This is a genomic window from Roseateles sp. (assembly GCF_039595595.1).
Lineage (GTDB): Bacteria > Pseudomonadota > Gammaproteobacteria > Burkholderiales > Burkholderiaceae_C > Roseateles.
This window is the reverse complement of record NZ_JBCNLG010000025.1, coordinates 1-57,271: the sequence shown is the minus strand read 5'-3', so window position 1 is coordinate 57,271 and position 57,271 is coordinate 1. Positions and strand designations below refer to the sequence as shown.

At 68.9% G+C, this 57,271-nt stretch carries 46 protein-coding genes (1 of these 46 cut by a window edge); 29 read left to right on the top strand and 17 right to left on the bottom strand.

Going from position 1 to position 57,271, the window contains the following annotated elements:
• Positions 1-899, bottom strand: the 5' end (the start) of a protein-coding gene (locus ABDW61_RS21865) for a hypothetical protein (RefSeq protein WP_343641737.1). The gene continues 1,585 nt to the left of window position 1, outside the view; 899 of the gene's 2,484 nt are visible here — the first part of the coding sequence; its start codon is at positions 897-899; the stop codon falls past the left edge of the window.
• Between the two features lie 205 nt (positions 900-1,104).
• Between ABDW61_RS21865 and ABDW61_RS21860 the strand changes: the two genes are divergently transcribed.
• A complete protein-coding gene (locus ABDW61_RS21860; protein WP_343641735.1) occupies positions 1,105-3,537 on the top strand; it encodes a membrane-bound PQQ-dependent dehydrogenase, glucose/quinate/shikimate family in 2,433 nt (810 codons plus the stop codon).
• Here the strand turns inward: ABDW61_RS21860 and ABDW61_RS21855 are convergent.
• Positions 3,516-4,130 (bottom strand): hypothetical protein, encoded by a 615-nt coding sequence (locus ABDW61_RS21855; RefSeq protein WP_343641734.1) that lies wholly within the window; start codon positions 4,128-4,130, stop codon positions 3,516-3,518. The genes ABDW61_RS21860 and ABDW61_RS21855 overlap by 22 nt on opposite strands.
• A gap of 531 nt (positions 4,131-4,661) precedes the next feature.
• Positions 4,662-6,863 carry a prolyl oligopeptidase family serine peptidase gene (locus tag ABDW61_RS21850; protein ID WP_343641733.1) on the bottom strand — a complete coding sequence of 734 codons (2,202 nt, stop codon included), beginning with the start codon at positions 6,861-6,863 and terminating at the stop codon, positions 4,662-4,664.
• 282 nt (positions 6,864-7,145) lie between these two features.
• Here ABDW61_RS21850 and ABDW61_RS21845 point away from each other — a divergent pair, with 282 nt between their 5' ends.
• Positions 7,146-7,493: a hypothetical protein gene (locus ABDW61_RS21845; protein WP_343641731.1), complete on the top strand. Its 348-nt coding sequence runs from the start codon at positions 7,146-7,148 to the stop codon at positions 7,491-7,493.
• Entirely contained in the window at positions 7,490-7,792 is a 303-nt protein-coding gene (locus tag ABDW61_RS21840) for a type II toxin-antitoxin system RelE/ParE family toxin (RefSeq protein ID WP_343641729.1), read from the top strand. Before ABDW61_RS21845 ends, ABDW61_RS21840 begins: the two co-directional genes overlap by 4 nt.
• Here the strand turns inward: ABDW61_RS21840 and ABDW61_RS21835 are convergent.
• Genes ABDW61_RS21835 through ABDW61_RS21810 form a run of 6 tightly spaced genes read right to left on the bottom strand, consistent with a single transcriptional unit; the run spans position 7,786 to position 15,369 of the window.
• A complete protein-coding gene (locus ABDW61_RS21835) occupies positions 7,786-10,110 on the bottom strand; it encodes a TonB-dependent receptor (protein ID WP_343641728.1) in 2,325 nt (774 codons plus the stop codon). The genes ABDW61_RS21840 and ABDW61_RS21835 overlap by 7 nt on opposite strands.
• Before the next feature lie 52 nt (positions 10,111-10,162).
• Positions 10,163-10,561 (bottom strand): DUF2946 family protein, encoded by a 399-nt coding sequence (locus ABDW61_RS21830; protein ID WP_343641727.1) that lies wholly within the window; start codon positions 10,559-10,561, stop codon positions 10,163-10,165.
• Between the two features lie 42 nt (positions 10,562-10,603).
• A complete protein-coding gene (locus ABDW61_RS21825; RefSeq protein WP_343641725.1) occupies positions 10,604-11,884 on the bottom strand; it encodes a M20/M25/M40 family metallo-hydrolase in 1,281 nt (426 codons plus the stop codon).
• 18 nt (positions 11,885-11,902) lie between these two features.
• Complete coding sequence (gene uraD, locus ABDW61_RS21820; RefSeq protein ID WP_343641723.1) at positions 11,903-13,687, bottom strand: 2-oxo-4-hydroxy-4-carboxy-5-ureidoimidazoline decarboxylase; 1,785 nt, start codon at positions 13,685-13,687, stop codon at positions 11,903-11,905.
• A 17-nt stretch (positions 13,688-13,704) separates the two neighbouring features.
• Positions 13,705-14,661: an allantoinase PuuE gene (gene puuE / locus ABDW61_RS21815; RefSeq protein ID WP_343641722.1), complete on the bottom strand. Its 957-nt coding sequence runs from the start codon at positions 14,659-14,661 to the stop codon at positions 13,705-13,707.
• A gap of 24 nt (positions 14,662-14,685) precedes the next feature.
• A complete protein-coding gene (locus tag ABDW61_RS21810) occupies positions 14,686-15,369 on the bottom strand; it encodes a GntR family transcriptional regulator (protein WP_343641720.1) in 684 nt (227 codons plus the stop codon).
• A gap of 64 nt (positions 15,370-15,433) precedes the next feature.
• Here ABDW61_RS21810 and uraH point away from each other — a divergent pair, with 64 nt between their 5' ends.
• From uraH to ABDW61_RS21795, 3 genes are all read left to right on the top strand, one after another.
• Positions 15,434-15,787: a hydroxyisourate hydrolase gene (gene uraH, locus ABDW61_RS21805; RefSeq protein ID WP_343641718.1), complete on the top strand. Its 354-nt coding sequence runs from the start codon at positions 15,434-15,436 to the stop codon at positions 15,785-15,787.
• A gap of 10 nt (positions 15,788-15,797) precedes the next feature.
• A complete protein-coding gene (gene xdhC, locus ABDW61_RS21800) occupies positions 15,798-16,616 on the top strand; it encodes a xanthine dehydrogenase accessory protein XdhC (RefSeq protein WP_343641717.1) in 819 nt (272 codons plus the stop codon).
• A 291-nt stretch (positions 16,617-16,907) separates the two neighbouring features.
• Entirely contained in the window at positions 16,908-18,119 is a 1,212-nt protein-coding gene (locus ABDW61_RS21795; protein WP_343641716.1) for a urate hydroxylase PuuD, read from the top strand.
• Between the two features lie 21 nt (positions 18,120-18,140).
• Here the strand turns inward: ABDW61_RS21795 and ABDW61_RS21790 are convergent, their stop codons facing one another.
• Entirely contained in the window at positions 18,141-18,731 is a 591-nt protein-coding gene (locus ABDW61_RS21790) for a DUF2939 domain-containing protein (protein WP_343641715.1), read from the bottom strand.
• A gap of 851 nt (positions 18,732-19,582) precedes the next feature.
• On the opposite strand from ABDW61_RS21790, the gene ABDW61_RS21785 reads away from it, so the two are divergent.
• Positions 19,583-21,232, top strand: coding sequence for a hypothetical protein (locus ABDW61_RS21785; RefSeq protein WP_343641714.1), 1,650 nt, complete (start codon positions 19,583-19,585; stop codon positions 21,230-21,232).
• On the opposite strand, the gene ABDW61_RS21780 is transcribed toward ABDW61_RS21785, so the two are convergent.
• On the bottom strand, positions 21,217-21,483 hold the full coding sequence (locus tag ABDW61_RS21780; RefSeq protein WP_343641713.1) for a hypothetical protein: 267 nt from the start codon (positions 21,481-21,483) through the stop codon (positions 21,217-21,219). The genes ABDW61_RS21785 and ABDW61_RS21780 overlap by 16 nt on opposite strands.
• 33 nt (positions 21,484-21,516) lie before the next feature.
• On the opposite strand from ABDW61_RS21780, the gene ABDW61_RS21775 reads away from it, so the two are divergent.
• Positions 21,517-22,530, top strand: coding sequence for a sugar kinase (locus ABDW61_RS21775; RefSeq protein WP_343641712.1), 1,014 nt, complete (start codon positions 21,517-21,519; stop codon positions 22,528-22,530).
• A gap of 11 nt (positions 22,531-22,541) precedes the next feature.
• Here ABDW61_RS21775 and ABDW61_RS21770 read toward each other — a convergent pair whose 3' ends face one another.
• From ABDW61_RS21770 to ABDW61_RS21760, 3 genes are all read right to left on the bottom strand, one after another.
• Entirely contained in the window at positions 22,542-23,306 is a 765-nt protein-coding gene (locus ABDW61_RS21770; protein ID WP_343641710.1) for a rhamnogalacturonan acetylesterase, read from the bottom strand.
• A gap of 131 nt (positions 23,307-23,437) precedes the next feature.
• Positions 23,438-26,395, bottom strand: coding sequence for a TonB-dependent receptor (locus tag ABDW61_RS21765; protein ID WP_343641708.1), 2,958 nt, complete (start codon positions 26,393-26,395; stop codon positions 23,438-23,440).
• A gap of 309 nt (positions 26,396-26,704) precedes the next feature.
• Positions 26,705-27,040: a cupin domain-containing protein gene (locus ABDW61_RS21760; RefSeq protein ID WP_343641707.1), complete on the bottom strand. Its 336-nt coding sequence runs from the start codon at positions 27,038-27,040 to the stop codon at positions 26,705-26,707.
• Positions 27,041-27,240: 200 nt separating this feature from the next.
• Here ABDW61_RS21760 and kduI point away from each other — a divergent pair, with 200 nt between their 5' ends.
• The 19 genes from kduI (at position 27,241) to ABDW61_RS21665 (ending at position 47,627) form a co-directional block, all read left to right on the top strand.
• Positions 27,241-28,077 (top strand): 5-dehydro-4-deoxy-D-glucuronate isomerase, encoded by an 837-nt coding sequence (kduI, locus tag ABDW61_RS21755; protein ID WP_343641706.1) that lies wholly within the window; start codon positions 27,241-27,243, stop codon positions 28,075-28,077.
• A gap of 9 nt (positions 28,078-28,086) precedes the next feature.
• Positions 28,087-28,848 carry a 2-dehydro-3-deoxy-D-gluconate 5-dehydrogenase KduD gene (gene kduD / locus ABDW61_RS21750; RefSeq protein ID WP_343641704.1) on the top strand — a complete coding sequence of 254 codons (762 nt, stop codon included), beginning with the start codon at positions 28,087-28,089 and terminating at the stop codon, positions 28,846-28,848.
• Positions 28,849-28,893: 45 nt separating this feature from the next.
• Entirely contained in the window at positions 28,894-29,781 is an 888-nt protein-coding gene (locus tag ABDW61_RS21745; RefSeq protein WP_343641702.1) for a sugar ABC transporter permease, read from the top strand.
• Complete coding sequence (locus ABDW61_RS21740; RefSeq protein WP_343641701.1) at positions 29,778-30,731, top strand: carbohydrate ABC transporter permease; 954 nt, start codon at positions 29,778-29,780, stop codon at positions 30,729-30,731. The genes ABDW61_RS21745 and ABDW61_RS21740 overlap by 4 nt, the downstream gene beginning before the upstream one ends.
• Before the next feature lie 3 nt (positions 30,732-30,734).
• On the top strand, positions 30,735-31,898 hold the full coding sequence (gene ugpC / locus ABDW61_RS21735) for a sn-glycerol-3-phosphate ABC transporter ATP-binding protein UgpC (RefSeq protein ID WP_343641700.1): 1,164 nt from the start codon (positions 30,735-30,737) through the stop codon (positions 31,896-31,898).
• Positions 31,895-33,238, top strand: coding sequence for an ABC transporter substrate-binding protein (locus ABDW61_RS21730; protein ID WP_343641699.1), 1,344 nt, complete (start codon positions 31,895-31,897; stop codon positions 33,236-33,238). The genes ugpC and ABDW61_RS21730 overlap by 4 nt, the downstream gene beginning before the upstream one ends.
• Positions 33,239-33,255: 17 nt before the next feature.
• Positions 33,256-34,407 (top strand): oligogalacturonate lyase family protein, encoded by a 1,152-nt coding sequence (locus tag ABDW61_RS21725; protein WP_343641697.1) that lies wholly within the window; start codon positions 33,256-33,258, stop codon positions 34,405-34,407.
• Positions 34,407-36,779, top strand: a complete 2,373-nt coding sequence (locus ABDW61_RS21720) for a pectinesterase family protein (RefSeq protein WP_343641695.1) — start codon at positions 34,407-34,409, stop codon at positions 36,777-36,779. The genes ABDW61_RS21725 and ABDW61_RS21720 overlap by 1 nt, the downstream gene beginning before the upstream one ends.
• Before the next feature lie 29 nt (positions 36,780-36,808).
• Positions 36,809-37,615, top strand: a complete 807-nt coding sequence (gene kdgR / locus ABDW61_RS21715; protein WP_343641693.1) for a DNA-binding transcriptional regulator KdgR — start codon at positions 36,809-36,811, stop codon at positions 37,613-37,615.
• 161 nt (positions 37,616-37,776) lie between these two features.
• Positions 37,777-38,523 carry a FadR/GntR family transcriptional regulator gene (locus ABDW61_RS21710; protein WP_343641692.1) on the top strand — a complete coding sequence of 249 codons (747 nt, stop codon included), beginning with the start codon at positions 37,777-37,779 and terminating at the stop codon, positions 38,521-38,523.
• A 159-nt stretch (positions 38,524-38,682) separates the two neighbouring features.
• The gene (locus tag ABDW61_RS21705) at positions 38,683-39,678 is read left to right on the top strand and encodes a tripartite tricarboxylate transporter substrate binding protein (RefSeq protein ID WP_343641691.1); all 996 of its coding nucleotides are present in this window, start codon (positions 38,683-38,685) and stop codon (positions 39,676-39,678) included.
• Between the two features lie 71 nt (positions 39,679-39,749).
• Complete coding sequence (locus ABDW61_RS21700; RefSeq protein WP_343641745.1) at positions 39,750-41,036, top strand: enolase C-terminal domain-like protein; 1,287 nt, start codon at positions 39,750-39,752, stop codon at positions 41,034-41,036.
• Between the two features lie 49 nt (positions 41,037-41,085).
• Positions 41,086-42,108, top strand: a complete 1,023-nt coding sequence (locus ABDW61_RS21695) for a tripartite tricarboxylate transporter substrate binding protein (protein WP_343641689.1) — start codon at positions 41,086-41,088, stop codon at positions 42,106-42,108.
• A gap of 25 nt (positions 42,109-42,133) precedes the next feature.
• Complete coding sequence (gene garL, locus ABDW61_RS21690) at positions 42,134-42,943, top strand: 2-dehydro-3-deoxyglucarate aldolase (protein WP_343641688.1); 810 nt, start codon at positions 42,134-42,136, stop codon at positions 42,941-42,943.
• Positions 42,944-42,960: 17 nt separating this feature from the next.
• Positions 42,961-43,863: a 2-hydroxy-3-oxopropionate reductase gene (gene glxR, locus ABDW61_RS21685; RefSeq protein WP_343641686.1), complete on the top strand. Its 903-nt coding sequence runs from the start codon at positions 42,961-42,963 to the stop codon at positions 43,861-43,863.
• Positions 43,864-43,889: 26 nt separating this feature from the next.
• Complete coding sequence (locus ABDW61_RS21680; protein ID WP_343641684.1) at positions 43,890-45,224, top strand: glycerate kinase; 1,335 nt, start codon at positions 43,890-43,892, stop codon at positions 45,222-45,224.
• Between the two features lie 168 nt (positions 45,225-45,392).
• Entirely contained in the window at positions 45,393-46,124 is a 732-nt protein-coding gene (locus tag ABDW61_RS21675; RefSeq protein ID WP_343641682.1) for a Crp/Fnr family transcriptional regulator, read from the top strand.
• A gap of 47 nt (positions 46,125-46,171) precedes the next feature.
• Entirely contained in the window at positions 46,172-47,035 is an 864-nt protein-coding gene (locus ABDW61_RS21670) for an HDOD domain-containing protein (protein WP_343641680.1), read from the top strand.
• A 145-nt stretch (positions 47,036-47,180) separates the two neighbouring features.
• Positions 47,181-47,627 carry a response regulator gene (locus tag ABDW61_RS21665; protein ID WP_343641679.1) on the top strand — a complete coding sequence of 149 codons (447 nt, stop codon included), beginning with the start codon at positions 47,181-47,183 and terminating at the stop codon, positions 47,625-47,627.
• Here ABDW61_RS21665 and ABDW61_RS21660 read toward each other — a convergent pair.
• Complete coding sequence (locus ABDW61_RS21660; RefSeq protein ID WP_343641678.1) at positions 47,617-50,976, bottom strand: S41 family peptidase; 3,360 nt, start codon at positions 50,974-50,976, stop codon at positions 47,617-47,619. The two genes, ABDW61_RS21665 and ABDW61_RS21660, sit on opposite strands and share 11 nt — an antisense overlap.
• Before the next feature lie 432 nt (positions 50,977-51,408).
• Here ABDW61_RS21660 and ABDW61_RS21655 point away from each other — a divergent pair, with 432 nt between their 5' ends.
• Positions 51,409-53,466 (top strand): peptidase inhibitor family I36 protein, encoded by a 2,058-nt coding sequence (locus tag ABDW61_RS21655; RefSeq protein ID WP_343641677.1) that lies wholly within the window; start codon positions 51,409-51,411, stop codon positions 53,464-53,466.
• A gap of 415 nt (positions 53,467-53,881) precedes the next feature.
• The gene (locus ABDW61_RS21650; protein ID WP_343641675.1) at positions 53,882-55,660 is read left to right on the top strand and encodes a hypothetical protein; all 1,779 of its coding nucleotides are present in this window, start codon (positions 53,882-53,884) and stop codon (positions 55,658-55,660) included.
• Between the two features lie 112 nt (positions 55,661-55,772).
• On the opposite strand, the gene ABDW61_RS21645 is transcribed toward ABDW61_RS21650, so the two are convergent.
• Positions 55,773-56,309, bottom strand: coding sequence for a hypothetical protein (locus tag ABDW61_RS21645; protein ID WP_343641673.1), 537 nt, complete (start codon positions 56,307-56,309; stop codon positions 55,773-55,775).
• A 36-nt stretch (positions 56,310-56,345) separates the two neighbouring features.
• The gene (locus tag ABDW61_RS21640; RefSeq protein ID WP_343641671.1) at positions 56,346-57,146 is read right to left on the bottom strand and encodes a hypothetical protein; all 801 of its coding nucleotides are present in this window, start codon (positions 57,144-57,146) and stop codon (positions 56,346-56,348) included.
• Positions 57,147-57,271: the final 125 nt, after the last annotated feature.

Sequence of the window (57,271 nt, the reverse complement as noted above, 5' to 3'; positions counted from 1 at the left end):
CCCGCGCCCTGCTGGAAATCGGGCGGCATGCCGCAGAGCTCTTCCGCGAGCATCGCCTTGGCGTCGTCCAGGCATTGCCCGGCCAGCCAGTCGGCGATCGCCATGCTGTCGATGCGCCGCGGCAGCGCGGCGGCGCAGCGGTCCACAACGTCGCGATAGAGGCGGATGTCGAGCGAGTAGTGATCATCGACGGCGTCCGCAACGAGCAGCGTCGGCAGTCTCAAGACCTTGGCGAAGGGCAGCCAGACGTGCGGCGTGGTGACGTCCTGATCCTTGAGGCGGGGCTCCTCCCGCAGCAGTTCTTGAATGTGCGCGGCGCTGAGCTTGACGAACGCCACACCAGCCTCGCCTCGCAAGCCGCCGAGATGGGCGCCGAGCTCGAGCGCCGCCTTGCGGAGTTCGGCCCGCTGGCGCTGGAGGCAGTAGCTCAGATCGGTGATGCCGCCGACGATCTGGCGCCGGGCCGCCATCGGAATGCGCTCGTCGCGGACGTGCTGGGCAAGCGCTTCCAGCGCGCCCTTGAAGTCCTGGCGCAGGCAATCGGCGACTGAGATCGTCTTCTTCGAGAGTGGTGCGGCCTCGAGCGTCAGGTGCGCCAGTTCGGCGGCGGCGTCGGCCAGTCCTTGCTCCTGGCAGAACCGGAGGAGTTGTTGATGGGCGGCCTGCCATTCCCCTTTGGCGACCGAGGCGTCCTTGCTGTCCAGAAAGCGCCGATTGGCGGCGTGGTTCGCCAGCGGATCGAACTGGCTGGGCGGCGCGTAGGTCCGGCGTGGCGGTTCATGGCCAGGCGAGTCCTCGGGACGGTGCGCGGGTTGCGCGGCCGCGTTCATCGCCTGATGCATGGCGTCGAGAAACGCGGGTTCGAAACCCCGGAGGGTCGATGCGGATGGGTAGGTCATCGGCACTGGGTCGCGGCGGGCCGCCGGGGGTTCCCGATGCACGCCGATCACCTGCCGGAGTCCAGCACCGGTCCAGTGCCCAAAACTGAGGCAATCCAGCGCCGCCTCTCTCGGATCAACGACTTGCGCGCGCCGCCCTCAGCTTTCCCCACGACTTGTCCACAGGCGGCGTGGGCAACCGGCATGTCGATTGCCGTGCCGGCGCATGTCGACCCTCCTCGCGCCTTCTCCCGCCCCAGTCCCGTGGCTGGCCCGCATTCTCGGCACGGTGCTGCTCATCCTGGGCTTCGTGATGCTGGCCGCCGGCGGCTGGCTGGCGTCGCTCGGCGGCAGTTGGTATTACGCGCTGTCGGGCCTGGCCTGGGTGCTCATCGGGGCGCTGATGTGGGGACGGCTGCGCGGGGCCGTGCTCGGCTACGCGCTGTACTTCCTCGTGACGCTGGCCTGGAGCCTGTGGGAGGCGGGGCTGGACTGGTGGCCGCTCGGCGCCCGCCTGGGCGTGCCCTTCGTGATCGGCGCGGTGCTGCTGGCGCTGGTGCCGACGATGCGCCGCCACCTGCCGCTCGACGATCCCCGGCGCGTGGCCTGGCGCAGTCCGCCGGCGCTCACGCTGACGGCGGCGCTGGCGGCCTTCGTCGTCGCGGCGGCCCTGTCCTGGACCCACGACCTGCATGCCGTGCGGGGCACCATGCCGGCCAGCAGTGCGGCCCGGCCGCCGGGCCCGGCCGCCTCGGGAACGGCCGCGATTCCGGACGGCGAATGGCACGCCTATGGCCGCACCGGCTTCGGCCAGCGCTGGTCGCCGCTGGCGCAGATCACGCCGGCCAATGTCGGCGGGCTGAAGCTGGCCTGGGAGTTCCACACCGGCGACCTGCGCGGCCGGCCCGGCGATCCGAAGGAGACGACCTTCGAAGTCACGCCGCTGAAGGTCGGTGAGCGCCTGTTCCTGTGCACGCCCCACCAGACCGTGCTGGCGCTGGACGCCACCACGGGCCGCGAGCTGTGGCGCTTCGATCCGCAAGTGCGCGGCGAGCTCGCGCTACAGCATCTGACCTGCCGCGGCCTGTCGTATCAGCCGCCCCCGCAGCCGATGGCGCCGGCCGGCGCGCAGCCGCCGCCCTGCGCGGCCAAGCTCTTCATGCCCACGGCCGACGCGCGGCTGATCGCGCTGGATCCGGTTTCCGGCAAGACCTGTCCCTCGTTCGGCGAGCAGGGCGCCGTGAACCTGTGGGCCGGCATGCCGAACGCCAAGCCGGGGGCCTATTACTCGACCTCGCCGGTGGTCGTGACGCGGCGGCTGGTGATCGTCGGCGGGACGGTGCTCGACAACGCGTCCACGAAGGAGCAGTCGGGCGTGATCCGCGCCTATGACGTCGAGACCGGCGCGCTGGTCTGGAACTGGGACTCCGCGAACCCGGACGCCACCGCGCCCCTCGCCGCCGGGCAGACCTACACGGCCAACTCGCCCAACAGCTGGTCCGTGGCCAGCGTCGACGAGGACCTCGGCCTGGTCTATCTCCCCATGGGCAACCAGCCGCCGGATCAATGGGGCGGCAAGCGCTCGGCCAACGTCGAGAAGCATTCGTCCTCGGTGGTGGCGCTGGATCTGGCGACGGGACGCGCGCGCTGGGTGTTCCAGACGGTGCATCACGACCTGTGGGACTACGACGTGCCGGCGCAGCCGGTGCTGGTCGACCTGACCGTGCGCGGGCAGCGCGTGCCGGCGCTGGTGCAGGCGACCAAGCAGGGCGAGCTCTTCGTGCTGGACCGGCGCGACGGCAAGCCGGTGTTCCCGGTGATCGAAGCGCCGGCGCCGCAGGGCGCGGCGGCGGGCGATTTCACCGCGCCGACGCAGCCGGTGTCGGCGATCTCCTTCAACCCGCCGGTGCTGCGCGAGCGCGACATGTGGGGCGTGACGATGTTCGACCAGCTCTGGTGCCGCATCGCCTTCCACCGCCTGCGCTATGAAGGTCGCTTCACGCCGCCGTCGGAGCAGGGCTCGCTGATCAATCCGGGTAACTTCGGCGTCTTCAACTGGGGCAGCATCGCGGTCGATCCGGTGCGCGGCATTGCGTTCACGACGCCGGCGGTGCTGGCCTTCACCTCGCAGCTGGTGCGGCGGCATGACGACAAGTCGCTGCTGGTGCAGGACGAGGGCCCGCCCAGCGGCTCGCTGCCGGCGCTCAACGAAAACTTCGGCGCCCCCTTCGCGGCCAAGATGAAGCCCTTCACCTCGCCGCTGGGCATTCCGTGCCAGACGCCGCCGTGGGGTACGGTGGCGGGCGTTGACCTGAACGAGGGCCGCGTGGTCTGGCGCCATCGCAACGGGACGGTGCGCGACCTGTCGCCGCTGCCACTGCCCTTGCCGCTGGGCGTGCCCAGCCTGGGCGGACCGCTGATGACGGCGGGGGGCGTGGCCTTCCTGTCGGGCAGCATGGACAACTATGTCCGCGCCTACGACGTCAACGATGGGCGCCAGCTCTGGGAGGGGCGGTTGCCCGCGGGCGGACAGGCCACGCCGATGAGCTACCTGGGCGCGGACGGCCGGCAGTATGTGCTGGTCGTCGCGGGCGGGCACGGGTCGACGGGCACCAAGCCCGGCGACAGCGTGCGCGCCTATGCCTTGGAGAAGCGCTGAGCCCCGGCCGATCCGTTGACGATCTCCCGGCGCCGATCCGCACTGCGGAGAAGGACCTGCGGGTCACAGGAGCGGGCCTGGAACAGACTCCACGCGCGTTCCGCCTCCTCGCCTTGCAATTCGTCCAGGGTCGCTCCTCCGGCCCGGGTCGGAGCCTCTGAGGCCCAGTCCAGCGTGGGCAGGCGCTGCAGCAGGTTCTCGAGCGTCTTGGTGTCAGGGCGGCTTGCGTCGAGCCCGCGTGACGCCATGACCGAGAGGATCGACGGCAGGTTCCGGTCCGCGATCTTCTGGAGTTCCCGATCGCCTCCCATGGCCCACAGGCAGAGGAAGGACGTCTTTTCGCGGCCCGCGTTCGTCGCGGCCGCGAACGCTTTGAGCAGGATCTCGAAATGCGTATCGGCGTCGATCTCGCCGCACCAGCCGCCGCGCAGGGCGATCTGTTCGAGGAGCCGCTCCGTCGTTGCGTCGTCCCCGTCCGTTGCCGCGGCGAAGAGTTGGTCGCGCAGGCGACGAGGCGGTTCATGTTCGACGTCGCCGTCATCGTTCAGGACGACATAACCAGTGGTGAGTGTGGGAGAGGAAGAACGCGGCATGTGGATGTCCGGGAAAGACCGAGAGGGGGTCAGTCATCGGCACCTGGAAATTGTTCGCGCGTGACAACGCAGGGCACCGCGCGCACCGGGACGAAAAAAAGCCCAGCCCCTCGTGGAAGGGCCGGGCTGGGCAAGAGCGCTGAGACGCCGCCTGGACGGCCGGACTGCGGGGCGTGGCGCTGCGGCGTGGCGAAAGTGGAGCGCGAGCGCGCCGGCCATCAGGCGACCCGTGGCGGGACGCGGCCTGGGCGCGTGGATCGGGCGGGACCTCAGCCGCCGCTCGGCGGCTGCGCCGGGGCTGGCTTTCGCAAGCAGGGACGCGGGAGCGTGGGCTGCGTGAAGGCGGGCGTGCGGCGTGTCGTCATGCTTCGCATCATCGCCAATGCGCGGCGCGGCGAGACGACGAGAACACGGCCCAAATCCGGCCAAACAACTGGCCGGATTTCACGGCCATTTCCTCGTGCCGGGCACGGGGTGCGCCGTGACGGCCGATCTGGACGTGGCCGCCGCCGCGCGCGGGCGGCGGTTCGCTTACTTCACGTCCATGCCGAACGTGTTGGCGATGAAGGCCAGGATGTCCGCGCGCTCCTCGATGATCTTGGAGGTCGGCTTGCCGGCGCCATGGCCGGCCTGCGTCTCGATGCGGATCAGCTTGGGCGCCGGACCGGTGTCGGCGGCCTGCAGCGTCGCGGTGTACTTGAAGCTGTGGGCCGGGACGACGCGGTCGTCATGGTCGCCGGTGGTGACCAGGATCGCCGGGTAGCGCACGCCGCTCTTGATCGTGTGCAGCGGCGAGTAGGCCAGCAGCGCCTTGAATTCCTCGGGGTTCTCGGACACGCCGTAGTCCGAGGTCCACGCCCAGCCGATGGTGAACTTGTGGAAGCGCAGCATGTCCATCACGCCCACCTGCGGCACCGCGGCGCCGAACAGGTCCGGACGCTGGTTGGTCACCGCGCCGACCAGCAGGCCGCCGTTGGAGCCGCCATTGATGGCGAGCCTGGCCGGCTGGGTGTACTTGTTGGCCACCAGCCATTCGCCGGCGGCGATGAAGTCGTCGAACACGTTCTGCTTGCGCAGCTTGGTGCCGGCGTCATGCCATGAGGCGCCGTACTCGCCGCCGCCGCGCAGCACGGCCAGCACGTAGACGCCGCCCATCTTCATCCAGGTCGCGGCGGTGACGCCGTAGCCTGGCGTCATCGGCACGTTGAAGCCGCCGTAGCCATAGAGCAGCGTCGGGTTGCTGCCGTCGAGCTTCAGTCCCTTGCGGTGGGCGATGAAGATCGGCAGTTTGGTGCCGTCCTTGCTGGTGACGAAGACGCGCTTGCTCTCGTACTGGTCGGCGTCGAAGGCGGTCTGCGCGCGCTTGAACAGGTCGGTGCGGCCGGTCTTGGCGTCCAGGCGCCAGATCTCGCCCGGCGTGGTCAGGCTGGTGTAGCTGAAGAAGGTCTCCGGATCCTTCCACTTGCCGCCGAAGCCGGCCGCGGTGCCGATGCCGGGCAGCTTGACGTCGCGCACATGCTTGCCGCTGGGCGCATGGATGCGCACCAGCGTGGAGGCGTCCTGCAGATAGCTCAGGATCAGCTCGCCGCCGACGCCGCTCGCGGCGGTCAGCGCGTCCTGCGTCTCGGGCACGAGCGTGGTCCAGGTCTTGGGATCCCGGGCCTGCCAGTCCTTGTCCAGGTCGATCGCGATCAGGCGGCCGCGGGGCGCGTCCTTGTCGGTCTTGACGATCAGGCGCTGGCCGTCGAGCACGACGGGGCTGTACTCGGCGTCGAAGCTCAGCGTCAGCGGGATGGGCTTGGCGCCGGCGTAGCCGCCGTGGCCGTCCAGCGGCAGCAGCATCAGGCCGTTCTTGCTGCCCGAGCCCTTCCACACGTGGATCAGGCCCAGGCGCCCGTCATCGGTGACCTCGACGTTGAAGCCCCATTCCTTCTCGGCCGGGTTCTCGGCGACGAGCGCGTCGGCCGATTGCGGCGTGCCCAGGCGGTGGTAGTAGACCTTCTGGAAGTAGTTGGCGCCGGTGAGGGCCTGGCCTTCCTTCGGCGCGTCGTAGCGCGAGTAGAAGAAGCCCTTGCCGTCGGGCGTCCAGGACGCGCCGGAGAACTTCACCCATTCGATGGTGTCGGGCAGGTCCTTGCCGGCCTCCAGGTCGCGGACCTTCCAGGTCTGCCAGTCGGAGCCGGCGCCGGCGGTGCCGTAGGCCATCAGGCGGCCGTCGCGCGACACGGCGCCGCCGGTCAGGGCGACGGTGCCGTCCTTGGACAGCGTGTTGGGGTCGAGCGCGACCTGCGGCGTGTCCTTCAGGCTGCGCGCGGTGTAGAGCACCGCCTGCTGCTGCAGGCCGTCGTTGCGGGTCCAGAAGTAGCGGCCGCCTTCCTTGTAGGGGACGCCGTACTTCTCGAAGTTGTAGAGCTCGGTGTAGAGCTTGCGCGTGGGCAGGCGCTGCGGCATCGCGCCGAGGAACTTGTCGGTGACCGCGTTCTGGGCCTGGACCCAGGCCTTGGTCTCGGCGGAGTTGTCGTCCTCGAGCCAGCGGTAGGGATCGGCGACGCGGGTGCCGTGGTAGTCGTCGGTCTGGTCGACCTTGCGGGTGGCGGGATAGCTCAAGGACTGCGCGGCGGAGGCCGGGGCGGCGGGCGCGCTCGGGGCGGTTTGAGCGGTCTGAGCGGTCGCGGCCGCGGCGGCGCCCAGTCCGACCACCAGCGCGGCGGTCAGCGAAAGTCGGGAATGCATGCGGTGTGCTCCTGGGAGTCTGGAAACCGCCTCGCGGCTCGTGGCCGCCGGGCGGTGGCGGACGATTGTGCCCGCCAGGGGCGGGGGGTGCCTTTGGTCAGTCAGGGGAAGTACCGAGGCGCCGAACGCGGGAGGCCCGTGGCGATGAGGACTGGCTCAAACTGATCGACTTTTCCGAAGCGCTGACTCGTCCAAGTCGTTGGGGGCGGTTGGCTGACATGGGACCGCCGCCAGCGCGCTCAGACTGCTCTTCTCCTCCTCGTTGGAAAGTGCAGGTGCAGAATGAACGCCCTCCTGGATCCGATCCATTTCAGTCCCACGATGCCCGAGCCCGAGACCACCTTGACCATCCGCATCAATGCGGAGCTGAAGCGCAAGCTCGAAGCAGGGGCTGTGAAATCGAACCTCACGCTGGACGAGCACGTGTCCTGGTTGATTGAGGAGGCCGTCTTCGTCAACAGCCCCGAGTTCTTTGACCCGGACAACCGGGAGGCCCACGAATACCGGCTCGTGCAGGAAGCACGCCGGTCCAGCGCGCTCGGACACGATCTGCCTCTCGAGCAGGTCGAACGGGAGATCGAGGAGCAATTCGGAGCGGAGGGCTCATCTGACCTTCCGGACGAAACTTGAGTGCCGCGATCACGCACGCGGCTCACCGGGATCTCGTCGAGATCCTCAGCCGCATCGCGCGCGACAACCCTTCCGCCGCCAGGAAGATGGCAAAGGAGTTCTTTCGCAAGTTCAGGCTGCTCGCCTTTCAGCCTGGCATCGGCACGCGCACGCGCTTCAACGACACGCGGGTCTTGGCGATCAGGCGCAATTACCGTGTGCTCTACCAGTCGCCGCCGCCCCGCTTGATCATTCAACGCGTGATCCATGCAGCGCGGCACTGGCCCGATGCCGAGCTGCCAGATGGATTGGCTCAGTAATCCCACCTCGCTTCCACCTGGAACGTCCTTGCCGGATACGGATGGAAGTTCCAGTAGCGGTAGTTGTTGAGGTTGTCGATGCCGGCGGCCAGCGTCCACTGGCGGTCGATCTTCCACTGCGCTCGCGCGTCGACGGTGAAGTACTTGCTCGCGGCCATGTAGGCGAAGCCGTTCACGTCGCTGTTGTCCAGCGTGCTGAACTGCTTGCCGCTGTAGCGCGCGCCCAGGCTCAGGCTCAGATCGTCCCGCGCCTGCCATTGCGCCAGCAGCGTCGCCCGCCAGCGCGGCACCCGCGGCTGCCACTTGCCGATCGTGTCGCCGGGCACCGTCGCGTAGCCGCCGTTGGCCAGGATGATCGAGTCGGCGAAGGTCAGGCTGCCTGTCAGCATGACGCGCCTGGGCAGCGTCGCCGTGCCGCTGAACTCCACCCCGCGCGTGCGCACGTGATCGATGTTCTGCACCGTGCTCGTGGAGGTGCTCACGCCCGGATTGATCTGCGAATAGAGCGCATCCCGGCTGTCCTCGTGAAACAGCGTGATCCGCAGGTTGTCGCGCCCCTGACCCGTCCATTCGGCGCTGAGCTCGCTGGTCCAGCTGCGTTCGGGCTTCAGCAGCGGATTGCTGTTGATGAAGTTGCCGGCCGGGTCGAAGCCGCCCTGGAACAACTCGCTCACCGTCGGGAAGCGCACCGCGCGTCCGGTGCTGGCCTTCAGCACCCAGCGCTCGGAGAGGCCGTAGGAGAGGGCCGCCTTGGGCGACCAGGCGGTGCGCGCGCGGTCCTCGTGCCGATGCGGCGCGGTGTCCGCGGCGGCCTGCGTGAGGCCGTCGAAGGCCTGCCAGCGCTCACCGCGCAGACCCAGCACCGCGGTCCAGTCCGGCGCGAAGGTCCACGCATCCTGCGCGAAGAGGGCGCGCACGCGCGTGTCGCCCTCGAAGCGCGAGCTCTGCGCGCCCGCGGCTCCCCAGCGCCAGTCGCTCAGCCCGGACACCCGCGTGCGCAGCTGGTAGCGCTCCTGCGAGAGGCCGGCATCGATCGCGTGATCGCTGCCCGCGGGCGTCCAGGTCAGTTTGGCGGACAGCGTGTTCCACCCCGTGCCGGCCTGGTCGGTGAGGCGGCCACCGTCGCTGGCCTTCTGCGTCGGCGCATACGCGCGCGAGCGATCGGCGAGGTAGTCGTAGACGCTGCCCGACAGCTCCCACCCGAGCCCCTCACTGACGCGCCGCTTCAGCGATAACGCGTGCATGCGGTGCTCGAGTTCGTCGCGCGTCTGCGGGAAGTCGCTTGCGCCGAGCGTGTAGGCCCTGCCGTCGATGCTGACCGGCTGCGTCAGGCCGCCACCGCGGCGATGGTCGACCGGCTCACCGCCAGCATCGGTCAGGAAGCTCTGCGAGCGGCCCTCCGAGCGGTTGCTCCACAGCCCGAAAACGTAGAGCGCCCGCAGGCCCGGCGACAGCTCGTAAGCCAGCTTCAGCTTCGCCTGGTCCTGGACCGTGCCGTACTGGGTGCCGCTGCCCAGCAGCAGCCATGGCTGGTTGACGCGGTTCAGGCCTGGCACCGCGCCCGTCACCGCAACGGCGGCCGGATCGGCGGCCACGCTGCTCACGGTCCGTGTCGCGAAGGTCTGCGGCTGGCCCTCGCTGTCGGTGCGGCCCGCGTGGATCCACCACGAGAGCGCGCCCTCGGCGCTGCCGATCGAGGCGCTGGCCTGCTTCGCGTCATAGCTCCGGCGGGCGCCGTACAGATCGTTGGGCTGATGGCTGTAGCCCAGGCGCGCATGCGCCTCGAAGCGCGCCGGCATGCGGGTCTGGTAGTCGACCACCGCACCCACCGCGTTGCCCGGATACGCCGCCGAGAACGGCCCGTACATCACGTCGACGCGGGTGATCTCCTCGGGCGACACCAGTCCCCAGCGCGGCGCGAAGGTGGCGCCGTTGCCGAGCAGGTTGGACAGCAGGATGCCGTCCGCATAGACCAGCGAACGCGCGCTGTTGCCGGTGCCCGAGGCGCGCGTGGACAGCACCGCGTGGTTGTAGTCGCCGATGTAGCGCTTGCGCACCAGCAGGCTGGGCAGGTACTTGAGGGCGTCCTCGGCGTCGGTGGCGTTGATGTCGCGGGCGATGTCCTCGCCGCTGACGCCCTCGATCGTGGTGGGAATGCGGCTGGGGAGCGAGGTCGGCGCCGCGCCGTCGACGCGGACGATGCCCAGGGTCTGGACACGGAGGCTGGCGTCATCCGCCGCGCACACGGCGGCGGAGGCGGTCGCCAGCATCGTCAGCGCGCCGGCCTGCAGGCGGCGCGCACGGGAAATGCTGTGCATGAAGGGAAACTCCAACGGATGAAGGGGCGCCGGCATGACCGGCGCGTCGGCTTCAGACCGTCGAAGGCGGCGCCCGCGCGGGCGCGCTGCGCCAGGCGTGGGCGGTGACCGGCGCGCTGAGGAAGCGCTCCGGCAGACCGTGGCGCAGCTCGGCGCGCAGCGGCAGCATCACCGGGACGGGCGGCAGCGGCAGCGCGTCCTGGTGCAGGTGACAGAACGCGCAATGCTGGAACAGCGCGTGGTCCTGGTCGTTCACGCCGCTGCCGGCGAGCCCGTCGCGCAGTTCGGCCGCGCGTGGTCCCACGACGCTGGCGCGGCAGATCTGCGTCCACGGCGCCAGGTCGCCATGGAGCGCCTGCGCCGCCATGGCCGCCGCGGGCAGCAGTGCCGCCAGCCAGAAGGTCAGGGCGACCATCCAGCGGGCGAGGGCGGAAGGGGAATGCAGGCGCATGGCGGGCCGGATTCTAGGCGCGCGAGCGCCCTGATGGCGGCGTCAGCCGCCGGCCAGCAGCGTCAGCAGCGTGCGGGCCACCACCTTCGTGGCGCGGCGCAGGTCCTCGAGCTCGACCCGCTCGTCCGAGCGCTTGGCATGGGACTCCAGCACCGTGCGCGGTCCCGCGCCATAGATGGCCGCCGGGATGCCGTGCTCGCCGTAGAGACGCACGTCGGTGTAGAGCGGCGTGCCCGAGGTCGGGATGGGCTCGCCGAACACCGCCTCGCCATGGCGCTGCAGCGCCTCGACCAGCGGCCGGTTGCCCGGCAGCGGCTTGAGCGAACGCGCCAGCAGCAGGCGCCGGATCTCGACCGTGATGCCGGGGAACGAAGCCGCGGCCCGGGCGATGGTGTCGCGGATCTCCGCTTCGACGACTTCGGGATCCTCCTCCGGGATCATCCGGCGGTCGAGCTTGAGCGTGACCTTGCCGGGCACCACGTTGGTGTTGGTGCCGCCCTCGATGCGGCCGACGTTGAGGTAGGGGTGCTTGATGCCCTCGACGGATGACGTGACCTTGCGGTACTCGGCATTGCGCGCGTACAGCGCGTTGAGGATCACCACCGCGCCTTGCAGCGCGTCGATGCCGGTGTCCGGGATGGCGGCGTGCGCCATCTTGCCGTGCACGGTCACCTCCATCTGCAGGCAGCCGTTGTGGGCGGTGACGACCTGGTAGCTGAAGCCCGCCGCGAGCAGGTAATCGGGCTTCGTCAGCCCCTGCGCCAGCAGCCAGCCGGGGCCCAGTTCGCCGCCGAACTCCTCGTCATAGGTGAAGTGCAGCTCGACGCCGCCCTTCAGCGCCGCGCCCTGGGCCTGGACGGCGTCGAGGGCGCGCAGCGCGAAGGTGTAGGTCGCGAAGTCGCTCTTGCTCACGGCCGATGCGCGTCCATAGAGCCGTCCGTCGACGATCTCGCCGCCGTAGGGATCGCGCGTCCAGCCTTCGCCGGGCGGCACGACGTCGCCATGCGCGTTCAGCGCGATGACCGGACCGCCGTCCGCGAAGCGCCGGCGCACGATCAGGTTGGTGAGGGACTGCAGGCCGTACTCGCGCACCTGCTCGGCCGGCACCGGATGCTGCTCGGCGGTGTAGCCCATGGCGGCGAGCAACTCGGCGGTGCGCGCCGCATGCGGCGCGTTGTTGCCGGGCGGCGTGTCCGTGGGCACGCGCACCAGTTCCTGCAGGTAGCGGACCTGTTCGTCGAAGTGGGCGTCGATCCAGGCGTCGAGCGCCGCGAAGCGGGCGTCGCTGGAGGAGGGCGTGGCGGTGGAGGCGGGAGCGGTCATGGCGGGCGTCAGGAGGAGTCAGAGTCCGTCGAGCAGCGCCTGGAAGGCGCGCACGCACAGCTCGGTGTCGTCGTTGCTGATGGCTTCGAGCGGGTTGTGGCTGATGCCCAGGTTCAGGCCGCGCTGGAACAGCATGGCCTGCGGCATCGCCTGGTGGAGCTTCATCGCGTCGTGGCCGGCGCCCGAGGGCAGCCGGTGCACCGGCAGTCCCAGCGCCAGCACCGCCGCTTCCCATCGCGCCTGCCACACCGGCGCGCTGGGCGCGGCGGCGGCGCTCTCGGTGCGCTCCAGCGTGAAGCCGAGGCCGCGGCGCTCGCAGATCTCGGCGAGGCGCTGGCGCACGTCGGCGTCGAGCGCGTCGCGGGCCGCATCGGTGGTGGCGCGCAGGTCCAGGCTGAAGCGGCAGCGGCCGGGAATCACGTTGATCGAGCCGCTGGGCACCTGCAGCTGGCCGACGGTGCCGACGACGTCGGGCACCGCGCCGGCGCGTTCCTCGACGTAAAGGATCAGCTCGGCCACGGCGGCGGCCGCGTCGCGGCGGCGGCCCATCGGCGTCGTGCCCGCATGCGAGGCGAGCCCGCGCACTTCGCCGACGTAGCGGATGCTGCCGTTGATCGAGGTGACGATGCCCAGCGGCAGGTCGAGCTCGTTGAGCACCGGGCCCTGCTCGATGTGGACCTCGACGAAGCCGAGGTAGCGCGCCGGATCGCGCCGCAGCGCGTGGATGGCCTCCATCGTCGCGGGCAGGCCGGCGCCTTGCATCAGCTCGCGCAGTACGACGCCATCGGCATCGGCCTGGTCCAGCCAGGCGGGATCGAAGCGGCCCACCAGCGCGCTGGAGCCGAGGAAGGTCGCCTTGTAGCGCTGGCCTTCCTCCTCGGAGAAGCCGACCACCTCGATGCCGTGCTTGAGCCGGCGGCCCTGGCGCTTGAGCTCGCGCACGCAGACCATCGGCACCAGGATGCCGAGCCGCCCGTCGTACTTGCCGCCATTGCGCACGGTGTCGTAATGGCTGCCGGTCAGCAGGCGCTGGGCCTCGCGGTCCTCGCCGTGATAGACGCCGACGACATTGCCCACGGCGTCGATCGAGACCTCGTCGAAGCCGCACTCGCGCATCCAGTCCGCGAGCTGGGCCGCCACGGCGCGGTGCGCCTCGGTCAGGTAGAGCACGGTCAACTGGCCGTTCTCCGCGAAGCCGGGATCGGAGAAGCGCGCGAGCGATTCGGCCCAGTCCCAGACCTGGTTGCCCAGCGCCGGCGTGACGCCGAACTTGTCGTTCAGGCGGATCTCGGCGATGCGATGGATGTGGCGCAGGCACTCGGCGCGCTCGATGTCCGGATGACCGTTGAGCCGCCGCGCGAAGGTGTCGATGATCTGCTGGCGCGACAGGCCGTCGCCGCGCGGGCCGCGCACGGCGAGGATGAAGGGCCATCCGAAGCGCGCGTTGTAGTCCGCGTTCAACTGCTGCAGGCGCGCGAACTCCTCGGGCGTGCAGTCGGTCAGACCCGCGGTGCGCTGCTCGCGGGTGGACTCGGCGGTCAGCGACTTCGCCACCATCGCCTTGCCGGCGAGTTCCGGGTGCGCGCGGATCAGGCCGAGCTGCTCGCCCGGCGTGGCGTCCCGGACGGCGCTCGCCATCGCGTGCTTGAGCGCGGCCAGGCTGGCGAAGCCCTGCACCGGCCGCGCCGCGAAGGCGCGCTGCGCGATCCATGGCGAGTGTTCATAGATGCCGTCGAGCAGCGCGACGAAGCGCTCCGGGCCGGCCGCATTGAGGAGGTCGAGGGTGAGGGCGGGTGTGCTCATCGGATGCTCGGTGGGAATCAGCCCCAGACGAAGGCCTTGTCGGCGTCGAACGGATGCGTCGCGCGCCAGTGGCGGGCAATGTCGACGCGGCGCGCGATCCAGACGCGGTCGTGCTTCTCGACGTGATCGAGGAATCGCTGCAGCGCGCGCATGCGGCCCGGCCGGCCGAGCAGCCGGCAGTGCATGCCGATGCTCATCATCTTCGGCGCCTCGGCGCCCTCGGCGTAGAGCACGTCGAAGGTGTCGCGCAGGTAGTCGAAGAACTCGTCGCCGTGGCTGAAGCCCTGCGGCAGCGCGAAGCGCATGTCGTTGCAGTCCAGCGTATAGGGCACAACCAGATGCGGCGTCAGCGTGCCATCGGTCTTGCGCACGTTGAGCCAGAACGGCAGGTCGTCGCCGTAGTAGTCGCTGTCGTACTCGAAGCCGCCGAAGTCGGCGACCAGACGGCGCGTGTGCGGGCTGTCGCGGCCGGTGTACCAGCCCGACGCCCGCTCGCCGGTCAGGCGCTGGATGATGTCCATGCCGATGTCCATGTGCTGGCGCTCGATGGCCTCGTCGACCTGCTGGTAGTGGATCCAGCGCCAGCCGTGGCAGGCGATCTCGTGGTTCAGCTCGACGAAGGCCCGCGTCAACTCCGGATGCCGCTCCAGCGCCATCGACACGCCGAACACGGTCAGCGGCATCGCGCGCTTCTCGAATTCGCGCAGCAGCCGCCAGACGCCGGCGCGCGAGCCGTATTCATAGATGCCTTCCATGCTCAGGTGGCGGGCCGGGAACGCGGGCGGGTTGAACATCTCGGACAGGAACTGTTCGCTGCCGGCGTCGCCGTGCAGGACCGAGTTCTCGCCGCCTTCCTCGTAGTTCAGGACGAACTGCACGGCGATGCGCGCCTGGCCCGGCCACTGCGCATGCGGCGGGTGTTCGCCATAGCCGATCAGGTCGCGGGGATAGCCGGGGGAGACGACGGGTTTCATGGGCGATATGGAGCGGGGGCCGGTTCAAGCTTGCAGGACGGCCTTCAGGTCCTGCACGCGGGGATCGAGCCGCAGATTGGCCTCGACGTTGCCCAGGTGCGCGTCGAGCAGCTTCAGCACGGCGCGTTTGTCGCGGGCTTCGAGGGCGTCGACGATGGCCTCGTGCTCGGCCTGGGACTCGGCGGCGGAATGGGAGCTCTGGTACATCAGCGCGATCAGCGAGCTGCGCGAGAGCAGGTCGGTGAGCAGCTGGGCCAGCACCTCGTTGCCTTGCATGCGGGCGAGCACGACGTGGAAGTCCGCCAGCAGCCGCGTGCGGCCGGGCACGTCGGTGCGGGCGATGGCTTCGCGTTCCTGCTTCAGGTGGGCGCGCAACTGACGCACCTGCGTGGCCGTGATGCGCTGGCAGAGATCGGACAGCATCGCGGCCTCCAGCATCTTGCGCACTTCGAAGACCTGGCGCGCCTCTTCGACGCTGGGCTGCGCGACGAAGGCGCCGCGCGCGGGCTCGAGCCGCACGAGCCGGTCGCGGCTCAACTGGTTGAGCGCCTGCCGGACCAGCGTGCGCGAGCAGTCGAAGATGTCCGCCAGCTGCTGCTCGACGAGCTTGGTGCCCGGCATCAGGCGGCGCTCGACGATCGCCTGCGTGATGGCGGCGGTGATGCGCTCGGTGACGGAGGCGGCGGCGTCGGGGTCGCGGGCGTTCATGGCGGGGCGGATTTTGTGTCCGGGAGTGTATACACTTTGCGCTTTCATTCCACCGAAGACGCCGATGGGCAAGCTCACGACACATGTGCTGGACACGATGCATGGCAGCCCGGCGGCCGGCATGGCGGCGCGGTTGTACCGGATCGAGAACGGCGAGCCGCGCCTGCTGCAGTCGCTGATGCTGAACGCGGACGGGCGCGCCGACGGGCCGCTGCTGGAAGGCGCGGCGCTGCAGGCCGGGCGTTACCGGCTGGTCTTCGAGGTGGCCGCCTATTTCCGTCACCGGCACGTGACGCTGCCGGAGCCGGCCTTCCTGGACGAGGTGCCGCTGGATTTCGGCATCGCCGATCCGGACGCGCACTATCACGTGCCGCTGCTGGCGAGCCCGTGGTCGTACTCCACCTATCGCGGGAGTTGAGGGCGGTTCGATGCGATCGTGGCAGACCCTGGCGCTGAGGCTGGCGCGCGAGCCGGCGGTGCTGGTGCGCGTGGAGGAGCTGCAAGGCAGCGGACCGCGCGAGGTGGGCGCCTGGATGGCGGTGACGGCGTCGGACGTGCTGAACACGATCGGGGGCGGCCAGCTGGAGTTCGATGCGATCGCGAAGGCGCGCGCCGCGCTGGCGGCGGGCCGGGTGATCGAGGCGCGGCAGCGCTTCGCGCTCGGGCCGTCGCTGGGTCAATGCTGTGGCGGCGTGGTGTGGCTGGGCTTCGAGTGGCTGGACGCCGCATCGATCGCGGGCCTGTCCGAACGCCTGGGCGGCCAACAGGACTGGCGGCGCATCGCGCTGTTCGGCGGTGGCCACGTGGGCCGCGCGATCGTCGATCTGCTGGCGAGGCTGCCAGCGCGGGTGCACTGGATCGACAGCCGCGAGGGCGTGTTCCCCGAGCCGCTGCCCGACAACGTGGTGGCCGAGCAGTCCGAGCCGGTGCAGGGCGCGGTCCCGACGCTGGCGCCGGGATCGCAGGTGCTGATCATGAGCTTCAGCCATGCGGAGGACCTGGACATCGTGGCGGCATGCCTGAAGCGGCAGCGTGAGGCGCGGGATCTGCCCTACATCGGCCTGATCGGCAGCAAGAGCAAGTGGGCGACGTTCCGGCACCGGCTGGAGGCGCGCGGTTTCGGCGTGGACGAACTGGCGCACGTGACCTGCCCGATCGGCATTCCCGGCATCGCAAGCAAGCAGCCAGAGATGGTGGCGTTGTCGGTGGTGGCCCAAGCCATGCAGGACCCCGCCGCACCGCGCTGAGCTCTGTCTTACTCCCTCGCCCCCCGTGAGGGGGGAGAGGGCAGGGGAGAGGGGGGGCTTCGAAGGGCAGCAGCGCTATGGCACGAGCCCCTCTCCCCTCCCTCTCCCCGCTGGGGCGAGGGGGTTTACTGCGCCGTCCGGCTCTTACTGCTCCCTCGCCCGCCGCAGTCCGCATGCCAAGCTGTATACACTTCGCTCCTCAACGTCGCCGCGGCGCCCCGATTCTTCAGCGCGACGCTTGCCGGTTCACAGCGCCCGCAGTGGTGGTCCGGACCTGAACCTCAATCGTTGATGGACAGCTACCTGCTTGACTGGGCCAATCTGCTGCTGCGTTGGCTGCACGTGATCGTGGCCATTGCCTGGATTGGCGCCTCGTTCTATTTCGTCTGGCTGGACAACCACCTGCTCAAGCCGCAGTCGCAAGACCTGAAGGCCAAGGGCGTCGACGGCGAGTTATGGGCCGTGCACGGTGGCGGCTTCTACAACCCGCAGAAATACATGGTCGCGCCGGCGGATCTGCCGCGGGACCTGCACTGGTTCTACTGGGAGAGTTACTGGACGTGGATGAGCGGTTTCGCGCTCTTCGCGCTGCTCTATCTCTTCAATGCCGACACCTACCTGATCGACAGGCGCGTGCATGACTGGAGCGCGCCTGCGGCGATCGCCGGGGCGCTCGGCTTCCTGGCGGGCGGCTGGCTGATCTACGACCAGATCTGCCGGCGTTTCGGCCGCAAGGCCGACGGCTCGATCGGCAACGACGGCGTGGTGCTGGGACTGATCGCGGTGGTGATCGCCGCGGCCGCCTGGGGCGCGAGCCAGCTCTTCGCGGGCCGGGCGGCCTTCCTGATCGTGGGCGCGATGATCGCCACGATGATGAGCGCGAACGTCTTCTTCTGGATCATCCCGGGCCAGAAGCAGGTGATCGCGGACATGCGGGCAGGCCGGCCAGTGGATCCCGTCCACGGCCAGCGTGGCAAGCAGCGCAGCGTGCACAACACCTACTTCACGCTGCCGGTGCTGATCGCGATGCTGTCCAACCATTACGGCATGCTCTACAGCCATGCTCACAACTGGCTGGTGCTGGTGGGGCTGATGCTGACGGGCGCGCTGGTGCGCACCTGGTTCGTGAAGCGCCACAAGGGCGTGAATGCGTGGCCGCTGCTGGTGGTGGTCGCGGCGCTGCTTGCCGCCTTGATCACGTGGCTGGCGCCGAAGCCGGCGCCGATGGGCCCAGCGCCGGTGGCGGCCGCCTTGGCGCCGTCAGCACCCGCGAAGGTGAGCTTCGACGACGTGCGCAAGATCGTGAACGACCGCTGCCTGGCGTGCCATAACGCCGCGCTGGCGCCCAAGCGCATCCAGTTCCACGAGCCGCAACTGATCGAGCAACACGCCGCGGAGATCTACCAGCAGGCGGTTGTTCAGAAGACGATGCCGCTGAACAACGCGACGGGCATCACCGATGAGGAGCGGGCGACGCTGGGGCGGTGGTTCAAGGAGCGCTAGCCGCTGACCGCGCCTTCTGACTCAGAGCGCGGGCAGCCGGATCTCCGTGAGCTGCCATGAAGCGAAGCCGCGCCGTTCGAAGACCAGGCCGGTGCGCTTCTCTTCGGGCTGACTGGCATCGCGCGCGTAGAGGATGAGCTTGTCGACGCTCGGGCGCTCGGTCGACCAGATGGGCGTTCGAGACCGCGACGATTCCGCGCCCGAAGCTTCCTCGGGCGGATGCCCTCGATCCCGCCTGTCGCGGCCGTGCTCGGACTTTGGGAGGAGCTTGCCTTCCTGCATGACCCGCATGACGACCGCGGGACGGACGAATGCGTCGACCATGCGGTCTGACAAGGCGGTTGCGAACAGGGATCCAAGCACGGCGCCGGCCCTCGCCGCGCGGTTCGTCGGCTCGCCATCGGCCATCCTGTCGCCGATGGCCGCGGAGAGCTGGCCCTTGAGGCTCTCGCGCAACCTGGGGTAGTCGACCCGTTCGTTGAAGGCATCGGCATCGCCGGCCTTAGCCGCGGAACGGAGCTGATGGATCGCCAGGAACGGTGACCAGTACCAATACGCCCCGAGCGCGACCACTGCCGCCAGAACGGAGGCTTTCAATGCCTTCGATGCCATGACCAACCCTTCCTTCGCCTTGATGCTGGCGAAGCGTATCAGCCGTTTTCCCGAGAGGGATGGCGACGAACGTGTTGTGACAGGCGATACCGAGGCGCACTGTCGCCAATCTCGAAATTTCAAGGTCCGAATGTCACTTGGAGACGAGGCGGTGGCGCGGGAACGTGGTCGCGCGCAGATGCGCAGAAGCAATGAACTTCATAGGGAGCTGAATATGGTTGAGTCAGGTAGGAAATCCGATCGCTTCGAGGTGGTGGCGGCCGAGGCTGTCCTTGGAGGTGCTAGGAGTACGGGGGAAAGCTCAAGCACCCGCCGAGGGGCGCCGGGCACGAGGCCAATGCCCCGCCAGTTCCGGGCTCACATCGCGGGTCTCGATCGCACTCGACGCTTGCCACGTCCTCTCTGGTGCTGCGCAGAGATCGACGCAGTCACCAAGTTGTTTCAACGCTTAGGTGAGTGGAGGACCGCAGATTGGGGCGCGCTCAGAGTGAGCGCCACAGGGGATCAATACGCGCTGATGACGCCTTGTGAGAACTGCATGATGTGGCTCACGGAGAGGAGCCGACGTAGCTATGGGTTCAGCGACGAGTTGCTGCGCGCGTTGGGAGTAACTCAAGAGCTTCAGCAGGTGCCGGACTTCTTGAGCACCCAGGCCTTTCCGCCGCTTGGGGGAGCATCGAAGCTCTGAATCCCAGTTCGCCGTTTGGAGCACTGAAGCGTCTGAGCGCTGAGACGTTGGAGCGCGGCCGGACCGCAAGGCCGCGCCCTAAAACTTGGGGATGACCACCCCGATCCCGCACGCGAAACTCCCTTGGGGGCCGCCTCCGCACCGGGCCCCAAGGGAGGGCTCGATGGCCAACAACAACGCTCCGTTCCATCCGATCGTCTATGTCCGCGGCTTCGCGATGTCGCGCGGCGAGATCGACGAGACCACCGCCGATCCCTTCTGCGGCTTCAACCTCGGCTCCACGACGATGCGAGCCTCCGCCAGCGACAGGACCCGGCCGCGCAAGTTCGTCTTCGAATCGCCGGTCGTGCGGCTCGCCTCGGACTTCGGCTATGCCGACGTCTACGAGGACGGCCTCGACATCGTCGATCCCGGCTGGGAGTTCGACGCCGCCGGCAAGCCCACCGACAACGTGCTGGGCAGCCGTTCCATCGTCATCTACCGCTATTACGACCCGGCCTCGACGCTATTCGGCAGCGGCGAGACCCCCTCCATCGAGGCCTTCGCGAAGGGGCTGTCCGAGCTCGTGGCCAAGGTCCGCCAGCTTGTCGTCGCCAATCCGCGCAGCGGCGTCGACAAGGAGGAGGACTTCCGCTGCCATCTCGTCGCGCACTCGATGGGCGGCCTGGTGTGCCGTGCGTTCCTGCAGAACCCCGACCTCGATCCCAAGGGCGTCGCCGGCTGCGTCGACAAGTTCTTCACCTACGCCACGCCGCACAACGGCATCGACATGCTCGGCGTGAACGTGCCGTCGTGGTTCTCGGCGATGGACATCAGCAACTTCAACCGCGGCACGCGCATGGCCGAGTACCTCGACCTGAAGGAGGCCTTCGCGCGGCATGGTGCGGTGGACCTGCTTCCGGAGGCACGTTTCCCGTCGCAGCGCGTGTTCACGATGGTCGGCACGAATCGCCTCGATTACGAAGTCGCCGCCGGCCTGTCGCGCACCTTCGTGGGCAACGGCAGCGACGGCCTGGTGAAGATCGAGAACGCGACGCTGTGCGGGCTCAACGCGGATGGCAGCATTGGCGCGCCTTGCGCGAAGGCCTTCGCGTATCGCTCGCACTCGGGCTTCTACGGCATCGTCAACAGCGAGGAGGCCTTTCAGAACCTCACGCGCTTCCTGTTCGGCGATGTGCGCGTCGACATCTGGATGGACATCGACGAGATCCGCCTGCCACCCGATGTGTTGAAGGCGGCCGATGGACAGCCGGACAAGATCAACGCGCTGTACCAGATCGAGATGCTCGCGTCGCCGCGCGGCAAGCTCTGGTATCTGACGCGGCGGACCTCCGAGGAGGACTCGGTCGCCTGCGTCACGCATGCCGGCTGGCTGGCGGGCACCAAGCCCTGCGCGAGTTACCTGTCGACGGTGTTCCTCGCCAATCGCGCGAAGGTGAATCCGCGACGCCGCTCCCTCGCCTATGGATTGACGCTGGGCGTGCGCGTGCCCGACTACGAAATCGATCATCGGCTCTGGCTCAACCAGCACTTCGAGGGCGGCTATCTGTTCCGCAACGCGCTGATCCTGGAGCTTGAGCCGCCGCGCGCCGATGGCACGCCGTGGAAAGTGAAGTACGCGTGGCAGGACGCGGGCGTCGCGGCCGCCAGCACCGCGCTCACGCCGCAGCAGATCGCGGGCGAGGCGGTCGAGGTGGCCGTCGAGGTCGACAGCACGAGCATCGCGCCGGATGGCTCGCGCCAGCCGACGACGCCCGGCATCAAGGGGCGCTTGAGATTCGTGATCCGGGGCTGGAATCAGGACGCCGCCTGATCCCTTGCGCGGTGGCGTCCTTCAAGGGCGGGCATACCCGCGCTTGAAGAACACGACGGCGGCGCGATGTCGGCGGCATGCTCTTCTTCCGCCACCCCAAACCAGTCGTCGACGGCCGCCCCGTCGCCGAGCACGCTGTCGTGATCGAACAGCGGCAACTGCCCGCGCTTCGAGCGCTCGGTCAGCCAGTCGAGGCCATCGGGCTCGCCCTGATGGACCGCGACGCCGTCGCGAACGAAGATCCGGAACATCGTTTCACAACTTCGAGACGCAGAAGGATTCCGATGACCAAGCGCGTGGCCGTGATCGGCGAATGCATGCTCGAACTCAAGGGCGAAGCCTTCGGCGCCATGACGCTCGGATACGGCGGCGATACGTTCAACACCGCGGTGTATCTGCGGCGCTGCGGCAAGGCGGCGGGCATCGAGGTGGCCTATGCGACGGCACTCGGGGAAGACTCGCTCAGCGATGGATTGCTCGAGCGATGGCGCGAGCAGGGTATCGACACGCGGCTGGTGCGCCGGCTGCCGGGGCGCATGCCCGGGCTCTACATGATCGAAGTGGATCCCGGCGGCGAGCGCAGCTTCCATTACTGGCGCGAGAGCGCAGCGGCCAGGGCCTATTTCGAGGATCCGGTGACGCCGCTCGAGGAACGGATCGAGGAGTTCGATGCGCTCTATCTCAGCGGCATCACGCTGGCGATCCTGCCGGAAGCAGGGCGTGACAGGCTGTTCGCGTTGATGGCGAAGATGCGGGAGCGCGGCGGGCTCGTGGTCTTCGACAACAACTTCCGGCCACGGCTTTGGGGCAGCCGCACGGACGCAAGAGCCGCGTTCGAGCGGGCGTTCTCGCTCGCGAACATCGCGCTCGTCACCGCGGACGACCATCAGGCGTTGATGGCGTTCACGGATATCGAAGCAGCGATCGCGCACGCAAGGGCGCTGCCACCAGCCGAACTGATCATCAAGCGCGGGGCGGCGTCGACGCTCGTGAGGGCGCTTGAGCAGTCGAGGTTTGCGACGGCCGCTGGCCCTCACCCCCACCCTCTCCCGCAAGCGGGCGAGGGAGTTGGAGAGACTGTTGGTGTTGGCGCGTGGAGTGAGGCGCCGACGCAGCGGGTCGAGCGCGTCGTCGATACGACGGCGGCGGGGGACTCGTTCGCGGGCGGCTATCTGGCCCGGCGATTGAGCGGGCATGACGCCGTCAGTGCGGCGACGCACGGGAATCGCGTCGCGGCGCGCGTCATCGGCTATCCGGGCGCCATCATTCCCGTGGACGCCATGGCCGATCTGGTCTGACGGGCGTCAGATCACCGCATCCAGCGCTTGAGATCGGGCAGCGTCGTCACGAGCTGCCCGGCCACCATCGCGGAGAACATCTCCGCGCCTTTCGCGCCCAGGTGCGTGCGGTCGAAGACGGGATTCGAGGCGCCGCCACGATCTGGGGCCGACGCCCCTTGCGCTGGCGCGTCAATGGGCTTTGGCGCCATCGCGAGCGTGTCGGCCTCGGTCTCGCCCATTGCCTGGACTGCCGCGTGGCTGAGGGCGTTGAGGTCGATCGACGGGACCTGATGCTCGGCGGCGACGCGCAGCGTCGTCTCGGCCCAGGGGCGCAGCGAGTTGTCGAGCCGGCCCTGCGCATTGAAGCTGCGCCGCGTCAGCGGCGTGAGCATCACGAGCCGCGCGCCTGTGGGGATGACGTCGTCGATGTAGCGGGCGAGGTTGGCGGGGAACTCGGTCTGCAGGTCGGTGGAGCGGCCCGGCTTGCCGGGCTGGTCGTTGTGGCCGAACTGCATCAGCACCACGTCGGCCTGGCCGTCGCGCCGTTCGCGCAGCAGCGCCATCACCTGGTCCCACAGGCCTTCGGCGCGGAAGCTCTTCGTGCTGCGTCCGCCTTTGGCGAGGTTGAGACAGTTCACCTCGGGCTTGAAGCGCGCGCAGAGCGCGTCGCCGTAGCCGCTCTTCGTGGCCATCGTCGAGTCGCCGACGAGGATCACCCTCAGCGACGAAGCGCTGTCTTGCGCGTGCGCGGCGGCAGCCACAAGGGCCACTGCCGCGAGCCATGCCTTCTTCATGAGTCCTCCGCGGAGATGCGACCGGAATGGGGCTTGGGGTTCCCGGAGGGAGGCCCCATGCCCCGTGGAGAGTCGGCGCTTGGCCTCCCGCAGTCCCGCAGTCCCGCAGTCCCGCAGTCCCGCATCCTGCCTCAGAACTTGTAGCTCGCCCCCAGCAGGTATTCCCTCCCGGTGACGTGATAGACCACGGGGCTGTTGCGCAGCCGCGAGATGAACTGGTCGTTCGCCTCATTGGTCAGGTTGACGCCTTCGAGCGTGATCGTGAGCCGGTCGTTGACCTTGTACGAGATCGACGCGTCCACGTTGAGCGTGCCGTTCTTCCCTTCGACGTCGTTGTTGTTCTGCCCCGGCACCCGCGTCAGGAAGGACGAGCGCTTGGACGCCGAGACCCGTGCGCTGAACGTGTCGTCGTCGTAGTACAGCGTGGCGTTCCACGATTTGGGCGACATGTTGAGCAGGTCATCGGTGATGGTCGCATCGCTGGTGGGCGAGACCAGGTAGGTGATCTTGGACTTCACGTAGGTGTAGTTCAGCACCGTGCCGAAGTTGCGTCCCCAGCCCGGGAGGAAGGTGAACGGCTGTTGGTAGTTCAGCTCGATGCCGCGCAGCTTGCCGCCCGGGGTGTTGATCGGGGTGGTGAGCTGGAAGACTTCCTCGCCGGTGAAGTTGGACGGCAGCAGCGACAGTGGCAGTCCGGTCTGGTTGAACGGCGCGTTGGTGCGCAGGCTCTGGATGTAGGTGTCGATGTTCTTCTGGAACACGCCCACGCCGATGAAGGCGTTGCGGCCGAAGTACCACTCCAGGCTGCCGTCGAAGGTCTTGGCGCGGAAGGGCTTCAGATACGGATTGCCCGTCGTGATCGACAGCGTGCCCGTGGTGCTGATGGTGCCGCCCGGATTGAGGTTGCCCAGCTGCGGACGCGCCATCACCTTCGCGGCCGCGAAGCGCGCGATCAGGTCCTTGGTCAGGTTGGCCGAGACATTGAGCGCCGGCAGCCAGTCCTTGTACTTCTGGCCGATGACGACCTCGGTGCCGCCGCCGCTGGCCAGGTAGCCGGTCGCGTCCTGCTCGGTGACGACGTAGCGCACGCCGACATTGCCCTGCACGCGCAGGCCCGCGACGCGGCCTTCGAAATCGGCCTGCAGGAAGCCGCCGCGGTCCTTCTCGACCACCGCGCGGTTGTTGCCGCGCGCGTTGCCGTTGGTGGTCGAGGACAGCGTGAAGTCGCCCGGCCCGCCGGCCGGTCCGCTCTTGATGCAGTTGCAGTAGATGTCGTACGCCGAGGCAATCGCGTTGAGGTCGGGAATGACCCACGAGGTCGGCGTGCCGTCCGGCAGGCTCAGTCCGCGGCCGAAACCGGTCAGCATCTTCGTCAGCACGCCCGCGCCGGCGGCGGGCGAGAAGATCGTGTCGTTCTGGTTGACGCGCCGGAACTCGTAGGTGTCGAACGCGTATTTCTTGTAGTCGTAGCCCGCCTTCAGCGTCAGCCGGTCTGGCACCACCTCCCAGGCGAGGTCCAGGTGCGCGATGTCGTTGCGGTTGTTGGCGCCCTGCGGCCGGATGCGGATCTCGCTGGTCGTCGTGTTGGCGACCGTCGTGGGCTGCGTGCCCGTGGCCACCTGCGGCACGCCGACGATCTGCAGCGCGCCGTTCTGCGCCGCCGGATCGAAGGGGTACTTGATGACCGGCAGGCGGTCACTGTTGCGGAAGTCCAGCGTGTAGCCGTTGACGTTCAGCGCGTCCAGCGTGACCGTCGTCTGCACCGGATTGCGGAACTGCGAATCGGCGCGGCCGATCTTCGCGTTCAGCTTCAGGTGATCGGTCAGGTCCTGTTCCAGCGTCAGGCTGGGCTGGCGGAAGGTCGTGGACAGCTCGTCGTAGCGCGACTCGGAACGCACGTCGACGCCGTTGTAGACCCCGTATTGCAGCGCGCCGTTGGGCGCGTACTGCGCCTCCACCACGCTGGTCTGCGGCTTGCCGCCCTGGCTCGCGGTGCGGCTGAAGGAGATGGCTTCGAGGAAGTCCTCCTGCCGCGTCGCCTTGAGCTTGGAGTACAGCATGTCGAAGGTCAGCAGCGTGCGGTCGCTGGGGCGGAACTGCACCGAGCCAGTCAGCCCGTAGCGGTCCTGGTCATGCGTGAGCCGGCCGTAGCGCGGCAGGCGCGGGTGGAAGTTGTCGGCGCTGCTGGCCGCGTTGTAGGCCGCGGAGGCGCCGGCCGAGGCCGGCAGCCGCGGCACGCTCTGCGCGGCCGGGCCGCAGGTGGCGGCCGTGGTCGCGGGATTGGCCGGGGTCACGCCTTGCGGCGAGCACCAGCCGCCGGACGACGGGCCGTTGTCCCAGCGCACCGTGGAGAAGCCCTCTTCAAAGAGGCGCCGCTTGGAGTACGCGCCCGAGACCAGCACGCCCAGCGTCTTGTCCAGGAACACGTCGCTGATCAGGAAGGCCATGCGCGGATCGGTCTCGCGCGACAGGTCGTTGTAGCGGCCCTTCACCGAGGCGGTGATGACGCGCTTGTTGAAGTCGAAGGGCCGCGCCGCCTGCAGGTCCACGGTCGCGCCCAGCGAGCCTTCATCCACCTCGGCCGAGCTGCTCTTGCGCACGGTGATGGTGTTGAAGAGCTCCGACGCGAAGACATTGAAGTCGAAGCCGCGCGAGCGGTTGGCGCCGCCTGAGCTGTCCGTGCCGCCAGTGGTGGCCAACGCCTCGATGCCGTTGATGCGCACGCGCGTGAAGTCCGCGCCCAGGCCGCGCACCGTGATGTTGCGGCCCTCGCCGGCGTCGCGGTCGATGACCACGCCCGGGATGCGCTGCAGCGACTCGGCCAGGTTGGTGTCGGGGAACTTGGCGATGTCCTCCGCCTTGATCACGTCGACGATGCCGCGGTCCTGCCGCTTGGCGTTCAGCGCGCTCTCCAGGGAGGCGCGGATGCCGGTCACCACGACCGTCTCCAGCGACTTGTCCGAAGCGGGCGAGGGCGCCGGTGTCGAGGCAGCGGCGGCCGGCGCGGCGGCCTGGTCCTGGCTCCAGGCGGGCAGCGTCAGCGTGGCCGTGCCGAGCAGGCAGGCGGCCAGACGCGTCAATCGCGGCACGCGGGGCACACGAAGTGCATGACGGCGGGCAGACGCGGTGGACGATGTGGCGGAACAGGCGGACGCGCGCGTCCCGAGGCGGGTCCCATGACGTTGGGGCATGACGTTGTCTCCAAGTGCTTCAGCGACCGCGGGCGCGGGATCGTGGCCCGTCGCTCTCTCGCGGTGTCGTGTCGGTCGCGGGCGCGCGCAGGGCGCCGGCAGGTCGGGAGCGGCCGTCGCTGCAGTGCGATCGCCGCCTCGGGTACTGCTTGGGAACTGCGGTGGACTTCATCGGGCGCGGGCTGGCAGGAGCCTTCGCGCCAGGGACTACAGGTAGTCGTCGCGGCGCGGCGAGAACTGGTCCAGCAGCGTGCTGCCGGCCTCTAGCGCGACGACGCCATGCATCGTCAGCCGGGGCGCCACGAAGGCGTCGCCCGGCTTGAGCACGCGCTTGACGCCGCCCACCTCACACTCGAACGCGCCGCTGATCACGAACGCGATCTGGTCATGCGCGTCGTGCGCATGCGGCGTTCCGATGGCGCCCTGGTCGAACTGCACCAGGACCGACATCAGCTCCGGCGTGTGGCCGACGATCTTGCGGCGGATGCCGTCGCCGAGCTCGGTCCACGGCTCGGCGTCGTTCAGGAAGTACGGGTGAGTCATCGGGGCGTCTCCTGCAAGCGGACGGTGTGGGGACGGTGTCGAGGGACGTGTACCGGCCGTCGTTGCGAGCAACTATAGCGAGGTCGCGAAAATTTGAAACGACGGTTCACTACATAGAAACCATAGTTCCGGGAAAGTCCGCAGGCCCGTACGCTGCGACCCCAACAGAGGCCGCAATGCCTGCATCACCAGGAGACGACATGGAGATCCGCCAACCCATCCACAGTGAGCACGCCCGCACGCTGGACACCGAAGGCCTGCGCCGGCAGTTCCTGGTGGAGGACCTGTTCCAGCCCGACCAGGCGACGCTCACCTACAGCCAGATCGACCGGATCATCGTCGGCGGCATCATGCCGGTGACGCGGCCGGTGACCTTCTCCGCGGAACTGGGCCGGCACACCGGCACCGACTACTTCCTGCAACGCCGCGAGCTGGGGCTGATCAACATCGGCGGCGCGGCGCGCGTGTTCGTCGATGACACGCAGTACGACGTGGGCCCGCGCGAGGCGCTGTACATCGGCCAGGGCGCGAAGATCGTCGAGTTCAAGAGCATCGACGCCGCGCAGCCCGCCAAGCTCTATTTCAACTGCGCGCCGGCGCACACCGCGTATCCGACGCGCAAGGTCACGCTGGCCGAGGCCTCGCCCGAGACGCTGGGCTCGCCCGAGACCAGCAACCGCCGCACGATCTACAAGTTCCTGGTCCCCGACGTGCTGCCGACCTGCCAGTTGCTGATGGGCATGACGCAGCTCGAGCCCGGCAGCCTCTGGAACACCATGCCCTGCCACCAGCACGACCGGCGCATGGAGGTGTACTTCTACTTCGACATGAAGGCGGACGCGGTGGTCTTCCACATGCTGGGCGAGCCGACGCAGACGCGTCATCTGGTCGTGCGCAACGAGCAGGCCGTCATCAGCCCGAGTTGGTCCATCCATTCCGGCGTCGGGACGCAGGCCTACACCTTCATCTGGGGCATGGTCGGCGAGAACCAGGTCTTCAAGGACATGGACCACGTGCCGATGACCGCGCTGCGTTGAGGGAACGCCATGATCCTGGACAACTTCCAACTGAGCGGCCGCGTGGCCATCGTCTCGGGCTGCAACACCGGCCTGGGGCAGGGCATGGCGGTGGCGCTGGCGCAGGCCGGCGCGGACATCGTCGGCGTCAACGTGTCGGACCCGGCCGAGACGCGCGCCGAAGTGCAGCGCCTGGGCCGGCGCTTCCTGGACCTGCGCGCCAACCTGGGCGACATCAGCGGCATCGAGGGCCTGGTCGCCGAGGCCAGGTCGCTGACCGGCCGCATCGACATCCTGGTCAACAACGCCGGCATCATCCGGCGCGAGGATGCGATCCGCTTCACTGAAAAGGACTGGGACGACGTGGTCGACCTCAACCTGAAGACGGTGTTCTTCTTCTCGCAGGCGGTGGCCAGGCAATACCTGGCGCAGGGCAGCGGCGGCAAGATCATCAACGTGGCGTCGATGCTGTCCTTTCAGGGCGGCGTGCGGGTGCCTTCGTACACGGCCAGCAAGAGCGGCGTGGTCGGCATCACCCGGCTGATGGCCAACGAGTGGGCCGCGCACGGCATCAACGTCAATGCGATCGCGCCGGGCTACATGGCGACCAACAACACCGCCGCGCTGCGCCAGGATGAGCATCGCAACGCCGCGATCCTGGACCGCATCCCGGCCGGCCGCTGGGGCGTGCCCGACGACCTGGCGGGGCCGGTGGTGTTTCTGGCGTCCAGGGCCTCGGACTACGTCAACGGCTACACCGTCGCCGTGGACGGCGGCTGGCTGGCGCGCTGAGCCGGCCGCCGTCGCGCACCCCGCGGACCACACCGACTGCCCGCCATGTACGAGAACAAGCGCCTGGGCTTCCTGTTCGTGCTGCCCTTCGTGCTGGGCGTGCTGCTGTTCAAGCTTTTCCCCTTCGTGATGAGCTTCGCGCTCAGCTTCACGCAGTACGACCTGATCGACCCGCCGCAGTTCGTCGGGCTGCGCAACTACGAGGAGCTCGCCACCGCCGACCCGCTGTTCCGAAAGTCGCTGGGCGTGACGCTGCTCTTCGCGCTGCTGGCGGTGCCGCTGCGGGTGGGCTTCGCGCTGTTCATCGCGCATGTGCTGAATTTCAAGCTGCGCGGGATCAACTTCTTCCGGGCCGCGTTCTACATCCCGTCGATCCTGGGCGGCTCGATCGCGGTGGCGGTGCTGTGGCGCTTCGTCTTCGCGCGCAATGGGCTGGTGAACCTGGTGCTGGTGAAGCTCGGCCTCGAGCCGATCCCGTGGCTCGCCGACGAGCATTACTCGATGTGGACCATCGTGCTGCTGTTCACGTGGCAGTTCGGCTCGGCGATGGTGATCTTCCTGGCGGCGTTGCAGAACGTGTCGATATCGCTGTACGAGGCGGCGGAATGCGATGGGGCGAGCACGGCGCAGCAGTTCTGGCGCATCACCGTGCCGCTGATCACGCCGGTGATCTTCTTCAACGTGATCATGCAGATGGTGCACGCCTTCCAGGAGTTCAACGGCCCCTACCTGATCACCGAAGGCGGCCCGCTGCACTCGACCTACGTGCTGGCGCTCTACATCTACGACCAGAGCTTCCGCTTCTTCAACCTGGGCTATGGCGCGGCGCTGTCCTGGGTGCTGTTCGCGCTGGTGGGCGCCCTGGCGGCGCTGTCGTTCTGGAGCTCGAAGTACTGGGTCTTCTACTCGGGCGAAAAGGAGACCCGCCGATGAGCCGCCTTCCCGCCCCACATCGCAGCAGTACTCCCATCCAACCCCCTCTCCCGCTTGCGGAAGAGGGTCGGGGAGAGGGCCGCGGTCGCGGCAACCCGCCCCCTCTGATCCTCGGCCGCGACCGCGGCAACCGCGCGCTGCGCTACCTCGCGCTGGCCGCGGTCGCGATCGTGATGCTCTACCCGCTGCTGTGGCTGATCGGGGCCTCCTTCAAGAGCAATGCCGAGATCTTCAGCTCCGCCGGCTTCTGGCCCGGCCGCCTCGACTTCAGCGCCTACGCCAAAGGCTGGAAGACCAGCACCGAGTACACCTTCGCGACCTACTTCCTGAACAGCTTCCTGATCACCATCCCCCGCATCGTCGTGACGGTGGTCTCCTGCGTGCTGGTGGCCTATGCCTTCGCCCGTTTCGAGTTCTGGGGCCGCAAGCTGCTCTTCAGCATCATGATCGCCACGATGATGCTGCCGCTGATCGTGCTGCGCCTGCCGCAATACCTGGTCTTCCGCGAGATCGGCTGGCTGGACTCCTACCTGCCGCTGATCGTGCCCTCGGCCTTCGCCACGGACACCTTCTTCGTGTTCATGCTGGTGCAGTTCCTGCGCGGCATCCCGCGCGACATGGAGGAGGCCGCGCAGATCGACGGCTGCAATGCGCTGCAGCTGCTCTGGCACATCATCGTGCCGCTGCTCAAGCCGGCGATCATCTCGGTGATCGTGTTCCAGTTCATCTGGACGATGAACGACTTCATGGGGCCGCTGATCTACCTGGCCTCGGTGGAGAAGTACCCGGTCTCGCTGGCGCTCAAGATGAGCATCGGCGCGACCGAGGAGGTCGAGTGGGCCAACGTGATCGCGATCTCGGTGGTGGCGCTGGTCCCGTCGGTGGCGGTGTTCTTCGCGGCGCAGAAGCATTTCATCGAGGGCGCGACGTCCTCGGGGGTCAAGGGCTGACACATGGCAAGACTGAGCCTGAACCAGGTCGAGAAGGTCTATCCCAACGGCTTCAAGGCCGTGCATGGCGTGGACCTGGAAGTGAAGGATGGCGAGTTCATGGTCTTCGTCGGCCCGTCGGGCTGCGCGAAGTCGACGCTGCTGCGGATGATCGCCGGGCTGGAGAGCATCACCGGCGGCGAGCTGCGCATCGGCGATCGCACCGTCAACGCGCTGCCGCCCAAGCAGCGCGGCATCGCGATGGTGTTCCAGAACTACGCGCTGTATCCGCACATGAAGGTCTACGACAACCTCGCCTTCGGCCTGAAGCTGGCCGGCACGCCGAAGGCGGAGCTGGACCGCCGTGTGCGCCATGCCGCGTCGCTGCTGGAGATGGAGCATCTGCTGGACCGCTATCCGAAGCAGCTGTCGGGCGGCCAGGCGCAGCGCGTCGCGGTCGGCCGCGCGATCGTCAAGAAGCCGGACGTGTTCCTGTTCGACGAGCCCTTGTCCAATCTCGACGCCAAGCTGCGCGCGGCGATGCGGGTGCGCTTGACCGAACTGCATCGCACGCTGCGCGAGAGCCAGCAGCCGGCGACCACGATCTACGTCACGCACGACCAGGTCGAGGCGATGACGATGGGCGAGCGCATCTGCGTGCTCAAGGACGGCGTGATCCAGCAGGTCGACACGCCGACGGCGCTCTATGACCGGCCGGCGAATGCCTTCGTCGCGGGCTTCATCGGTTCGCCCGAGATGAACCTGCTCGCGGCGAGGCTGCTGGCGACCGACACGGGCCTGGCCATCGAGCTCGGCGGTGCGCGGCTGCCGCTGCCGGCCGACAAGGCGGCTGGCTTGACGGCCCTGCCGCGGCTGGCCGATGGCGCGCTGACCTTCGGCCTGCGGCCCGAGCACATCGGCCTGGCGGCCCGCGCGCAGGGCGATAGCGTCCCGGTGCAGGCGCGGCTGCGCTTCACCGAGCACATGGGCTCGGAGGTCTACCTGCATGCCGAACTCGGACCGCTGCCGCTGACGGCGCGCGTGCCAGCCGAGCAGGCGGCGGCGCTCGAAGGCCTCGCGCGTGGCGACGCGTTGACGCTGCATCTGCAGATGCCGGCCTGCCATCTCTTCGACGCGGGCAGCGGGATGAACCTGCTGTCAGGCGCGCTGCCGGAGACTCGGGCATGAGCCTGCCGCGACGACAGGTGCTGGGCCTGGCCGCTGGCGCCGGCGCGATCGCGGCGGCGGCCGGCGTGACGGCAGCGATGACCGCACCGTCCGTGCTCCGCGCGCAGGACAGGAACGCCGTGCTGCGCTTCGCCTGGTGGGGCGGAGCGGGCCGGCATGAAGCAACGCTGAAGGCGCTGGCGCTCTTCGAGCGCCGCCACGGCGTGCGCGTGAAGGCCGAGTACATGGGCTTCAACGGCTATCTGGAGCGGCTCACGACGCAGATCGCCGGCGGCTCCGAGCCCGAGCTCATGCAGATCAACTGGGCCTGGCTGGCGATGTTCAGCAAGCGCGGCAATGGCTTCGCCGATCTGAACCAGCACGCGGCGCTGCTGGACCTGGCACAGTTCGACCGCGGCGACCTCGCCTATGGCGAGGTGGCCGGCAAGCTCAATGCGCTGCCGGTGTCCTTCAGCGCGCGGGTCATGCTGTGGAACCAGGCGGCTTTCCAGCGCGCAGGCTTGGCGCTGCCGACGAGCTGGGACGAGCTCTTCGCCACCGGCCCGGCCTTCCGCCGCGCGCTCGGCGAGGAGGCCTACCCGCTCGACGGCGAACTCTACGACATGATGCTGCTCGCCCAGGCCTGGGTGCAGCAGCGCCACGGCGTGGCCTATGTCGACCCGGCGGAGCCGCGCGTGGCGATGAGCGAGGCCGCGGCGCTGGATTGGGTGCGCATCTACCGGCGCCTGATCGCCGAGCATGTCGCGACGCCATTGCCGCTGCGCGCAAGTCTGGGCGGCGCGGAGAAACCCACCGAGCAGCAACCCGATTGGGTCGTGGGCCGCTGGGCCGGCAACTACACCTGGGACTCGGTCATCGCGTTGCGTGCATCGACGCTGGACCAGCAGCAGAAGCTGGTGCTCGGCGAGTTCCCGACGCTGCCCGGCGCGCTCGACAGCGGCATGTTCGGCCGGCCCACCGTCATGTACGCGGTGAGCCGTCAGGCCGAGCGGCGCGGCAAGGCGGAGATCGCGGCGAAGCTGACCAACTTCCTGCTCACCGATCCCGAGGCCGCGGCCCTGCTGGGGCGCACGCGCGGCCTGCCGTCGGCGCGCGGCCCGTTCGAGCAGTTGAAGGCGGCCGGCGCGCTGCCGCCGCTGGAGGTCGCCGCGCATGAGCAGATCCAGCGCCAGCGCGAGTCGGGCCGGCTCAAGCGGCCCGCGCCGCTGTTCGAGCACGCGCGGCTGCACAAGTTCATGCGCGAGGTCTTCGAGACCGTCGCCTATGGCAAGACCGACGACCTCGGTGCCGCGCGCCGCCTCGTCACCGAGGGCCAGGCCCTGCTGCAACGCATCAAGTGAAAGCCCACCGAGCGACCATGAAAGCCACTGAACGCCAGCTCCGCTTCGTCACCCGTCAGGACCCGGACACCGGCGCGCGCGTCACGCGCCTGACGCCCACCGACGTGACGTGCCATCGCAATTACTTCTATCAGAAGTGCTTCACCAACGAGGGCCAGCGGCTGATCTTCGGCGCCGAGTTCGGGCCGGGCGCGAGCTGGAACTACCACCTGCTCGACCTCCAGTCGCAGGTCGCGACGCAGCTCACCGATCAGGCGGGCGAGAACACCTTTGGCGGCTTCTTGAGTCCCGATGACCGGCACCTGTACTTCGTCCGCGCGGAGCGGCGGCTGATCCGCCTGTCGCTGCGCGACCTGAGCGAGGAGGTCGTCTACACCGTGCCAGAGGGCTGGGTCGGCTACGGGACCTGGGTCGCGAACTCGGCTTGCACGAAGATGGTCGGCATCGAGATCGCGGCGAGCGACTGGTTCCCGCTCAGCGATTGGCAGAAGTTCCACGAGATGTTCCATGCGAAGCCGCGCTGCCGCTTGATCCGCATCGACCTGGCCACCGGCGCGCGCGACGTGATCCTCGAGCAGCAGGGCTGGCTGGGCCATCCGCAGTACCGGCCCGGGGACGACCACACGGTCGCGTACTGCCATGAGGGGCCGCATGATCTGGTCGACGCGCGCATGTGGTTCGTCGACGAGGACGGCGGCAACGTGCGCTGCGGCCGGCGGCATGACCCGGGCGAGAGTTGCACGCACGAGTTCTGGGTGCCGGACGGCTCCGCGATGATCTACGTCTCCTACCTGAAGGGGCAGCGCGATCGCTGGATCTGCGCGCTGGATCCGGTGACGCTCGAATCGAAGCGGCTGACGCGCATGCCGCCGTGCTCGCACCTGATGAGCAACCACGACGGCACGCTGCTGATCGGCGATGGCTGCGACTCGCCGGCCGATGTCGCCGACACCGGCAGCCACCAGATCGCGACCGATCCCTTCCTGCACCTGTTCGACCTGAGGGCCGGCACCGAGCGGCGCGTGGCGCGGCATGACAGCTCGTGGCGCGTCTACAAGGGCAACCGGCAGGTCACGCATCCGCATCCGTCGTTCACGCCCGATGAGCGGCAGGTGCTGTTCAGCGCCGATGCCGAGGGCGAGCCCGCGCTTTATCTGGCGGACCTGTGATGCGCGGCTGGCGCGGCGCGGTGATGGCGGGACTGTGCGTGGCGGCGCTGCAGGCCGCGTGGGCGCAGGACCGGCCGCAGCTGAGCGAGGAGGCGGCCGCGCTGGCCACGGCCTCGCGTTATCTCGGCGATTGGCGGCCGCGGGCGCTCGACCCCTCGCGCTGGACGCCGACCTTCGTCGTCGCCGCCGACGGGAGCGGCACGCACCGCACGCTGCAGGCCGCGATCGATGCCTTGCCGGCAAAGGGGCAGGGCGGCTCGGCGGCGCCGGCGCGTGTCTACGTGCTCGTCAAGCCGGGCACTTATCGCGAGCCGCTCTGCATCCAGGACAAGGCGCCGTTCACGCTGTACGGACGCGGCGATCCCGCGGAGGTCGTGATCGTCGAGGGCCGCTACAACGCGCAGCCGAAGGCGCGCGGCGCGGCCGCGCACCGCTGCATGCCGCTGCTCGAGGCGGAGACCTTCGTAACACCGGGCAGCGCCAGCGTGATGCTGTTCAGCGACGACGTGCAGCTCGCGCGGCTGACGATCGCCAACGATGCGATGGACCGCGTGCGCGCCGGACAGGGCTACCCGCCGGGCGCCGGTGAGAGCGGCGGCGCTCAGGCCGTTGCGCTGATGACGCGCGGCGACCGGATCCAGCTCGAGCAGGTACGGCTGCTCGGACATCAGGACACCTTCTACGCCGAGCGCGCCAGCGACGAGCTCGCGAGCGAGTCGCGCGTGTTCGTGCACGCCAGCGAGATTCGCGGCGATGTCGATTTCATCTTCGGCGGCGCGACGCTGGTGATCGACGACAGCGTCATCGTGAGCCGCGCCGGACGGCGCTCGCCGGGGCAGGGCGGCATCGTGCTCGCGCCCAGCACGCCTGACGGCGTGCAGCGTGGGTTCCTGGTCCAGCACTCGCGCTGGATGGCGGAGCCCGGCGTGGCGCCGGGGAGCGTGCGCCTGGGCCGGGCCTGGGACCGCGGCGTGAAGGCCGGCGAATGGCGTCCGTCGCCGTCCGCGCCCAACGGCCAGGCGGTGATCCGGGACAGCGAGCTCGGCGCGCATCTGACGGCGTGGGCGGCCTCGACCTCGCGCCGCCCCTTCGCCGCGACCGGCGAGGCCGCCAACCGCATGGCCGAGTACCGCAATGTCGCGTCCTCCAGCGCGCTGCCCGCCGCGGCCTTCGATGCGATCGCGCCTGACGAAGGCTGGGCCTCGATGAACGGCGGCACGGAAGGTGGCGCGAAGGCCAAGCCCGATGCGATCCGCGTCGTGCGCACGCGCGCAGAGCTCGATGCCGCGCTCGCGCTCGGCGATACGCCGAAGCTGATCGCCGTGGCCGCGCGCATCGACCTCGCGGCCGATGCGTCGGGGCGCCGCCTTGGCCTGGAAGACTTCCGCGATCCCGCCTTCGACTTCGACGCCTTCGTGCGCCAGTACGACCCCGCGACCTGGGGCCGGCGCGCGCCCGAAGGGCCGCTCGAGGACGCGCGCCGCCGCTCGGCGAAACGGCAGGCGGCGCAGATCGTCGTCAGGGTGCCGTCCAACACGACCCTCGTCGGCATCGGGCCCGACGCGGGCTTCGACAATGGCTCGCTGATGCTGGAGAAAGTCTCGCAGGTGATCCTGCGCAACCTGAACTTCTCCGATGCCTATGACTTCTTCCCGGCCTGGGACCCGAACGACAACGGGCATGGCGAGTGGAACTCCGAATACGACACCGTCTCGCTGCGCGAGGCCACGCAGGTGTGGATCGACCACTGCAGCTTCGATGACGGCGCGCGGCCCGATCCGCGCGAGCCGGTGGCGCTCGGGCAGCGGATGCAGCGCCACGACGGACTGCTGGACATCACGCGCCGCTCGGACTTCGTCACCGTGTCCTGGAACGTCTTCCGCCGCCACGACAAGACCATGCTGATCGGCGGCGGCGATGGCCATCGCGACGATCGCGGCCACCTGCGCGTGACGCTGCATCACAACCTGTGGGAGCAGGTGAAGGAGCGCGCGCCGCGGGTGCGCTACGGCCGCGTCCATGTCGCCAACAACCTCTACGTCGCGACGCCGGGCGGGGACTATCCCTATGGCTACTCGATCGGCGCCGGCTTTGAATCGAGCGTGCTGAGCGAGGCCAACGCCTGGGAAGCCGCGCCGGGGATCGCGCCGGAGCGCATCGCGAGGCTGCTCAAGGGCGAGCGGCTGGAGGACCGGGGCTCGCGCTTCAATGGCGCGCCGGTCGACCTGGTGGGCATGCTGCGTGCCGCGAACCCCGGCCGGACCGTCGATGGCGACGCTGGCTGGACGCCGCCGTACCGCCTGTCCATCGAGGCCGCGGATGCGGTGGCGGCGCGGGTTCGCGCGGGCGCGGGCACGGGCCGGCTGTGGTGAAATCCTTTTTTTCCAAGAACACGTGGCGCATGGATGACGATCTGAACGATGGCAAGCAGCAGCCCGAGTCGGTGGCGGCTGTCCTGAAGGTGTTCGCCATCCTGCAGGCGCTGTCGGAACGCAGCGATACCGGCATCTCGGAGCTGTCGGTCCGGCTGGCGATGCCCAAGGCGACGGTCTACCGCTTCCTGCAGACGATGAAGACGCTGGGCTATGTCCGGCAGGAGACGGACAGCGAGCGCTACGGCCTGGCGATGAAGGCCTTCGAGCTGGGCGCCAAGGCGCTGCAGTACCCGGACCTGGTCGACCTGTCCAAGCACCACATGCAGATGCTGGCCGATGCCACCGGCGAGACGGTGCACCTGGGCACGCTGATCGACAGCGAGATCATCTACGTCCACAAGGTCGATTCGAAGCACATGCTGGGCATGTACTCGCGCATCGGCCGGCGCGCGCCGCTGCACTGCACGGCCATCGGCAAGGTGCTGATGGCCTGGGAGCATCCGGACCGGCGCGCGCGCATCCTCGAGGGCGCGGTGTTCCAGCGCTTCCGCGACCGCACGATCACCGAGCCGGCCGCCTTCCAGGCCGAGCTGGACCGGGTGAAGGCGCAGGGCTTCGGCGAGGACCGCGAGGAGTTCGACGACCACATCCGCTGCCTGGGCGTGCCGATCTTTGACCGGCTGGGCCAGCCGATCGCCGGCATGAGCGTGAGCTTCCCGACTTTCCGCTACGACGAGGCCAAGGCGCCCGAGGTCGTGGCGATGCTGCAGACGGCCAGCCGGGACATCTCGGCGCGGCTGGGCTGCACGCGATTCCCGCTCGACGCGGTCTGAGGTGCTCGGCCCCTGCGGCCGAGGCCGAGCCCGTGCGGCTGCCCCGCGCGATACCGGGACAATCGCGGTCTCGTCTGCTTCCATCGATCCGCTGCTTTGGCGCGACACCGCGATAACGCGGTTGGCGCGCGGCGCCATGTTGTCGTACAACTGATCCCGTGATGAATGCTCCGCTGACCCGTTCCCGCCCGAAATCGCTGGCCCTCGGACTTGTCCGTGCGCTGGAGGACCGCATCCGCGCGGGCGCGCTGGCGGCGGGCGACAAGCTGCCGACCGAGGCGGCGATCATGGCCGAGTTCGAGGTCAGCCGGACGGTGGTCCGGGAGGCGATCTCCAAGCTGCAGGCGGCAGGGCTGGTCGAGACGCGGCATGGCATCGGCACCTTCGTGCTGGGGCTGGGCGACGGCGGGCCGTTCCGCATCGGCGCGGAGCAGATGGCGACGCTGAATGACGTCGTGGCGGTGCTGGAGCTGCGCATCGGCGTCGAGACCGAGGCGGCGGCGCTGGCGGCGCGGCGGCGTTCGGACGGGCAGTTGGCGGCGATGCGGGCGGCGCTGAAGGCCTTCGCGGAAGCGGCGGAGGCGGGGCGTGACGCAGTGACGGCGGACTTCCAGTTCCACCTGGAGATTGCCCGCGCGACGGGCAACCCGCACTTCGAGCAGTTGATGGGAACGCTGGGCGCGCCGAGCATTCCGCGCGCGCGCCTGGCGAGCCTGCGTGCCGCGGGCGACGAAGACCCGGCCGCGCAGCGCGAGTACCTGCTGCGCGTGAACGCGGAACACGAGAGCATCCTGGACGCGATCGCCGCGCGCGACAGCGAAGCCGCGCGCGCCGCGATGCGCACGCATCTGGCCAACAGCCGTGAACGCCGCCGGCGCGCGGCCATGGCGCTGCAAGAGCAGCGCTGACCCTCAGCGTTTTCCCCGACTCGTGGAACGACTTGCCGCCTTGTCATCGCCTTAACTCAACTTGTATGATGACTGACAACAAAGCCGCCGACGACCTTCGGAGCTGAGCACCGAAGACGCACCAAGAGCGGTTTCCACGGTTCCTTCCGGAGACAACCCATGACCGTTCTGACTCGCCGCCTGGCCGTCAAGGCCGGAGCCGCCCTCGGCGCCGCCGTCCTCTCCACCTTCTGCGCCGCCGCGGCCCTGGCCGCCGGCTTCCCCGAACGCCCGGTCACGCTCGTGGTCCCGTTCCCCGCCGGCGGCTCCACCGACATGCTCGCCCGCGCCATGGGTGCCGAACTCCAGAAGAAGTGGGGCCAGACCGTCATCGTCGACAACCGCCCCGGCGCCACCGGCACGCTTGGCACCGCCCAGGTCAGGCGCTCCGCCCCCGATGGCTACACGCTGCTGGTGTCCTCGCTCGGTCCCTTCGTCATCGCGCCGCATCTGATCAAGGCTGTCCAGTACGACGCGCTCAAGGACATCGACCTGCTCGCCGTCGCCATCCAGGCGCCCAACGTGCTCGTCGTGCCGGCCGCCTCGCCGCTGAAGTCCGTCAAGGACGTCGTGGACTCGCTGAAGAAGGATCCCGGCAAGATGACCTTCGCGTCCTCCGGCAACGGCTCCTCCGACCACCTGACCGCCGAGCTGTTCTGGCTGCAGACCGGCACCTCCGGCCTGCATGTGCCCTACAAGGGCGGCGCGCCCGCCATCAGCGACCTGCTCGGCGGCCAGGTCGAGGCCTCGTTCCAGAACATCAACGCGGTGCTGCCGCACATCACCGGCGGCAAGCTGCGCGCGCTGGCGGTGACCGGCGACAAGCGCTCCGCCGTGCTGCCCAACGTGCCCACGCTGTCCGAATCCGGCATCAAGGGCGCCGACGTCTACTCCTGGCAGGGCGTGGCCGCGCCCAAGGGCCTGCCGCCCGCCGTGCGCGCGCAGCTGCAGAAGGACATCGCCGCCGCGTTGCACGACCCCTCGATCAAGCAGAAATTCGCCGACATCGGCATCGAGACCGTCGCGAACACACCCGAGCAGGCGCAGGCCTTCCAGAAGGCCGAATTCGCCCGCTGGAAGCAGGTCATCGAGACCCGCAAGATCACCGCCGATTGACGCAGGAGCCCGCCGTGAGCAGTCCCATCGTCACGTCCGCCCGCGCGATTCCGGTCGCCGGCCAGGATGGCATGCTGATGAACCTGAGCGGCGCGCATGCGCCGTTCTTCACCCGCAACCTGCTGATCCTGGAGGACAACGCCGGCCACGTCGGCGTCGCCGAGATCCCGGGCGGCGAGCCGATCCGCAAGACCCTCGAGCAGGCCGGCGAGATGCTGATCGGCCAGCCCGTGGCGAAGTGGAACGCGCTGCTGGCGCAGGTGCGCGAGCAGTTCAAGTCGCTGGACAGCGGCGGCCGCGGCCTGCAGACCTTCGATCTGCGGACCACGATCCATGTGCTGACCGCCGTCGAATGCGCGCTGCTGGACCTGCTGGGCCAGCACCTGGAAGTCCCGGTCTGCGAGTTGCTCGGCGAAGGCCGGCAACGCGACCGCGTCGCGATGCTGGGCTACCTGTTCTTCGTCGGCGATCGCACGAAGACCGGCCTGGCCTACAGGACGCCCGATGACGAGGCCGGCAGCGGCCAGCCCGGCGATGCCTGGCTGAAGGTCCGCCACCAGGTCGCGATGACGCCCGAGGCCATCGTCGAGCAGGCCGTGGCCGCGCGGGCGCGCTACGGTTTCAAGGACTTCAAGCTCAAGGGCGGCGTGCTGCGCGGCGAGGAAGAAGTGGACGCCATCCGCGCGCTCAAGGCGCGCTTCCCGGACGCGCGCATCACGCTCGACCCCAATGGCGGCTGGCTGCTGAAGGACGCGATCCGGCTGCTGCGCGACCTCGGCGGCGTGCTCGCCTATGCCGAGGACCCTTGCGGCGCCGAAGGCGGCTTCTCCGGCCGCGAGGTGATGGCCGAGTTCCGCCGTGCCACCGGCCTGCCGACCGCGACCAACATGGTCGCCACCGACTGGCGCCAGTTCACCCATGCGCTGAGCCTGCAATCGGTCGACATCCCGCTGGCCGATCCGCACTTCTGGACCCTGTCCGGCGCGGTCCGCGTCGCGCAGACCTGCCGCGACTTCGGCCTGACCTGGGGCTCGCACTCGAACAACCACTTCGACATCTCGCTGGCGATGTTCACGCATGCCGCGGCCGCCGCGCCTGGGCGCCTCACCGCGATCGACACGCACTGGATCTGGCAGGACGGCCAGTTCCTCACGCAGCAGCCGCTGCGCATCGTCGACGGCGAGGTCGCGGTGCCCACCGCGCCGGGCCTGGGCGTGACGCTGGACATGGCGGCCGTGGAGGCCGCCCACCAGCTGTACCTGCGGCACGGCCTGGGCGCGCGCGACGACGCGATCGCCATGCAGAGCCTGATCCCCGGCTGGACCTTCGATCCCAAGCGGCCCTGCATGGTCCGCTGACGGCTTCCCCGACCCCAGAGCGCCACGAGCGCCACGCACGGAGAGAGACATGACCCCTTCGAATCCCGCGGCCCGCCAGCGCGGCGCCCGCATCTCATGCGGCTCGATCACGCGCCGCGCGGCGCTGGCCGCGGCCGCGATCGCGGCGCTCGGCGGCATCGCGCCGAACGCCCTCGCGCAGGCCTGGCCCAACAAGCCGCTGCGCATCATCGTGCCGTACACGCCGGGCGGCTCGTCGGACATCATCGCCCGCGCGATTTCGCCGATGCTGTCGGAGGCGCTCAAGCAGCCCGTCATCGTCGAGAACAAGCCCGGCGCCAGCGGCAACATGGGCGCCGACCAGACCGCCAAGGCCAGCGACGGCCTCACCGTCATGCTGTGCGACGTCAGCGCGCTGGCCATCAGCCCCTCGCTGTACACCAGGCTTGCCTTCGATCCGTCCAAGGATCTGAAGGGCGTGGCGATGCTGGCCTACTCGCCGCACATGCTGGTGGTGCATCCGTCGGTGCCGGCGAACAACCTGAAGGAACTGGTCGAGCTGTCGAAGAAGTCCAAGATGGACTTCGCCGTCACCGCGATGGGCAGCGCCCCGCACCTGGCCGGCTTCCAGGTCGCCAGCCTGACCGGCGCGAAGTGGGAGTACATCCCGTACAAGGGCGGCTCGCAGGCCGTCACCGACACCATCGCCGGCCAGACGCAGGTGCTGATGAACGGCATGCTCGCGACGCTGCCCTTCGTGCAGCAGAACAAGCTCAAGGTGATCGGCGTCAGCAAGGCCACGCGCGTGCCGCTGCTGCCGAACGTGCCGACGCTGGCCGAGCAGGGCGCCACCGGCTTCGAGTCCGGCACCTGGCAGGGCATCCTCGCGCCGGCCTCGATGCCCAAGGCCAACATCGATCGCCTCTCCGCCGAGCTGATCCGCATCATCCGCTCGCCCGACCTGCGCGCGCGGCTGGCGTCGCAGGGCGCCGAGGTCCACACGATGGGGCCGGCCGAGATGGACGCCTTCTTCAACAAGGAGCGCAAGAGCTGGGCGGCCGTGGTGGCCAAGAGCGGGCTCAAGCTCGATTGATCCGGCGCATGCGAAGGAGCCCGCCATGACCACGCCGAACACGTCCGCGCCCACCCCCTCCGCCGCGCCTTACTCCGCCTTCCCCAACACGCTGCGCGCGCGGCTGATCGCGGGCGAGCGTCTGATCGGCTGCTGGTGCTCGCTGGCCAGCCCGATCAGCACCGAGGTGCTGGGCCTGGCCGGCTTCGACTGGCTGCTGCTGGACGGCGAGCACTCGCCCAACGACGTGGCCAGCTTCGTGCCGCAGCTGATGGCGCTCAAGGACAGCGTCAGCGCGCCGGTCGTGCGGCCGAGCACCAACCACGCGGTCGAGATCAAGCGCCTGCTGGACGCGGGTTTCTCCAACCTGCTGATCCCCTTCGTCGAATCGGCCGAGCAGGCGCGCTACGCGGTGCAGTCCACCCGCTATCCGCCGCAGGGCTTTCGCGGCGTGTCGGTGGCGCAGCGCAACAACCGCTACGGCACGGTGCCCGGCTATTTCCAGGGCATCAACGAGCAGATCGCGGTGATCGTCCAGATCGAGAGCCCGGCCGGCGTGGCCGCGGTCGCCGAGATCGCGGCGGTGGAGGGCGTGGACGCCGTGTTCATCGGACCGCAGGACCTCGCCGCGGGCTATGGCCGCATCGGTGATCCGGCCCACCCCGACGTGCAGGCGGCGATGGCCGCGATCTTCGCGGCTTGCAAGGCCGCTGGAAAGTCGATCGGCATCCTCGCGCCGGTCGAGGCCGACGCGCGCCGCTACCTCGCGCAGGGCGCGACCTTCGTCGCCGTCGGCAGCGACCTGGGCGTGTTCCGCTCGGCGACGCAGGGCCTGCGCGACAGGTACAAGGATTGAAACAAGGAGTCGCTCCCATGAGCATCAAGATCGGATTCATCGGCCTGGGCATCATGGGCGCACCCATGGCGGTGCGCCTCGCGCAGGGCGGCCATGCGCTGTTCGTCCACACCCGCAGCCAGGTCCGCGAGGAAGTCACCGCCGCCGGCGCCACCGTCTGCGCCAGCGCCGCCGAGGTGGCCCGCCAGGCCGACGTGATCTTCACCATGGTCCCGGACACGCCGGACGTCGAGCGCGTGCTGTTCGGCGAGGACGGCGTGGCCGCCGGCCTGTCGGCGGGCAAGACCGTCGTGGACATGAGCTCCATCTCGCCGATGGCGACCAAGGACTTCGCGCGGCGCATCGTCGCGATGGGCGGTGAATGGCTGGACGCGCCGGTCTCCGGCGGCGAGGTCGGCGCCAAGGCTGGCACGCTGTCCATCATGGTGGGCGGCGAGGAGGCGACCTTCGAGCGCATCAAGCCGCTGTTCCAGCTGATGGGCAAGAACATCACGCGCGTCGGCGGCGCGGGCGCGGGCCAGACGACCAAGGTGGCCAACCAGATCATCGTGGCGCTGAACATCGCGGCCGTCGGCGAGGCGCTGGTCTTCGCCTCCAAGGCGGGCGCCGATCCGGCCAAGGTGCGCGAGGCGCTGATGGGCGGCTTCGCCTCCAGCCGCATCCTCGAGGTCCACGGCGAGCGCATGATCAAGCGCACCTTCCATCCGGGCTTCCGCATCGCGCTGCATCAGAAGGACCTGAACCTCGCGCTGCAGAGCGCCAAGGCCATGGGCCTGGCGCTGCCCAACACGGCGGGCACCGCGCAGCTGATGCAGGCCGCGGCGGCGCAGGGCTGGGATCAGCTCGACCATTCGGCGCTGGTGCGCGCGCTCGAACTGATGGGGAACCACGAGGTCGGCGCCGCCACGGACGCCGGTTGAACGGCTGCGCCGCACAATCGCCGTCCATGAGCCAGCCCCACGACGCCCCCGCCGGGACCGCGGACTCCGCGGCCCTGCTCGACGATCCCCGCGCGCTGCTGCGCCATCTCTACCGGGTCGCGGTGGACCGGGCGCTGCCGGGGAAGATCCTGGCCAGCCACCTGCCGCCGGTGCCCAAGGGGCGCACGCTGGTGATCGGAGCGGGGAAGGGCGGCGGCTCGATGGCGCAGGCGCTCGAGGCGGCCTGGCCCAAGGACGCGCCGCTCACGGGCCTGGTGATCACGCGCTACGGCCACATCCCCCCGGACTACAGACCGCAGCGCATCGAACTGGTCGAGGCCGCGCATCCGGTACCCGATGCCGCCGGCGAGCGGGCCGCCGCGCGGATGATGCAGCGGGTGCGGGACTTCCGGCCCACGGCCGATGACCAGGTGATCTGCCTGATCTCGGGCGGCGGCTCGGCGCTGATGCCGCTGCCGGCGCCCGGACTGACGCTCGCCGACAAGCAGGCGGTGAATCGCGCGCTGCTTGCCAGTGGCGCCAACATCGGCGAAATGAACTGCGTGCGCAAGCACCTGAGCGCGATCAAGGGCGGGCGGCTGGCCGCGGCCTGCGCGCCGGCGAAGGTGCTGACGCTGATGATCTCGGATGTGCCGGGTGACGATCCGCAGGTGATCGCCTCCGGACCGACGGTGCCCGATGCCAGCACCTGCGCGCAGGCGCTGGCCATCTGCCGCCGCTACCGCATCGAGCTGCCGGCGCGCGCGGTCCAGGCGCTCGAGCGCGGCGAGTGGGAGACGCCCAAGCCCGGCGACGCCTGCTTCGACGGCCATGAGCAGCGCATCATCGCCGCGCCCCGGCAGAGCCTGCTGGCGGCTGCCGAGGCGGCGCGCGCGCTGGGCTTGGCGGCGCATGTGCTGTCCGACGAGATCGAAGGCGAGTCCCGCGACGTCGGCCGCGTGCATGCGGCGCTGGCGCGCTCGGTCGCGCGGCATGGCGAGCCCTTCGCCAAGCCCTGCCTGATCCTGTCCGGCGGCGAGACCACGGTGACGCTGGTGCCGCAGCCCGGCCGCGGCGGCCGCGCCGGCGAGTTCGTGCTCGGCTGCGCGATCGCGCTCGATGGCCAGGAGGGCGTGTGGGGCCTTGCCGCGGACACCGATGGCATCGATGGCGTGGAGGACAACGCCGGCGCCTTCCTCAGTCCGAGCACCCTGCAGCGCGCTCGCGCGCTGGGCCTGAAGCCGGCCGAGATGCTGGCGGCCAACAACGGCTACGCGCTGTTCGAGGCGCTCGGCGACCTGCTGGTCACCGGACCGACGCAGACCAACGTCAACGACTTCCGCGCGCTGCTGATCCGCTGAGGCGCAGGCGGCCCGAAGGGGCTCGCGCAGGCGCTTGCTGACGCGAAGCTGTCGCGTCTCCCCCCATCGAGCGGCGGAGGGGGAAGAGTGAACGGATGTTGATCAGCCTCAAGGCAATTTCCGGCGAGTGCCGCGACAGTCCGGCATCCCCGGTTTCCGAGATTGCCCGTGAGCGCCCCACTGACGTCCCTTGCTGCTGAAGCTCCTGCTGCCGCCCCTCCCGACGCGGCCTTTCTTCCCGCGTCCGCCGGACTGATTCCCGGTCCCGCCCATCCGATTCCGTGGCGCGCGCTGCTCGGCGACGTGCTGCTGGACGCCGACAGCTGGTCCGCGCTCGGCTGCATGACCAAGGTGCGCCGCTGCCGGGCCGGCGACCGCGTGATCCGGCGCGGGGACGCGGCGGTCTCGATGCTCGCGCTGTGCGAGGGCCGCGTGGCGGCGCGGGCGCCGGTGACCGGGCCGCTCTGGCTGGATCTGCACACCGCCTGGCTCGACGGCCGCTACGAGGACGATGCCAGCGTCGCGTCGTCGTCCGCGCTCGTGATGGAGTGGCCGATGGCGGTGGCGGTGCTGTGGCTGCGGCAGCAGCCGCTGGTGCTGGAGGCGCTGGTGCGGGCCGTCTCGGCGCGGCTGCGCGACGCGCGGGACGCGATCACGGGCCTGACGACGCAGGACGCGACCGGCCGGGTCGCGGCCTGGCTGCTGGCGCAGGCCGGCGCGGCCGGGGAGCTCCGGCTGGCCGAGCGCAAGCGCGACGTGGCGGCGCAGCTGTCGATCTCGCCGGAGACCTTCTCGCGGACCCTGCGCCAGCTTGCCGATCGCGGCGTGCTGGCGGTGCAGGGCTACCGGATCGGGCTGCTGGACCGGGTGGCGCTGCTGGCGCTGGCGCGCTGCCGCTGAGCGGCTTAGACTCGGCCCCACCTGACCGCGTCGGAAGGAGGCTCGCCGTGACGATTGCCAGCACGACCCCTGTGACCACCGTCAGCTCCAGTGCGGAGCGGTTCTTCGGGGGGCATGCCAGTCTCCCCGTCATGCCCGAGGTCGGGCGCAAGCTGCTGCGCAGCCTCGATGACGACAGCGTCTCGCTCGGACAGATCGCCGAGCTGATCGGCAAGGACTCCACGCTCGCGGCCAAGGTGCTGCGGCTGGCCAACTCGGCGCGCTACAGCCCGTCGCACACGATCAGCACGCTGCAGGACGCGGCCATGGCGCTGGGCCTGGAGACGCTGCGCAACCTGGCGATGGCGGCCAGCATCTCGGCGACCTTCCCGGAGGTCAAGGGCCTGGACCGCCAGCGCTTCTGGCGGCACAGCGTGCGCACGGCCGGCTACGCGCGGCTGCTGGCCAAGCTGCTGCAGGGCGATGCCGACACCGCCTACCTGGCCGGCCTGATGCTGCGCACCGGGCAGTTGATGATGGCGATGTCCGAGGCGGACCAGGTGACCGACGTCGAGGCTCACGCGGCCGAGCCGGGCAGCCGCTTCTCGCTGGAGATGCACCGCTTCGGCTGCACGCATGCGGACGTGACGGCGGCGCTCGCGGCGCACTGGCACTTCCCCGCTGATCTGGTCGAGGCCTTCAAGGACGCGAACGCGCCGCTGGACATCCGGCCCTTCTCGATGCTCGCGGCGATCCTGCACCTGGCCGAGGTGATCGCCGATGCCTGCGACCAGGAGCTGGACCGCATCGACGCGGTGAAGCTCGCCGTACCGGAGCTGGTCGAGCATCTGCATCTGGATCTGGAGTTCCTGAGGCTGCGGCTGGACGCCTGCGGGGACCCGGGACAGGACGTCGAGTTGATGCTCAAGTGAGACCGCGGCGGACTTTTTCCCGCTCGAAGCGTCTTTGAGGGCCGTGTAGGTCATCCGCTGACACGGCGCTCCAGCAATCCCTGATTGCCCGTGGCCGGACCGGTCCCAAGAATGGGGTTCACGCCCTTCGAAGCGCCCCCCAGCCATGAAGATCCTGCTCGTCGATCCCTCGGATGCCTTTCGCAAGCACCTGTGCAAACGGCTGCGCGAGGTGCCTGGCGCCACCGTCGTCGCCCATGCCGCGGATGAGAACCAGGCGGTGCTTGCCGCCGCGCTGTGCGGGCCGGACGTGGTGCTGACGGAGCTGGACCTGGGACGCGGCAGCGGCTTCTCCGCGCTGGAGCGCCTGCGCGCCGCCGGCTTCGAAGGGACCGCCTACGCGGTCACCGCCGCCGACGAGGCGGAGTTCGGCCCCAAGTGCCTGGCCGCCGGCCTCGACGGCTTCTACGACAAGACCCATGACCTGGACCGGCTGGTCCAGGCCCTGATCGTGCTGGCGCGCGCGCCGGTGGCCTTCGGCCGCTCACGCATCCAACGCCACGGACTCTGGGCGGGCCGCGTCCGCGGCCCGCGCTCCGACGCTAGCGCTTGAGCAGCGCCTTCACCGCCGCTTCCAACTGCTGGTCCTGACCCTGGTCCAGCCTGGCCTTGTCGTTGGCGACCTCGATGTCCGGCGTGATGCGGGCGCGTTCCATGAACTCGCCGTTGCTGGCGCGGAAGCCGACCTCCGGAATGCCGAAGTAGGTGGCGCCGTCCTGCAGCGTTTCCCACCACACCGCCGTGCCGGTGCCCGCCACCGGCATGCCCACGAGCTGCCCGATGCCCAGGTGCTTGTAGGTCCACGGGAACAGATGGGCGTCCGAGTAGTTGCTCTCGCTGATGAGCACCACCGACGGCCGGCTCCAGCGGCCAGTCGGCTCCCAGCCCAGGCTCTGGCCGCGCGGCAGGTACTCCAGGTAGGAGCGTCCCGACAGCAGCGTCGACAGCGCGTCATGCAGGTCGCCGCCGCCGTTGAAACGGGTGTCGACGATCAGGGCCTCCTTGCCGCTGGCCCGGCCCAGCGCGTCCGCGTAGACCTGCCGGTAGCTCTCGTCGTCCATGCCGCGCACGTGCACGTAACCCAGCCGGCCGCCTGACAGCCGGTCCACCTCGGCCCGCTCGCGGCGCACCCAGCGCTTGTAGAGCAGTTCCTCTTCCTCCCGCAGGCTGATCGCCTTGAGCGTGCGCGCGCCGTGCTGACCGGTGGCCGGATCGCGCCATTCGATCGTCACCGGCTTGCCGGCCTTGAGGTTGAGCAGCGAGTCGAACTCCGCGCCGGCCGCGATGGCCACGCCGTCGATCGCTTCGATCAGCATGCCGGCCTTGAGGCGGTGATCCGCCGTGTCCAGCGGCCCGCCCTCGAGCACCTCCGCGATCTTCGCGCCCGCGCCCTGGTGGCGCAGGTCGTAGAGCGCGCCGAGCGAGGCCGTGGCATCGCCGCTGGGCGGTGGCCGGTAGCCGCTGCCGGTGTGCGAGACGTCGAGTTCGCCCAGCATCTCGCTGAGCAGCTCCGCGAAGTCGGTGCCGTCGGCGACGAAGGGCAACTGGCGTTCATAGACCTGGCGGTAGCCGGCCCAGTCCACCTTCCCCATGTCCTGCACGTAGAGCTTTTCCAGCGTCTGCCGCCACGCGTGGTCGAACATCTGACGCCGCTCGGCGGCGTGATCGATGCGCAGCTCGGCGCTGAAGTTCACCGGCTCCATCTTGAGCTCGCCCTTGCCGTCGCCACCCGGCACCTTGAACTTCTGCACCCGGCCGCCGGCCATCACGAAGCCGTTCTCGCCCTTGGCGTCCAGCCACAGCGCGACGGCATCGCCATCGCCGTGGTGGCCCGGACCGGGCGGCATCGCACCCACGCGGCGCGTCTCCTTGTCGCGCAGACGGACCTGCTGGATCTCGAAGCCTTCGCCGGCCTTGGCAACGTAGAACAGCTGCTCGCCATCGGGCGTGAGCGCGTAGTCCTGGATGTCGCCGGAGGCCGTCGTCAGGCGCGCGACGCGATCCTCCAGCCCTTCCTGCTCGATGACCACCGACGCGGCCGGCGGCGCCTTGGCGTCCTCGCCCTTGCCGCCCGCCTTGCGGTCCGCGTCCTTCGCGTCTTTCCTTTCTTCCTTCTTGTCTTCCTTCTTCTCCGCGTCCTTCTTCTCGTCGTCCTCGCGCGCCTTGAGCTGCGCGTACTCGGCCTTGTCGAGCTTGAAGCGGTCGTACGCGGCCCGGGTCAGGAACATGCCGAAGACGTCCACGTCGCTGCGCGCGCCGCCACCCGTGCCGTGCAGGCCTTGACGATCGCTCTTCCAGATCACCATCCGGCCCTGCCGCCCGAACAGCGGATGCATGTCGTCGTAGCCGCTCTGCGTCAGGTTGACCAGCTTGCCGCTGCCATCGGCGGGCACGACGCCGACCTCCGCGCCCCAGCGGTTGCGGTCGATGAATTGCACCAGCAGGCTCTTGCCATCCGGCGCCCAGTCGAAGGCCTGATCGCCGTCCTCGTAGGAGTAGTTCCACTCGCTGGACAGCACCTCGCGCGTCTTGCCGGAGGCGAGGTCGAGCACATGCAGCGCGGCGCGATCCTGCAGGTAGGCGACCTGCCGGCCATCCGACGAATAGCGGGGCTGGAAGTTCTGATGCGGGTTGTCGAGCAGCACCCGCGTGCTGATGCGCGGCGCGTTGAAGAAGTTGGGCGCGTCCTTCCTGTCGCCGGTGATGGCGGACTCGCACAGGCGCCAATGGCCGTCCTGCTCGCAGGCGTAGACCAGCTTGCGGCCATCGGGGCTGAAGCTCACCGAGCGCTTCTGCCCCGGGCCGTCGGTGACGCGGCGCGTGTTGCCGAACTCCGCCGACGCGACGAAGACCTGGCCCCGCACGACCAGCGCGACCTCGCTGCCATCGGGGCTGGGCGCCATGTCGGTGACGCCTTCGGAGAGCTTGAGCTGCTCCACGCTGGAGGCCAGCGCATCGGCGGCGATGCGCACGCTGAGCTTCTTCGGCGTGGCGTCGTCGCCGGCCATCGTGTAGAGCTCGCCGTCGAAGCCGAAGGACAGCGTGCCGTCCGCGGCCACCGACAGGAAGCGCACCGGATTGCGCGTGAAGTGCGTGATCTGGCGCGCCGCGCCGGGCTGGTCCAGCGGCATCTTCCAGACGTTGAAGGAGCCGCTGCGCTCGCTGAGGAAGTAGATCGAGCGCTCATCGGGCGACCACACCGGATTGCGGTTCTCGCCGCCGCTGGCGGTCAGCTTGCGATGCTGGCCGGTGCGGGCGTCCCACAGCCAGAGGTCGTGGGCCACCGGCGACTGGTGATGCTTGCGGAACGCGTTCTCGTAGCCCTTCCAGTCCTCGTAGACCAGCCGCGTGCCCGCCTTGTCGTAGCGGCCCGCGAGGGCCGGACCGCTGAACAGCTGCTCGGGCCGGCGGCCGCCGTCGATCTTGACCTGGTAGAGCTCGCCCATCGCGGAGACCGGGAACGCGAGGCTGCCGGCCGTGTCCTGGCGCTGGGCCGAGAACAGCACCGAACGCCCGTCCGGCGTGAACGCGATCGGCAGCTCCGAGGCGGAGTGCGCCGTCAGGCGCCGCGACGGGCCGCCCTCCGCCGAGACCAGGAAGACATCGTTGTTGCCGTGCAGATCGGACGCGTAGGCGATCGCGCGGCCATCGGGCGACCACACCGGCGCGGAGGTGTGATGGCCATTGGCCACCAGCAAGCGCGCGGTGCCGCCGTCGCTGCCGACCAGGAACAGGTTGCCCTGGAAGGTGAAGGCGATCTGACGGCCATCGGGCGAGATCGCCGACTGCCGCAGCCACAGCGGCTCGGTCAGCGGACCGAGCGCGGCGGCGGGCGTCTGCGCCTGTGCGCCGGACAGGGCGGTCACCGCCGCCAGGACAAGGGTCGCGAGCTGGAGTCTCATGGGCAGTCGTGGAAGCAAGAGATGGCGGGCAGTCTAGGCGCGAGGACCGGGGGTGGCGCCAGTCATGCATCGGGCCGCATGAAGACGGCGTCGCGACGGCGTGAAGGCGCGAGGCGGAGCATCGATCGCTGGCCGCTGCTTCGCGCCTTGGCGCACCCAGCGCCGCATCGTGCGTCGCGCCGGCCCCGATATCAGGGACGCGCGCGGCGTATCGAATGCAACCGGCCGTTGCGCGCGGTTGCGCTGTTTGTCTGGCTTGTGAAGCGCCGCATGCGGGATGCCGCGTTCGCGCGCTTACGAATCGGCGCCTTCGGTTGCAGGCCGTGCGAGGTGCGCTCCGAATAATCCGCCGCCTTCGAGACCCTGGCCGGCCATGCGCCGCGCCGGGCCTCGCCCCGATTCCGAGAACCACTTTCCCGAAGGACGGCTTCCATGACGATCACCTCGACGCGCCCGGACGGCGCTCTGCGCCTGCATCCGCTGGCCTTGTCGCTGGCGCTGGCCGGCGTGCTCGCCGGTTGCGGCGGCGGCGGCGGATCCTCCGACGCCGCCGTGCAGGAGGCGCGCCTGTCCGGCGACGCCGCCTCGGGCGCCACCTCCGCCGCGGCCGCCGCGGCCGCCACGCCGGCGCAGGTCTGCTTCTTCGAGAACGCCAACTTCAGCGGCGCCAGCCTGTGCCGCAGCACCACGACGAGCTGGATCGGCGCGACCTGGAACGACCGCATCTCCTCGATCCGCGTGCCGGCGGGCTACAAGGTCGAGCTGTTCGCCGACCAGAACTTCCGCGGCGCCTCGGTGACGCTGACGGCCGACAACGCCAACCTGACCGGCGCGGGCCTGAACGACGCGGTCTCCTCGATGCGCGTGACGCCGCCGGCGGCGCCGTCCAACGTGACGCTGGCCTCGGTGCAGTTCGCGCAGTCCATGCTGTACAGCAGCAGCGACGCGCAACTGGTGCTGGTGGCCAACAAGCCGACGCTGCTGAAGGTCAACGTGACGGCGCCGGCGGGCACCGCCGTGCCGGCCGGCACCGTGCGCATCGACAACACCGTCGACGGCACCAGCCGCGACCTGGCACTGACTGCGCCGCGCCGCGGCCTGCCCACGGCGGTGTCGGAGACGCAGTCCTTCGACGACGCCTACAGCGTCACGGTGCCGGCCGAGCTGGTGAAGACCGGCCTGAAGGTCACCGTGAACGTGGCCGGCGCCGCGGCGCAGAGCTTCGCACCGCGCGTGGGCGGCGGCACGGCGATGCGCTTCATCCCGATCCCGGTGCGCATCGCCGGCACCACCGGCCAGCTGCCGTCGAACCAGACCGCGCACCTGCGCGCGCTGTTCCCGGTGTCGTCGGTCACGCTGCGCTCCCACCCGGCCTTCGTATCGTCCAAGGTGACGACGCTGCCGACCACGGATTCGGGTTGGAGCGATGCCTTCGGCAAGATCCTGGGCGAGCTCAACGACCTGCACCGCATCGAGGGCGCCGCGCGCCAGGACTACTACTTCGGCTTCATCCCCAAGCGCACCTGGGGCCTGGCCGGCCTGGGCTACATGCCCGGCAGCTCGGCCGTCGGCTTCGACATGCCGAGCAGCCCGGACACGGTGCGCGACGTCGTCGCGCATGAGCTGGGCCACAACTTCTCGCTGCCGCACGCGGCCTGCGGCGGCGCGGGCTCGCCGGATCCCAACTATCCGTATCCGGACGCCAACCTGGGCAAGCCGGGCCGCTACATCTGGAGCTACCTGTCGGACGTCAACGCGTTCTACGACCCGCGCCCGACCGACCGCCACGACATCATGAGCTACTGCGGCGGCACGGTGTTCTCGGACTACAACTACCGCCGCATGCAGACCTTCCTGACGCCGTCCGACGCGGTGGCGGCCGGCGCGACGGCCAAGAGCGCCGCGGCCTCCGCGGACGGCGACGGCAAGGCGGTGGCGCAGGACGTGCTGCTGGTCAGCGGCAGCATCCGCGGCCGCCAGGTCGAGATCAATCCGGTCAAGACGCTGGTCGCCAAGCCGGACGCGGTCGGCGGCCCGTACGTGCTGCGCGTGCAGACCTCGGGCGGCGAGGTGAAGGACTACGCCTTCACGGCCCAGTCGCTGGACCATGACGGCGACCAACTGCACTTCAGCGTGCTGGTGCCCAAGGCCGACAACATCGCCGGCATCAGCGTGCTGCGCGATGGCGCGACGCTGGCGCAGGCCCAGGCGCGCGTGACCAACGCCCGCCAGAAGGCGCTGGCGGCCGGCACCAGCCGCGCGCAGGTGCAGGTGAAGGAAGCCGGCGGCAAGGCCACGCTGCGCTGGGATGCGGAGGCCGTTCCCTTCCTGAGCGTGACCTGGACGGATGGCACGCGCCGCCTGAACCTGGCGCAGGACCTGCAGGGCGGCGAGGTCACGCTGGACACGAACGAGCTGCCGGCCGGCGGCCGCTTCGAGTTCATCGTCTCCGACGGCCTGAACGCCCAGCGCGTCGAGCTGAGCCGTTGATCGCGCTCTTGCGCTGAGGCGCTGACGACAGGACGCCCCGCCTCGCGCGGGGCGTCGCCGTTTGAGCGCGGCCCGCCGCCTTTTCCCGAGCTGGCCACCGAAAAAACAGACCGTTCATGTCAACAGGCGAGTCACTCACGCGGACCCGCTTGCGCCGTGCTCCCTCGCTCGGCCGCTGACTACAGGACGGTTTTCCATGCTTCCCTCCACGAGGCGCCTGCGCGTCGCCGCTTGTCTGTTTCCATGGGCGCTGGCCGCTGCGCTCGTTGCCGGGGACTCCGCGGCAGCCACTTCGAACCAGGTCTGCCTGTATGAACATGCCCGCTACACCGGTCGTTCCCTGTGCATCCCGGGCGTCCCGGGTCTCGCCACTGCCTTCACGGTCCCGCACTTCTGGAAGAGCCGGATCTCTTCGGTGACGCTGCCGCCGGGGTTCGAGGTCGAGCTGTTCGGAGGGGCCTTCCCCGGCCGCGACCGATCCGTCACGCTGAGCCGGGACACCGCCTTCCTGGGCACCATGGGCTTCAACGATGCGACGACCTGGCTCCTCCTCAAGCCGCCGCTGGTCACCGTGGCCTCCATCCAGTTCGCGCAGTCCCTGCTTGACGACAGCGAGGACGCGCGGCTCATGCTGGTGGCCAACAAGGCGGCGCTGCTGAAGGTCAATGTGACGGCGCCTGCGGGCACCGTGGCGCCGGCGGGCATGGTCAGCCTGCACAACACGATCGACGGCAGCCGCCATGACCTGGTGCTGGATCCGCCGCGCCGTGGCATGCCGGCGATGCTGTCGCAGACGCAATCGCTGGACGACGCCTACAGCGCCCGCATTCCCGCCGAACTGGTCAAGCCCGGCCTCCAGGTCACCGTGACGGTGGGACGGGCCGCGCCGCGCAGCATCACGCCGCGGGTGGGGCCGGGCATTGCCATGCGCTTCGTGCCCATCCCCGTGCGGATCGGGTCGCTCACCGGCCAGCTGCCGCCCGATCCGACGGCCTACCTGAGCGCGCTCTTCCCGGTGTCCTCGGTGACGCTGGGGTCTCACCCGGTGTTCGTTCCGACGACGGTGACCACGCTGCCGGGCACCGACGACGAGTGGGGCGGCGCGTTCCTGCACCTTCTGGTCGAGCTCGAGACCTTGCGCCGTCTCGAGGGCGCCTCCGGCCAGGACTACTACTTCGGCTTTGTGCCAAAGGGAGACACGGGGCAGATCGGGTTCAGCGTCCCGATGGGCAACTCGGCCCTTGGTTTCGACAGGTCGGACGACCCCGAAGAGGTGCTCAAAAACGTGGCGCACGAGCTGGGGCACAACTTCGCGCTGAACCACGCCCCTTGCGGCGGGGTGAGGGCCTGGGACGCGTCCTATCCTTATCCCGACGCCACCCTGGGCGTCCCAGGGCACCACGTCTGGAGCTACCGCGCGGATCTCGACGTCTTCGTGGATCCGCGCCCGGCGGACCGCCGGGACCTGATGAGCTACTGCGGCGGCACGGCGTTCTCGGACTACAGCTATCGCCGCATGCAGTTCTTCCTGCCATGGAAGGCCTACCACCCGGTGATGCACAGCCCGCCCGCGGCGAGCGGTGCCGCGCTCTCAAGCAGCACGGCCGCACCAGCCGCGAATGCCGCGCAGCGCAAGGGCGTACAGGAAGTGCTGCTGATCAGCGGCAGCATCCTGGGCGACCAGGTGGCGCTGCATCCGGTCAAGTCCCTGGCCGCCAGGCCGGATGCCAGTCTCGGCCCCTATGTCCTGCGCCTGCAGAGCCGGACGGGGGAGATCCAGGACCACGCGTTCAGGCCCCGGTCGACGAGCCACGGCGGAACTCGTCTGCTCTTCAGCGTGCAGGTCCCCACGCTCGAGGACATCGCGCGCATCGAGGTACTGCGAGACGGCACGGCTCTGTCGCAGGTGCCGTTCCAGGCCGGCGGCGGCCGCTCGAAGCGGTCGGTGCCCCCGGCGGCACCGGGAGAGGCGCATCTCACCGAAGCCGCCGGCCAAGCGACGTTCCGCTGGGATGCCGTGAACACGCCCTTTCTGAGCGTGACCTGGACCGACGGCACCCGCCGCGTGAACCTGGCGCGAGACCTGACGGGCGGCGAAGCGTCGCTGGCCACGCACGAGCTCCCCGCGGCTGGCCGCTTCGAGCTCAGCCTCTCCGACGGCCTGAACGCGCGGCGCATCGAGCTGAGCCGCTGACCGCGCTCTTGCGCTCTTGCGTTGACGACATCCGGCGAGACCCGCGCCGGTGCGAATGAGGGAACTCGCGGCGCGTCGGCAGTTGCGCTGCGCGAGTGAAGGTGCGGCGTATTTAGTTCTTCAGAATCGTCCGCTTCAAAGCACGAGAGCATGTGGTCCCTTCACCGACCTTTGGATTGAATAATCCAACCACATGAAGGTACTTCAGGAAATGTGTATTTTGATGATTGATCAATTTCGGATTCTTCTGGAGAGCTGTGGCGATTAGCCATTCCTCCAAGAAGTTGACCGCCTTGAGTTCTCCATTCTTGTTTCTGGTTGGCTTGGCGAATTTTCCGCCTGTTGTTAATTTTGGAATCAAGAAGAGGATCGGCGTTCCCCTCTGGCTTGCGCTGATCTTGTTGTACTTCTCTCGATTATTGGGGTTCATGGCCTCGTCCAGAAGCTTCATCCTCGAAGCTTGTCCGACATACCAGGGTTTGAACCCCTTGCCGGCCCTCATTGCAAAGACGTAGCAGCCGCACCCATTGACTAGGCCGTCGTTGTCGATGACCTCTCGCAGGGTTGCAACGGAATCCTTGGTAATCAGATTCGACCTGCCGTATCTGTTTCTCGGAATATCGTAAGGTCCGTAGATATCGAACTTCATTTATCTCTCCCTTCGTTCTGTTGTGGATGTGTTTCTTTAGTTGGTTTGTTGAATCGATTGACTCGGCCTTGAATGAGACCTTTGGGAGTAATTCTCTCGAAAGGCTTCGGAGAAGAGCTTTTTGGATGAGTCGTCCATTAGCTGGACCAAAGAGGCGACCTCTCCTGTAAGAGGTGCGGTGGGCCGATGTCCCGAGATAGAGAGGGCCCTGCCGTCAACGGATGGAGAATTGATCATTAGGCGACCAAGCGCGGTCGCAACCTTTTTGTTGTCGGTGAAATTGCGTTTTAAGCATCGATTTGTGCTTGAGACCAAGAGATCTGCAACTTGGATACCTGCATTCTTTTCGGAGTTCTCCCACCGCAAGTCACCACGCACAAGACTTCCGAGATCAACCGCCATGAGGTGATTGGCCAGATCAGAAAGATCTACTTCATGCAAGCGCTTCGTGGTTTCAACCAATTCCCACATTGCCTCGACTGGTGAGAACGCGTTGGCGAAAGGCAGATAGTCGTGCCCGGGACCGAATTGGAGGGGCGGAGGGTGAGATGCGAATTGCGATGAAAGCAGGCCCGCGCAGATTGTCTTGAAAACCGTTTCAAATCTGGTCTCAACGCCATCCTTTCGATCGATGATCCAGGTGAAGCTTGCGAGCGCTTTAGGTTGCTGCTTTGAATAATAGGATATTATTTTTGTAAGAGTTTCGGCGATGAGATGCACCTGTATGATGCATTGGTTGTACTGTTGTGGGCTGAGTTGCGTTATGGCTCGGGTCGTCTCTTCAGCCATTGCGAGAGCCGCTGGAAATTTCTTGGCGTAAGCTTCTGTTGCCTTCACTGGGCGGTTTCAAGCTTCAAGTGCAACACCTCTGACGAGGTCCAGGGTCAACATTGAGAAGACTTCCTGGGGCGTATGCCAATTCAGAATCTTACGTGGCCGTCCGTTGATTGATTCCTCGATGG

Excerpts from the sequence above, each read along its gene's own strand:
- ABDW61_RS21860 (WP_343641735.1), top strand. The coding sequence starts at position 1,105 with ATGTCGACCCTCCTCGCGCCTTCTCCCGCCCCAGTCCCGTGGCTGGCC.
- ABDW61_RS21855 (WP_343641734.1), bottom strand. The coding sequence starts at position 4,130 with ATGCCGCGTTCTTCCTCTCCCACACTCACCACTGGTTATGTCGTCCTG.
- ABDW61_RS21850 (WP_343641733.1), bottom strand. The coding sequence starts at position 6,863 with ATGCATTCCCGACTTTCGCTGACCGCCGCGCTGGTGGTCGGACTGGGC.
- ABDW61_RS21845 (WP_343641731.1), top strand. The coding sequence starts at position 7,146 with ATGAACGCCCTCCTGGATCCGATCCATTTCAGTCCCACGATGCCCGAG.
- ABDW61_RS21835 (WP_343641728.1), bottom strand. The coding sequence starts at position 10,110 with ATGCACAGCATTTCCCGTGCGCGCCGCCTGCAGGCCGGCGCGCTGACG.
- ABDW61_RS21830 (WP_343641727.1), bottom strand. The coding sequence starts at position 10,561 with ATGCGCCTGCATTCCCCTTCCGCCCTCGCCCGCTGGATGGTCGCCCTG.
- ABDW61_RS21825 (WP_343641725.1), bottom strand. The coding sequence starts at position 11,884 with ATGACCGCTCCCGCCTCCACCGCCACGCCCTCCTCCAGCGACGCCCGC.
- uraD (WP_343641723.1), bottom strand. The coding sequence starts at position 13,687 with ATGAGCACACCCGCCCTCACCCTCGACCTCCTCAATGCGGCCGGCCCG.
- puuE (WP_343641722.1), bottom strand. The coding sequence starts at position 14,661 with ATGAAACCCGTCGTCTCCCCCGGCTATCCCCGCGACCTGATCGGCTAT.
- ABDW61_RS21810 (WP_343641720.1), bottom strand. The coding sequence starts at position 15,369 with ATGAACGCCCGCGACCCCGACGCCGCCGCCTCCGTCACCGAGCGCATC.
- uraH (WP_343641718.1), top strand. The coding sequence starts at position 15,434 with ATGGGCAAGCTCACGACACATGTGCTGGACACGATGCATGGCAGCCCG.
- xdhC (WP_343641717.1), top strand. The coding sequence starts at position 15,798 with ATGCGATCGTGGCAGACCCTGGCGCTGAGGCTGGCGCGCGAGCCGGCG.
- ABDW61_RS21795 (WP_343641716.1), top strand. The coding sequence starts at position 16,908 with ATGGACAGCTACCTGCTTGACTGGGCCAATCTGCTGCTGCGTTGGCTG.
- ABDW61_RS21790 (WP_343641715.1), bottom strand. The coding sequence starts at position 18,731 with ATGGCATCGAAGGCATTGAAAGCCTCCGTTCTGGCGGCAGTGGTCGCG.
- ABDW61_RS21785 (WP_343641714.1), top strand. The coding sequence starts at position 19,583 with ATGGCCAACAACAACGCTCCGTTCCATCCGATCGTCTATGTCCGCGGC.
- ABDW61_RS21780 (WP_343641713.1), bottom strand. The coding sequence starts at position 21,483 with ATGTTCCGGATCTTCGTTCGCGACGGCGTCGCGGTCCATCAGGGCGAG.
- ABDW61_RS21775 (WP_343641712.1), top strand. The coding sequence starts at position 21,517 with ATGACCAAGCGCGTGGCCGTGATCGGCGAATGCATGCTCGAACTCAAG.
- ABDW61_RS21770 (WP_343641710.1), bottom strand. The coding sequence starts at position 23,306 with ATGAAGAAGGCATGGCTCGCGGCAGTGGCCCTTGTGGCTGCCGCCGCG.
- ABDW61_RS21760 (WP_343641707.1), bottom strand. The coding sequence starts at position 27,040 with ATGACTCACCCGTACTTCCTGAACGACGCCGAGCCGTGGACCGAGCTC.
- kduI (WP_343641706.1), top strand. The coding sequence starts at position 27,241 with ATGGAGATCCGCCAACCCATCCACAGTGAGCACGCCCGCACGCTGGAC.
- kduD (WP_343641704.1), top strand. The coding sequence starts at position 28,087 with ATGATCCTGGACAACTTCCAACTGAGCGGCCGCGTGGCCATCGTCTCG.
- ABDW61_RS21745 (WP_343641702.1), top strand. The coding sequence starts at position 28,894 with ATGTACGAGAACAAGCGCCTGGGCTTCCTGTTCGTGCTGCCCTTCGTG.
- ABDW61_RS21740 (WP_343641701.1), top strand. The coding sequence starts at position 29,778 with ATGAGCCGCCTTCCCGCCCCACATCGCAGCAGTACTCCCATCCAACCC.
- ugpC (WP_343641700.1), top strand. The coding sequence starts at position 30,735 with ATGGCAAGACTGAGCCTGAACCAGGTCGAGAAGGTCTATCCCAACGGC.
- ABDW61_RS21730 (WP_343641699.1), top strand. The coding sequence starts at position 31,895 with ATGAGCCTGCCGCGACGACAGGTGCTGGGCCTGGCCGCTGGCGCCGGC.
- ABDW61_RS21725 (WP_343641697.1), top strand. The coding sequence starts at position 33,256 with ATGAAAGCCACTGAACGCCAGCTCCGCTTCGTCACCCGTCAGGACCCG.
- ABDW61_RS21720 (WP_343641695.1), top strand. The coding sequence starts at position 34,407 with ATGCGCGGCTGGCGCGGCGCGGTGATGGCGGGACTGTGCGTGGCGGCG.
- kdgR (WP_343641693.1), top strand. The coding sequence starts at position 36,809 with ATGGATGACGATCTGAACGATGGCAAGCAGCAGCCCGAGTCGGTGGCG.
- ABDW61_RS21710 (WP_343641692.1), top strand. The coding sequence starts at position 37,777 with ATGAATGCTCCGCTGACCCGTTCCCGCCCGAAATCGCTGGCCCTCGGA.
- ABDW61_RS21705 (WP_343641691.1), top strand. The coding sequence starts at position 38,683 with ATGACCGTTCTGACTCGCCGCCTGGCCGTCAAGGCCGGAGCCGCCCTC.
- ABDW61_RS21700 (WP_343641745.1), top strand. The coding sequence starts at position 39,750 with ATGCTGATGAACCTGAGCGGCGCGCATGCGCCGTTCTTCACCCGCAAC.
- ABDW61_RS21695 (WP_343641689.1), top strand. The coding sequence starts at position 41,086 with ATGACCCCTTCGAATCCCGCGGCCCGCCAGCGCGGCGCCCGCATCTCA.
- garL (WP_343641688.1), top strand. The coding sequence starts at position 42,134 with ATGACCACGCCGAACACGTCCGCGCCCACCCCCTCCGCCGCGCCTTAC.
- glxR (WP_343641686.1), top strand. The coding sequence starts at position 42,961 with ATGAGCATCAAGATCGGATTCATCGGCCTGGGCATCATGGGCGCACCC.
- ABDW61_RS21680 (WP_343641684.1), top strand. The coding sequence starts at position 43,890 with ATGAGCCAGCCCCACGACGCCCCCGCCGGGACCGCGGACTCCGCGGCC.
- ABDW61_RS21665 (WP_343641679.1), top strand. The coding sequence starts at position 47,181 with ATGAAGATCCTGCTCGTCGATCCCTCGGATGCCTTTCGCAAGCACCTG.
- ABDW61_RS21660 (WP_343641678.1), bottom strand. The coding sequence starts at position 50,976 with ATGAGACTCCAGCTCGCGACCCTTGTCCTGGCGGCGGTGACCGCCCTG.
- ABDW61_RS21655 (WP_343641677.1), top strand. The coding sequence starts at position 51,409 with ATGACGATCACCTCGACGCGCCCGGACGGCGCTCTGCGCCTGCATCCG.
- ABDW61_RS21645 (WP_343641673.1), bottom strand. The coding sequence starts at position 56,309 with ATGAAGTTCGATATCTACGGACCTTACGATATTCCGAGAAACAGATAC.